This is a genomic window from Pseudomonas sp. GW821-FHT11D10, assembly GCF_058808435.1.
In genome coordinates this window covers 622043-679713 of sequence record NZ_JBXARR010000002.1, presented here as the reverse complement: position 1 = coordinate 679713, position 57671 = coordinate 622043, and the positions used below count along the sequence as shown (strand labels likewise).

The window sequence follows — 57671 nt, the reverse complement described above, 5'->3', positions numbered from 1 at the left end:
CCAGGCCTTTCAGCACTTTAATGCTCGATGAGTCGTACGTATTTTCTTCGCTCAATGCCTTCACTCCCGATGGTCGTGGGTCTGGGTGATACGGCCCTGTTCCACGTGGAACAGAGCGACTGGCGTTTCCGTCTGCCAGCCTTCCCTCAATAATTCGTGATCTACACAGGTGATAAAGACCTGGCAGCGTAAGTCTTCCAGCAAGCGGCACAGCGCGCGACGGTGGCTCTCGTCCAGTTCGGACGGCAAGTCATCCACCAGATAAATACACTGGCCGCGTCGGGCCTGGCTCACCAGATGCCCCTGGGCAATCCGCAACGCACAGACCACCAACTTCTGCTGACCCCGGGACAAGATGTCCGCGGCGTTGTGTGCGCCCAATCTAAGACGCAAGTCAGCCCGTTGTGGCCCGGCCTGGGTATGACCCATTTGCTGGTCCCGTTGCACGGATCCAGCGAGTACAGCGCTCAATTCCCGGTCCTTGTCCCAGCCTCGGTAATAGCTGAGCGTCAAACCTTCGAGCTCAACCAGTTCGCTCAAGGTTTGTTCAAAGACTGGTTTCAAGGCTTTGATGTAAGCGCGGCGGTATTCATCGATTTCAGCGCTGGCCTGGCACAGTTCCCTGTCCCAAACCGCTTGCGAAACGGCGTCAAGTGTACCATGCCGCAGCCAGGAGTTTCTCTGGCGCAAGGCCTTCTGCAAACGCTGCCAGGTCGCCATGAACCGCGGCTCGACGTGGAACACGCCCCAATCGAGGAACTGCCGGCGAATCTTCGGCGCGCCTTCCAGCAGGCGAAAGCTGTCGGGGTTGATCAACTGCAGCGGCAGGATTTCCGCCAGTTGTGCAGCGCTGCGGGCATTCTGACCGTCGATGCGGATCTGGAACTCGCCCTGACGGTCGCGGGATATCCCCAGTGCGCTGTGGCCACCCTCGGCGAGTTCGACCTGACCGAATACGGTGCAGGCAAGCTGCTCATATTGGATGACCGGCAACAGCCGCGTACTACGAAACGAACGGGCAAGCCCCAGCAGGTGAATGGCTTCCAGAACACTGGTTTTGCCGCTGCCGTTGGCGCCGTAAAGAATGTTGATTCGGGGGGAGGGGGAGAAGGTCACCGGGTGCAGATTGCGCACCGCGGTGACCGAGACGCGACTTAGCGACATCCAGAGTCAGCTGATTACAGACGCATCGGCATGACAACGTAAGCCGAATCGTCATTGTCGGACTCTTGCACCAGCGCACTGCTGTTGGAGTCGGACAGGATCAGACGAACCTGCTCGGTGGTCATCACGCCCAGCACGTCGAGCAGATAGCTCACGTTGAAGCCGATTTCCAGGGAGCCGCCGTTGTATTCCACGCCTACTTCTTCTTCCGCTTCTTCCTGCTCCGGGTTGTTGGCCTGGATCTTCAACTGACCGCTGGCCAGTTGCAGACGGATACCGCGGTATTTCTCGTTGGACAGAATCGCGGTACGACTGAACGCTTCGCGCAACGCCTGACGATCGCCCAGTACCAGCTTGTCGCCACCTTTTGGCAGAACGCGCTCGTAGTCCGGGAACTTGCCGTCGACCAGTTTCGAGGTGAAGGTGAATTCGCCAGTGGTCGCACGGATGTGGTGCTGACCCAGGACGATGCTGACGTTACCGTCCGGCTCGGTGAGCAGACGCGCCAGTTCGAGAATGCCTTTACGCGGCACGATCACCTGATGGCGTTCCTGCTGACCGATGTCGGCCTGCATCGAGCACATGGCCAGACGGTGACCGTCGGTAGCCACGGCACGGATCACACCAGTCGACACTTCCAGCAACATACCGTTGAGGTAGTAACGGACGTCCTGTTGGGCCATGGCGAAACTGGTGCGTTCGATCAGGCGACGCAGCTTGCTTTGCTCAAGGCTGGTGGTCAGCGAACCCGGGCCTTCTTCCACAGTCGGGAAATCATTGGCCGGCAGGGTCGACAGGGTGAAACGGCTACGGCCGGCTTTCACCACCAACTTCTGCTCGTCGACCTTGATGTCGATCAGCGCATCGTTCGGCAAGCTCTTGCAGATGTCCATCAGCTTGCGCGCAGGCACGGTAATGGAACCTGTTTCAGCCGGCTCCTCGAGTTGCACGCGACCGACCAGCTCGACTTCCAGGTCGGTACCGGTCAGCGACAGTTGCTGGCCATCGACAACCAGCAGCACGTTGGACAGTACCGGCAAGGTCTGTCGGCGCTCGACGACGCCTGCGACCAGTTGCAGGGGTTTCAACAGGGCTTCGCGTTGAATGGTGAAATGCATGGTCTAGTCCCTTGCCTTAATAAGCTGCGCTGGTGTTCATCAAGTGGTCAGTGTACGCAGCAGGTTCTTGTAGTCCTCGCGGATGTCCGCGTCGGATTCCTTAAGTTCGTTGATCTTGCGGCAGGCGTGCAACACGGTCGTGTGGTCGCGGCCGCCAAACACATCGCCGATTTCCGGCAGGCTGTGGTTGGTCAGTTCCTTGGACAATGCCATGGCCACCTGACGCGGACGAGCGACCGAACGCGAACGGCGCTTGGACAGCAAGTCGGAGATCTTGATCTTGTAGTACTCGGCGACGGTGCGCTGAATGTTATCCACAGAGACCAGTTTGTCCTGCAGCGCCAACAGGTCTTTCAGGGATTCGCGAATCAACTCGATCGTGATGTCGCGGCCCATGAAGTGCGAGTGGGCGATCACGCGTTTCAGCGCGCCTTCCAGCTCACGGACGTTGGAGCGAATACGCTGGGCAATGAAGAACGCCGCATCGTGTGGCAACTCGACTTTGGCCTGGTCGGCCTTTTTCATCAAGATCGCTACGCGGGTTTCCAGTTCCGGCGGCTCGACGGCAACCGTCAGGCCCCAGCCGAAGCGGGATTTGAGGCGCTCTTCAAGGCCTTCGATTTCTTTCGGATAGCGGTCACTCGTGAGAATGACCTGCTGGCCACCTTCAAGCAGGGCGTTGAAGGTGTGGAAAAACTCTTCCTGGGAACGTTCCTTGCGGGCGAAGAACTGAATGTCGTCGATCAGCAAGGCGTCCACCGAGCGGTAGAAACGCTTGAACTCGTTGATCGCGTTCAGTTGCAGCGCCTTGACCATGTCGGCCACGAAACGCTCGGAATGCAGGTACACGACCTTGGCATTCGGGTTCTTCTTTAATAGATGGTTACCCACCGCGTGCATCAAGTGCGTCTTACCCAGACCCACGCCACCATAAAGGAAGAGCGGGTTGTAGCCGTGCTTCGGGTTGTCTGCCACCTGCCAGGCCGCCGCACGGGCGAGCTGGTTGGATTTACCTTCGACGAAATTCTCGAAGGTGAAGGTGCGGTTGAGGTAGCTGGTGTGCTTGAGCGCGCCTTCGACCTGCACGGTGCGCTGTTCGGCGCGCACCGGGGCCTGTTGCGAAGCGGCACCGGCCATCGGATCGAAGCTGTCGCGGGACGGCTCTTCACTGATTTCTTCGGTTTTCTGCGTCGAGCGCTTGGTCGACGCAGGCGTCGGAGCTGGTGCTGGCGCACTGGCCGGCGCGGTATTGGCCTGAGCCTGGGACACTTGTGCAGCAGCCAATGGCGCATTCGGTGCGGCACGCGGCGCCGAACTGCGTTTGCTGCCTATTAATAAGGAGAGCGACGGTGCCAGACCGTTGCCATGCTCATCCAGCAGTTCAAGGACGCGTCCCAGGTACTTTTCGTTGACCCAGTCCAGAACAAAACGGTTCGGTGCGTAGACGCGCAACTCGTCGCCTTCGGCTTCGACCTGTAGTGGACGGATCCAGGTGTTGAATTGTTGGGCAGGCAGCTCTTCGCGCAAAAGCTCCACGCACTGCTGCCAAAGTTCCACTGACACGGATATCCCCTAAGTTGAAAGCCGGTGAGGCAAAAACAAGCGGCCATTGTAGCGGCCAGTCGTCCACTTATCCACATGCAGGTTGCCCGGTGGACATGATTTATCAATGCGTTAAACGCGAAAAAGGCGACCGACGGTGTGTGTATAAGCTCTGTGGATAACCCTATCTGAGCACACTGGACAACTGGGGGCGAAAGTCGGTGGATAACCAGCCTGTGGATAACCACCAGTTCCACACACAGGTTATCCGACAGCGCAGCACAGGCTGAACACGGTTTTCCACTGTAGTTGTCATTCTCTGTACACCGCTTGAAACAAGGCCTTGAGCCAGTTATCCACAGAGAAGGGCGTGCCTAGCTTTTACAAGCTTTACAGAAAAGCTTTAAATAATTCCCTTCTTTATTTTTATCTTTGGCAAACAGGTAATCAGGTCCTGGCAGCTCCGAAGATCTATTTATAAGGAAACGTTGGTTGGAAATTGACCTATTGGCTTGCTTTCTCTAGAATCCCCGGTCTCTTAAAACGGGGGCCATTCCGGCCCGTTGTGGACGAACCAGGTAACACGACATGAAACGTACTTTCCAACCAAGCACTATCAAACGCGCTCGTACCCACGGTTTCCGTGCTCGCATGGCTACCAAGAACGGTCGTGCCGTACTGTCGCGTCGTCGCGCCAAAGGCCGCGCACGTCTGGCAGTTTGATAATCCGGCACTGGAGGTGAGTCAGGACTTCAGTCGGGAAAAGCGTCTGCTTACTCCCCGGCATTTCAAGGTAGTCTTTGACTCCCCTACCGGCAAGGTTCCGGGGAAAAATCTCCTGCTCCTTGCGCGCAACAACGATCTCGATCACCCCCGTCTCGGGCTGGTTATCGGGAAAAAGAGCGTCAAGCTCTCCGTCGAGCGCAATCGCCTCAAACGTCTTATGCGCGAATCGTTTCGCCTGCACCAGGATTCACTGGTCGGCTGGGACATCGTTATCGTCGCGCGCAAAGGTTTGGGTGACGTAGAAAACCCCGAATTGATTCAGCATTTCGGCAAACTCTGGAAACGTCTGGCACGTAACAAGCCGGTACCAGCAGTCAAAACCGAAACTGTAGGGGTAGACAGTCCAGATGCGTAAACTGGCACTCGTTCCGATCCAGTTTTATCGCTACGCCATTAGTCCCCTGATGGCCAGTCACTGTCGTTTCTACCCCAGTTGTTCTTGCTACGCGTATGAAGCCATCGAAAATCATGGCCTTCTGCGCGGTGGCTGGCTGACCTTTCGTCGTTTAGGTCGCTGTCATCCGTGGAATCCCGGTGGTTATGACCCGGTTCCACCTATCCCTACCTCCCGTTCTTCTTCGATGGCCGAGTAATCATGGATATCAAACGCACGATCCTGATCGTCGCCCTGGCAATCGTGTCCTACGTCATGGTCCTTAAATGGAACCAGGACTATGGCCAGGCTGCCCTGCCGACTCAGAATGTTGCTTCCAGTACGACTACATCCGGTTTGCCGGACACCGCCACTGGCAATAATGCTGCTGCCAGTGACGATATTCCGCGCGCCGCAAGCGATACCAGCGCACCTGCCGAAACGCCGGTCGCCGTCAGCAAGGATCTGATCCAGATCAAAACCGACGTGCTCGATCTCGCGATCGATCCACAAGGTGGCGATGTTGCCCAGCTGACCTTGCCGCTGTATCCACGTCGTCAGGATCGTCCGGACGTTCCGTTCCAGCTGTTCGACAACGGTGGCGAACGTACTTATCTGGCACAGAGCGGTCTGATTGGCACCAATGGTCCGGATGCAAACCCGGCCGGTCGTCCGATCTACTCCTCGGAGAAGAAGACTTATCAACTGGCTGACGGTCAGGACCAACTGGTCGTCGACCTGAAGTTCAGCAAGGACGGCGTCAATTACATCAAGCGTTTCACTCTGAAACGTGGCCTGTATGACGTGACCGTCACTTATCTGATCGACAACCAGAGTGCTCAGCCCTGGTCCGGTTCGATGTTTGCCCAGCTGAAACGCGATGCAAGCGCCGATCCTTCGTCGACCACTGCTACCGGTACCGCGACTTACCTGGGCGCCGCCCTGTGGACAAGTTCCGAGCCGTACAAGAAAGTGTCCATGAAGGACATGGACAAAGGTCAGCTCAAGGAAACCGTCACCGGTGGCTGGGTAGCCTGGCTGCAACACTACTTCGTGACTGCATGGGTTGCTCCGAAGGGCGAAAACAACATCGTCCAGACCCGTAAAGACAGCAAAGGCAACTACATCATCGGTTACACCGGTCCTTCGTTGACCGCTGCACCGGGTGCGAAAGTCGAGACCAGCGCTGTTCTTTACGCCGGTCCGAAGAGCCAGGCTGTGCTGAAAGAGTTGTCCCCAGGTCTGGAACTGACTGTCGACTACGGCATTCTGTGGTTCATTGCCCAGCCAATCTTCTGGCTGCTGCAACATATCCACAGCATCGTCGGCAACTGGGGCTGGTCGATCATCTTCCTGACCATGCTGATCAAAGGGATCTTCTTCCCTCTGTCGGCCGCCAGCTACAAGTCGATGGCCCGCATGCGCGCCGTGGCTCCGAAACTGGCTGCACTGAAAGAGCAACATGGCGATGACCGGCAGAAAATGTCGCAAGCCATGATGGAGCTGTACAAGAAAGAGAAGATCAATCCGCTGGGTGGCTGCTTGCCGATCCTGGTGCAGATGCCGGTTTTCCTTTCCCTGTACTGGGTTCTGCTGGAAAGCGTTGAAATGCGCCAGGCGCCTTTCATGCTGTGGATTACCGACCTGTCGATCAAGGATCCGTTCTTCATCCTGCCGATCATCATGGGCGCGACCATGTTCATCCAGCAGCGTCTGAACCCTACACCTCCGGATCCGATGCAGGCCAAGGTGATGAAAATGATGCCAATCATCTTCACCTTCTTCTTCCTGTGGTTCCCGGCGGGTCTGGTGCTGTACTGGGTTGTGAACAACTGCCTGTCGATTGCCCAACAGTGGTACATCACGCGTAAGATCGAAGCGGCGACGAAAAAAGCCGAGGCGTAACTTACTCTGTGGATAACACCACTCAAAACGCCCCCTAGTGGGGCGTTTTGCTATCTGCCATTTTTGTCTGGATACCGGTTTATGAGCGCACCTCGTGAAACCATCGCAGCCGTCGCTACCGCCCAGGGCCGTGGCGGCGTGGGCATCGTTCGAATTTCCGGGCCGCTGGCCAGTGTTGCGGCCAAAGCCATCAGCGGCCGTGAACTGAAACCACGGTTTGCCCACTACGGCCCATTCTTCAGTGACGATCAACAGGTTCTGGATGAAGGTCTGGCGCTGTATTTCCCCGGGCCGAACTCGTTCACCGGCGAAGACGTACTGGAACTGCAGGGTCACGGTGGCCCGATCGTCCTCGACATGTTGCTCAAGCGTTGTCTGGAACTGGGCTGCCGTCTGGCCCGTCCCGGCGAATTTAGCGAACGCGCCTTCCTCAATGACAAACTCGACCTGGCGCAGGCAGAGGCCATTGCCGACCTGATCGAAGCCAGTTCTGCACAGGCCGCACGCAATGCCTTGCGCTCTCTGCAGGGGGCGTTCTCCCAGCGTGTGCATAACCTCACCGAACAGCTGATCGGCCTGAGGATCTATGTCGAAGCGGCTATCGACTTCCCGGAAGAAGAAATCGACTTCCTCGCCGACGGCCACGTCCTGAGCATGCTCGACAAGGTTCGTAACGAGTTATCCACCGTAATGCGCGAAGCCGGGCAAGGCGCATTGCTGCGTGACGGCATGACCGTGGTGATTGCCGGTCGTCCGAATGCCGGCAAATCCAGCCTGCTAAACGCATTGGCCGGTCGTGAAGCCGCCATCGTGACCGAAATTGCCGGCACCACCCGGGACATCCTGCGCGAACATATCCACATCGATGGCATGCCGCTGCATGTTCTGGATACCGCTGGCCTGCGCGATACCGATGACCATGTGGAAAAGATCGGCGTTGAGCGAGCTTTGAAAGCCATTGGCGAAGCTGACCGAGTGCTGCTGGTCGTCGATGCCACTGCACCAGAGGCCGCCAATCCGTTCGCCCTCTGGCCGGAATTCCTTGAAACACGGCCAGATCCGGCGAAGGTCACCCTGATTCGTAACAAGGCTGATCTCACCGGTGAACCCATTGCCCTGGAAGTCAGTGACGATGGCCACGTGACGATCAGTCTGAGCGCCAAATCCGCCGGTGAAGGTCTGGATCTGCTGCGTGATCACCTCAAGGCCTGCATGGGCTATGAACAAACATCGGAAAGCAGCTTCAGCGCACGCCGCCGACACCTCGAAGCCCTGCGTCATGCCAGTGATGCCCTGGAACATGGACGTGCCCAACTGACCTTGGCGGGTGCTGGTGAGCTGTTGGCCGAAGACCTGCGTCAGGCCCAGCAGTCTCTCGGGGAAATCACCGGCGCCTTCAGCTCCGATGATCTGCTGGGACGGATCTTTTCCAGCTTCTGCATCGGTAAATAATCCTTCCGTTGTCCACAGACAGGTCCGTTCGCGACCTGTCTGTCCTCCTTCCTCGTATTTCCTTCCTCCATTGCCGAACAGATTTCTGTTCCTGAGCGGATTTTCCGTGTCCGCGATTCCTTCATTCATCCGATTTCTGTGGATTAAGCCCTGTGAATAACTGCCGCTAAGGGCAGTTGATAACAGGGCCTGAAAACTGAACATAACTGCCACTGTGGATAACCACCTCATTCATCCACAGGCTTACACCGGTTATCCAAGGGCCTCATGGTGACATGGCCACAGGGTTTTGAATCCCTGTACACATTGAAAATAAAGGCCTGTAGAAATCTATCCACAGAAATTATGGGCAGTAAGAATAAGCTTTAAAACAAAGGTTTTATAAATTTCTCTCTTTTTTATTCTTTTAACCGTGAGTTCTCCACAGCTGGTTAAATTTTGTGCAAAGGGTTCTTTAGGAAGGGCGAAGTCCCTATACTTGCCGACCAGGTCCAGAAACCTGATCTCAAACTATTCCTGAATTACCTACTTAAGCAGGCACGAGGTGCGTGGTGGATTTCCCTTCCCGTTTTGAAGTGATCGTCATCGGCGGCGGTCATGCCGGTACCGAGGCAGCACTGGCCTCAGCACGCATGGGTGCAAAAACCCTTCTGCTGACGCATAACGTGGAAACCCTCGGTGCCATGAGTTGCAACCCGGCCATCGGTGGCATTGGCAAAAGCCATCTGGTCAAGGAAATCGACGCCCTCGGCGGCGCGATGGCCATGGCCACCGATCTGGGCGGTATCCAGTTTCGCGTGTTGAACAGCCGCAAAGGCCCGGCCGTACGTGCAACCCGTGCGCAAGCCGACCGGATTTTGTACAAGGCCGCTGTCCGCGAAATTTTGGAAAACCAGCCGAACCTGTGGATATTTCAACAGGCCGCTGACGACCTGATCGTCGAGCAGGAACAAGTACGCGGTGTCGTCACCCAAATGGGACTGCGTTTCTTCGCGGATTCCGTGGTGTTGACCACCGGTACGTTCCTGGGCGGACTTATCCACATAGGTCTGCAGAATTTTTCCGGTGGTCGCGCCGGTGATCCACCATCGATCGCCCTGGCGCATCGTCTGCGTGAACTGCCGCTGCGTGTCGGTCGCCTGAAAACCGGTACGCCACCACGTATCGACGGCAAGTCTGTGGATTTCTCGGTGATGACCGAGCAACCAGGTGATACGCCGATCCCGGTGATGTCGTTCATGGGCAACAAGGAACAACATCCGCGGCAAGTCAGTTGCTGGATCACCCACACCAACGCCCGTACCCACGAAATCATTGCCGCGAACCTCGACCGTTCGCCCATGTATTCCGCTGCAGGCGAAATCGAAGGCATCGGCCCGCGTTATTGCCCGTCGATCGAGGACAAGATTCACCGCTTTGCCGACAAGGAAAGCCATCAGGTGTTCATCGAGCCGGAAGGCCTGACCACCCATGAGCTGTATCCGAACGGGATATCCACAAGCCTGCCGTTCGACGTGCAATTGCAGATCGTGCAATCGATTCGCGGCATGGAAAACGCTCACATCGTGCGTCCGGGCTATGCGATCGAGTACGACTACTTCGATCCGCGCGACCTGAAGTACAGCCTGGAAACCAAAGTCATCGGCGGTCTGTTCTTCGCTGGCCAGATCAACGGCACCACCGGTTACGAAGAAGCCGGCGCCCAGGGTTTGCTCGCCGGTGCCAACGCTGCACTGCGTGCGAAAGGCAAAGAAGCCTGGTGCCCGCGTCGCGATGAAGCGTACATCGGGGTATTGGTCGACGACCTGATTACCCTAGGTACCCAAGAGCCGTACCGCATGTTCACTTCCCGTGCCGAGTACCGCCTGATCCTGCGTGAGGACAACGCCGACCTGCGTCTGACCGAAAAAGGTCGCGAACTGGGTCTGGTCGATGACGCGCGTTGGGCGGCGTTCTGCAAGAAACGCGAAAGCATCGAGCTCGAAGAGCAACGCCTGAAAAGCACCTGGGTTCGTCCGGGCACTCAGCAGGGCGATGCGATTGCCGAGAAATTCGGCACGCCGCTGACTCACGAATACAACCTGCTCAATCTCTTGAGCCGTCCGGAAATCGACTACGCTGGTCTGGTCGAAGTGACCGGGCAGGGCGCCGAAGATCCACAGGTCGCCGAACAGGTCGAGATCAAGACCAAATACGCCGGTTACATCGACCGTCAACAGGACGAAATCGCCCGTCTGCGCGCCAGTGAAGACACGAAACTGCCTGTGGATATCGATTACACCAACATTTCCGGTCTCTCCAAGGAGATCCAGAGCAAGCTTGGCGCGACTCGTCCCGAGACGCTGGGCCAGGCTTCGCGGATCCCGGGTGTGACCCCGGCAGCGATTTCGCTGTTGATGATTCATTTGAAAAAACGCGGCGCGGGCCGTCAGTTGGAGCAAAGCGCTTGAGTTCTAAGGTCACTTCGCAACACGCCGAAGAGTTATCCACAGGAGCCCGCGAGCTCGGTGTCAATCTCACTGAAACCCAGCACGAATTGCTGCTGGGTTATCTGGCCCTGTTGATCAAATGGAACCAGGCCTACAACCTGACCGCCGTTCGCGATCCGGACGAAATGGTTTCCCGTCACTTGCTCGATAGCCTCAGCGTGATGTCGTTCATCGAAAACGGCCGCTGGCTGGATGTCGGCAGCGGCGGCGGCATGCCGGGAATTCCTCTGGCGATCCTGTATCCGGACTCGCAAGTGACCTGCCTGGACAGCAACGGCAAGAAAACCCGCTTCCTGACCCAGGTCAAACTCGAACTCAAACTGGATAACCTGCAAGTTATCCACAGTCGCGTCGAAGCATTCCAGCCTGCACAGCCGTTCAACGGGATCATTTCCCGGGCGTTCAGCAGCATGGAGAACTTCACCAACTGGACTCGCCACCTCGGCGACGCCGATACGCGCTGGCTTGCAATGAAGGGCGTCCATCCGGCCGATGAGCTGGTAGCATTGCCGGCAGACTTCAAACTCGATAGCGAACACGCCCTGGCCGTACCCGGTTGCCAAGGCCAACGCCATCTGCTGATACTGCGCCGCACGGCATGATTGGGAACACAAGCAAGAATGGCTAAGGTATTCGCGATAGCGAACCAGAAGGGCGGTGTGGGCAAGACCACCACCTGCATCAACCTCGCAGCATCCCTGGTCGCGACCAAGCGCCGGGTGCTGTTGATCGATCTCGATCCACAGGGCAACGCCACCATGGGTAGCGGTGTGGATAAACATGGCCTGGAAAACTCGGTCTACGACCTGCTGATCGGCGAATGCGATCTGGCCCAGGCCATGCACTATTCGGAACACGGCGGTTATCAACTGCTGCCGGCCAACCGCGACCTGACGGCGGCCGAAGTGGTGCTGCTGGAAATGCAGATGAAGGAAAGCCGTCTGCGCAGTGCGCTGGCGCCGATCCGTGAAAACTACGATTACATCCTGATCGACTGCCCGCCGTCGCTGTCGATGCTCACACTGAACGCACTGGTCGCTGCTGACGGGGTGATTATCCCCATGCAGTGCGAGTACTTTGCGCTCGAAGGTTTGAGCGACCTTGTGGATAACATCAAGCGCATCGCCGAACTGCTGAATCCGAACCTGAAAGTCGAAGGCCTGCTGCGGACCATGTATGACCCGCGTCTGAGCCTGATGAACGACGTTTCGGCCCAGCTCAAGGAACACTTCGGCGATCAGTTGTACGATACGGTGATCCCACGCAACATCCGTCTGGCCGAAGCGCCAAGCTACGGCATGCCGGCGCTGGCCTACGACAAGCAATCGCGTGGCGCGCTGGCCTATCTGGCCCTGGCGGGCGAGATGGTTCGCCGTCAGCGCAAAAATTCACGCATCGCCGCTGCCCAGCCAACTTAAGGAATCCCCATGGCCGTCAAGAAACGAGGTCTCGGACGAGGACTGGATGCACTGCTGAGCGGTCCGACTGTCAGCGCGCTGGAAGAACAAGCGGCGCAGGCTGACAGCCGTGAGTTGCAGCACCTGCCACTGGACCTGCTGCAGCGCGGCAAGTATCAGCCACGTCGGGACATGGATCCGCAGGCGCTGGAAGAGCTGGCGCAGTCGATCAAGGCCCAGGGCGTGATGCAGCCGATCGTGGTTCGCCCGATTGGTGGTGGTCGTTTTGAAATCATCGCCGGCGAACGTCGCTGGCGCGCCAGTCAGCAGGCCGGCCAGGAAACCATTCCTGCTATGGTTCGCGACGTGCCGGATGAAACCGCGATCGCCATCGCGCTGATCGAGAACATCCAGCGCGAAGACCTGAACCCTATCGAAGAAGCGGTGGCCCTGCAGCGCTTGCAGCAGGAATTCCAGCTCACCCAGCAACAGGTCGCCGAGGCTGTGGGTAAGTCCCGGGTCACCGTGGCCAATCTGTTGCGCCTGATTGCATTGCCGGAAGTCATCAAGACCATGCTGTCCCACGGCGACCTGGAAATGGGTCATGCCCGTGCATTGCTCGGTCTGCCGGACAATCAGCAGGTGGAAGGGGCGCGACATGTTGTCGCACGCGGCCTCACCGTGCGCCAAACCGAGGCACTGGTTCGTCAGTGGTTGAGTGGCAAACCGGAGCCGGTCGAACCGTCCAAACCCGACCCGGATATCGCTCGCCTCGAGCAACGTCTGGCCGAGCGCCTAGGCTCTGCGGTGCAGATCCGCCACGGGAAGAAGGGAAAGGGTCAGTTGGTGATTGGTTACAACTCCCTCGACGAGCTTCAAGGTGTGCTCGCACACATCCGCTGAAACAATTCCTCTTGTAGCGCGCAGTCGGAAATCACTACCTGACAGTTGAATAGGGGCAGAACCGCCCCTATACTCTGCGCGCATTTTGTCGGCACAAATTATGCCAAGTTATTGAATTTCGGCAGCCGACCATTGGAGAGCAATAGTGATGGAAACCCGCAAGCCAAACCGCCTGCCGTTCCATCGCCTGGCGGTTTTTCCGGTGTTAATGGCTCAATTTGTCATTTTGCTCGTTGCCGCTTTGGCGCTCTGGCAATGGCACGGAGTCGTTGCCGGATACTCGGGACTTTGCGGAGGCCTGATAGCCTTGCTGCCCAATGTATATTTCGCTCACAAGGCATTTCGGTTTTCCGGCGCCCGAGCAGCCCAGTCCATCGTCCGGTCTTTCTATGCCGGCGAGGCAGGCAAACTGATTTTGACGGCAGTGCTGTTTGCACTGGTGTTTGCAGGTGTGAAGCCACTGGCGCCGATCGCTGTATTCGGCGCCTTCGTGCTGACTCAGTCGGTCAGCTGGTTCGCTCCCCTGCTGATGAGAACAAGACTTTCGAGACCTTAGGGCGTTTGAGGCAACCATGGCAGAAACAACCGCTTCGGGCTATATCCAGCACCACTTGCAGAACCTGACCTTCGGTCAGCTACCCAACGGCGGCTGGGGCTTTGCCCACACCGCAGCAGAAGCCAAGGAAATGGGCTTCTGGGCTTTCCACGTCGATACCCTCGGCTGGTCGGTCGCGCTGGGTCTGATCTTCGTTCTTCTTTTCCGCATGGCGGCAAAAAAGGCGACTTCCGGTCAGCCGGGTGCACTGCAGAACTTCGTTGAAGTCCTGGTCGAATTCGTCGATGGCAGCGTGAAAGACAGCTTCCATGGCCGTAGCCCGGTGATCGCACCGCTGGCACTGACCATCTTCGTCTGGGTGTTCCTGATGAACGCCGTCGACCTGGTACCGGTCGACTGGATTCCTCAGCTGGCCATCCTGATCTCCGGCGACCACCACATCCCGTTCCGCGCCGTGTCGACTACCGACCCGAACGCGACCCTGGGCATGGCGTTCTCGGTTTTCGCACTGATCATTTTCTATAGCATCAAGGTCAAGGGCCTCGGCGGCTTCATCGGCGAGCTGACCCTGCACCCGTTCGGCAGCAAGAACATCTTCGTTCAGGCCCTGCTGATCCCGGTGAACTTCCTGCTGGAATTCGTGACCCTGATCGCCAAACCGATCTCTCTGGCTCTGCGTCTGTTCGGCAACATGTATGCCGGCGAGCTGGTGTTCATCCTGATCGCTGTGATGTTCGGCAGCGGCCTGCTCTGGCTGAGCGGCCTGGGTGTTGTCCTGCAGTGGGCGTGGGCTGTGTTCCACATCCTGATCATCACCCTGCAGGCGTTCATCTTCATGATGCTGACCATCGTCTACCTGTCGATGGCGCACGAAGAAAACCATTAAGACCAGTCTCGACTAGTCTGATGTCCTTCCCGGTCAAACGGGAAGGGGCTCCTCACGGGGCACCATGAAACGATTTGTTTTACCGCTTTAATCTAAAAAACCTAAACCATACGACGTAAAAGTCGGGAGGAAAGATGGAAACTGTAGTTGGTCTAACCGCTATCGCTGTTGCACTGTTGATCGGCCTGGGCGCACTGGGTACCGCAATTGGTTTCGGCCTGCTGGGCGGCAAGTTCCTGGAAGGCGCAGCGCGTCAGCCAGAAATGGTTCCAATGCTGCAAGTTAAAATGTTCATCGTTGCCGGTCTGCTCGACGCCGTAACCATGATCGGTGTTGGTATCGCTCTGTTCTTCACCTTTGCGAACCCGTTCGTTGGTCAAATCGCTGGCTAATCATTCGGATTTTCCGAGTGATTTGGTGTGATGGACAACGTAACTGCGAGGTGTTGGCGTGAACATTAATGCGACCCTGATTGGCCAGTCCGTTGCGTTCCTGATTTTTGTACTGTTCTGCATGAAGTTCGTATGGCCTCCGGTCATCGCAGCTCTGCACGAACGTCAAAAGAAGATCGCTGATGGTCTGGACGCTGCCAGCCGTGCAGCTCGCGACCTGGAGTTGGCCCAAGAGAAAGCGGGTCAGCAACTGCGCGAAGCGAAAGCTCAGGCAGCTGAAATCATCGAGCAAGCCAAGAAACGCGGTAACCAGATTGTCGAAGAGGCCGTTGAAAAGGCCCGTGTCGACGCTGACCGTGTGAAGGTTCAGGCTCAAGCCGAGATCGAACAGGAACTGAACAGTGTCAAAGACAAGCTGCGCGCCCAAGTGGGCTTGCTGGCTGTCGGCGGCGCCGAGAAGATCCTGGGTGCCACAATCGATCAAAACGCGCACGCAGAGCTGGTTAACCAACTGGCTGCTGAAATCTAAGCGAGGGCGATCATGGCAGAACTGACCACGTTGGCCCGACCTTACGCTAAGGCGGCCTTCGAGCACGCTCAGGCCCACCAGCAACTGGCCAATTGGTCAGCCATGCTCGGCCTGGCTGCAGCGGTGTCACAAGATGACACCATGCAGCGCGTGCTCAAGGCCCCGCGACTGACGAGCGCAGAAAAGGCCGCCACGTTCATTGACGTGTGCGGCGACAAGTTTGATGCCAAGGCACAGAACTTCATCAATGTCGTTGCTGAAAACGACCGTCTCCCGCTTCTGCCGGAGATCGCCGCTCTTTTCGACCTGTACAAGGCCGAACAAGAGAAATCGGTAGACGTTGAAGTGACCAGTGCTTTTGCATTGAACCAAGAACAGCAAGACAAACTCGCCAAGGTTCTCAGTGCACGACTCAACCGGGAAGTGCGCCTGCAAGTTGCGGAGGATGCTGCCCTTATAGGTGGTGTCGTTATCCGCGCCGGCGACCTGGTTATCGATGGCTCGATTCGCGGCAAAATCGCGAAACTTGCCGAAGCATTGAAATCTTGAGTTTGAAGGGGCAGCAGAGCAATGCAGCAACTCAATCCTTCCGAAATAAGTGAAATTATCAAGGGCCGCATCGAAAAGCTCGATGTGACCTCCCAAGCCCGTAACGAAGGCACTGTCGTCAGCGTATCTGACGGTATCGTGCGGATTCACGGTCTGGCCGACGTCATGTACGGCGAGATGATCGAGTTTCCGGGCGGCGTCTACGGTATGGCCCTCAACCTGGAGCAAGACTCCGTAGGTGCCGTTGTACTGGGCGCATACACGACTCTGGCTGAAGGCATGAGCGCCAAGTGCACCGGCCGCATCCTCGAAGTTCCGGTTGGTAAGGAACTGCTGGGTCGCGTTGTCGACGCACTGGGTAACCCTGTTGACGGCAAAGGTCCACTGGGCAACACCGAGACCGACGCGGTCGAGAAAGTTGCTCCGGGCGTGATCTGGCGTAAGTCGGTAGACCAGCCTGTACAGACTGGCTACAAGGCTGTCGATGCCATGATCCCTGTCGGCCGTGGCCAGCGTGAGCTGATCATCGGTGACCGTCAGATCGGTAAAACCGCTCTGGCGATCGACGCGATCATCAACCAGAAAGACAGCGGCATTTTCTGCGTCTACGTGGCAATCGGTCAGAAGCAATCGACCATCGCCAACGTGGTTCGCAAGCTGGAAGAAAACGGTGCACTGGCTAACACCATCATCGTTGCAGCGAGCGCTTCGGAATCTGCAGCACTGCAATTCCTGGCTCCGTACTCCGGTTGCACCATGGGTGAATTCTTCCGCGACCGCGGTGAAGACGCGCTGATCGTTTATGACGATCTGTCCAAGCAAGCAGTGGCTTACCGCCAGATTTCCCTGCTGCTGCGCCGTCCACCAGGCCGTGAAGCTTACCCAGGCGACGTGTTCTATCTCCACTCCCGTCTGCTGGAGCGCGCATCCCGCGTTTCGGAAGAGTACGTAGAGAAGTTCACCAACGGCGCAGTGACCGGCAAAACCGGTTCCCTGACCGCACTGCCGATCATCGAAACCCAGGCTGGCGACGTTTCCGCGTTCGTTCCGACCAACGTGATTTCCATCACCGACGGTCAGATCTTCCTGGAATCGGCCATGTTCAACTCGGGCATCCGCCCTGCAGTGAACGCCGGTGTTTCGGTATCCCGTGTGGGTGGTGCCGCTCAGACCAAGATCATCAAGAAGCTGTCCGGTGGTATCCGTACCGCTCTGGCTCAGTACCGTGAACTGGCGGCATTCGCCCAGTTCGCTTCTGACCTGGACGAAGCGACCCGCAAGCAACTTGAGCATGGTCAGCGCGTTACCGAGCTGATGAAGCAGAAGCAATACGCGCCAATGTCGATCGCCGACATGTCGCTGTCGCTGTATGCCGCTGAGCGTGGGTTCCTGACCGACATCGAAATCACCAAGATCGGCAGCTTCGAACAAGCGCTGATCGCTTTCTTCAACCGCGATCACGCCGATTTGATGGCCAAGATCAACGTTAAAGGTGACTTCAATGACGAAATCGACGCTGGCCTGAAGGCTGGTATCGAGAAGTTCAAGGCCACCCAAACCTGGTAAGCCGCAGCGGGAGCCGCAAGGCTCCCGCTTGCTAACCTGATAGGTGTTACATGGCAGGCGCAAAAGAGATTCGCAGTAAGATTGCGAGCATCAAAAGCACGCAAAAAATTACCAGCGCCATGGAAAAAGTGGCGGTCAGCAAAATGCGCAAGGCACAAATGCGCATGGCTGCTAGCCGTCCTTATGCGGAGCGTATCCGCCAGGTAATTGGGCATCTGGCCAACGCCAACCCGGAATACCGCCACCCGTTCATGATCGATCGCGAAGTAAAGCGCGTCGGTTATGTCGTGGTGAGCAGTGACCGTGGTCTGTGCGGCGGCTTGAACACCAACCTGTTCAAGGCCCTGGTCAAGGACATGGCGGTAAACCGCGAAAACGGCGTCGAGATCGATCTGTGTGTCGTTGGTAGCAAGGGTGCGGCCTTTTTCCGCAACTTCGGCGGTAACGTCGTTGCAGCTATCAGCCACCTGGGTGAAGAGCCGTCGATCAATGATCTGATCGGCAGCGTCAAGGTGATGCTGGATGCCTATCTGGACGGCCGTATTGACCGCCTGTCCGTGGTATCCAACAAGTTCATCAACACCATGACGCAACAGCCTACCGTGGAGCAGTTGATTCCACTGGTGGCGACCCCGGATCAAGAACTCAAGCACCACTGGGACTACCTCTACGAACCAGACGCCAAAGAGCTGCTTGACGGCTTGATGGTGCGTTACGTGGAGTCGCAGGTGTACCAGGCGGTGGTCGAGAACAACGCGGCTGAACAGGCTGCGCGGATGATCGCGATGAAGAACGCTACCGACAACGCCGGTGATTTGATCAGCGATTTGCAGCTGATCTACAACAAGGCGCGTCAGGCTGCGATCACCCAAGAGATCTCGGAAATCGTCGGCGGCGCTGCCGCGGTTTAACGGTTCAAATATTCAGAGGATCCAGCTATGAGTAGCGGACGTATCGTTCAAATCATCGGCGCCGTTATCGACGTGGAATTTCCACGCGACAGCGTACCGAGCATCTACGACGCCTTGAAGGTTCAAGGCGCCGAAACCACTCTGGAAGTTCAGCAGCAGCTGGGCGACGGCGTGGTTCGTACCATTGCGATGGGCTCCACCGAAGGCTTGAAGCGCGGTCTGGACGTCAACAACACTGGCGCAGCCATCTCCGTACCGGTCGGTAAAGCGACTCTGGGCCGGATCATGGACGTACTGGGCAACCCGATCGACGAAGCTGGCCCGATCGGCGAAGAAGAGCGCTGGGGTATCCACCGCGCCGCTCCTTCCTTCGCTGAACAAGCCGGTGGCAACGAGCTGCTGGAAACAGGCATCAAGGTTATCGACCTGGTTTGCCCGTTCGCCAAGGGCGGTAAAGTCGGTCTGTTCGGTGGTGCCGGTGTAGGCAAGACCGTAAACATGATGGAACTGATCCGTAACATCGCCATCGAGCACAGCGGTTATTCCGTGTTCGCCGGTGTGGGTGAGCGTACTCGTGAGGGTAACGACTTCTACCACGAGATGAAGGACTCCAACGTTCTCGACAAGGTAGCCCTGGTCTACGGTCAGATGAACGAGCCACCGGGAAACCGTCTGCGTGTAGCGCTGACCGGTCTGACCATGGCCGAGAAGTTCCGTGACGAAGGTAACGACGTTCTGCTGTTCGTCGACAACATCTATCGTTACACCCTGGCCGGTACCGAAGTATCCGCACTGCTGGGCCGTATGCCTTCGGCAGTAGGTTACCAGCCGACCCTGGCTGAAGAGATGGGCGTGCTGCAAGAGCGCATCACTTCGACCAAGCAAGGTTCGATTACTTCGATCCAGGCCGTATACGTACCAGCGGACGACTTGACTGACCCGTCGCCAGCGACCACGTTTGCTCACCTGGACGCCACCGTCGTTCTGTCCCGTGACATCGCTTCCCTGGGTATCTACCCGGCGGTAGACCCACTGGACTCGACTTCGCGTCAGCTGGACCCGAACGTGATCGGCAACGATCACTACGAGACCGCTCGTGGTGTTCAGTACGTGCTGCAGCGTTACAAAGAGCTGAAGGACATCATCGCGATCCTGGGTATGGACGAGCTGTCGGAAGCCGACAAGCAGTTGGTAAACCGTGCTCGTAAGATCCAGCGCTTCTTGTCGCAGCCGTTCTTCGTGGCTGAAGTCTTCACCGGTGCTTCGGGTAAATACGTTTCCCTGAAAGACACCATTGCTGGCTTCAAAGGCATCCTCAACGGTGACTACGACCACCTGCCAGAACAAGCGTTCTACATGGTCGGCGGCATCGAAGAAGCGATCGAGAAAGCCAAGAAACTGTAATCCAGGCGCCCGGCAACGGGCGCTAATTTAGGTTGAGGCAATCAGATGGCTATGACAGTCCATTGCGACATCGTCAGCGCGGAAGGAGAAATCTTTTCCGGCCTGGTCGAGATGGTGATTGCGCACGGTGCTCTGGGTGATCTTGGTATCGCTCTGGGCCACGCGCCGCTGATCACTAATCTGAAGCCAGGTCCGATCCGCCTGATCAAGCAAGGCGGGGAAGCCGAGGTGTTCTACATCTCCGGTGGTTTCCTCGAGGTTCAGCCGAACATGGTCAAGGTGCTTGCCGATACCGTGCAACGTGCCGCCGACCTGGATGAAGCTCAGGCTCAAGCAGCTCTCAAGGCTGCCGAAGCTGCTCTGCATGAGAAGAGCGCAGATTTCGACTACGGAGCTGCATCCGCACGTCTGGCCGAGGCTGCAGCTCAGCTGCGCACCGTCCAGCAGATCCGCAAGAAGTTTGGCGGTTAATCCGTCAGCCACTTGTTGTGCGATTGATAAAAAAGGGTAGCCTCGGCTACCCTTTTTTCTTTTCCGACTTTCAAAAACCCGGTCGCAGTTGCTGACCACCCAGGATTGGTAGCCAGTCATGTCTCTTGAAATCGTAATCCTCGCGGCCGGTCAAGGCACCCGCATGCGCTCCGCGCTGCCAAAAGTGCTGCACCCGATTGCTGGTGATTCCATGCTTGGTCATGTTATCCACAGCGCCCGTCAACTTGATCCACAGCGCATTCACGTGGTCATCGGCCACGGCGCCGATGTGGTACGCGAGCGTCTGGCCGCTGACGATCTGAATTTCGTTTTGCAGGACAAGCAACTGGGTACCGGCCACGCCACTGCCCAGGCTGTTCCGTTCATCACCGCCGATACCGTACTGATTCTCTACGGCGACGTGCCGTTGATCGAAGTCGAAACCCTGCAGCGTCTGCTCAAGCACGTTGTACCCGGGCAGATGGGCTTGCTCACTGTCGAGCTGGACGACCCGACCGGTTACGGCCGCATTGTTCGCGACGCCGACGGCAAGGTTGCCGCTATCGTCGAGCACAAGGACGCCAACGAAGCACAGCGGGCGATCACCGAAGGCAATACCGGCATTCTGGCGGTGCCGGCCAACCGTCTGGCGGACTGGATGAGTCGCCTGTCGAACAACAACGCTCAAGGCGAGTATTACCTGACCGACGTGATCGAGATGGCGGTCAGCGACGGCCTGACCGTCGCCACCGAGCAACCGCACGACCCGATGGAAGTGCAGGGCGCCAACGATCGCAAACAGCTCTCCGAATTGGAGCGTCATTACCAGTTGCGCGCCGGTCGTCGCCTGATGGCTCAGGGCGTCACCCTGCGCGATCCCGCCCGGTTTGATGTACGTGGCGAAGTGACCGTCGGTCGCGATGTACTGATCGACATCAACGTGATTCTCGAAGGCAAGGTCGTCATCGAGGACGACGTGGTCATCGGCCCGAACTGTGTGATCAAGGACAGCACCTTGCGCAAAGGCGTGGTGGTCAAGGCCAACAGCCACGTTGAAGGCGCGGTCTTGGGCGAAGGCAGCGATGCCGGCCCGTTTGCCCGTCTGCGTCCTGGCACCGTGCTGGAGGCCCGCGCTCATGTGGGTAATTTTGTCGAGCTGAAGAACGCGCGAATGGGCGAGGGCGCCAAGGCCGGACACCTGACCTATCTGGGCGACGCCGAGATCGGTGCACGCACCAACATCGGCGCCGGCACCATCACCTGCAACTACGATGGCGCGAACAAGTGGAAAACCGTGTTGGGTGAGGACGTGTTCATCGGTTCCAACAACTCGTTGGTGGCGCCTGTGGATATCTCCGCCGGTGCAACCACCGCTGCCGGTTCGACCATCACCCAGAATGTGGATAACGCGCAATTGGCCGTTGGCCGTGCGCGGCAGAAGAACATCGATGGCTGGAAGCGGCCGGAGAAGATCAAGAAGAGCTGAGTTATCCACAACGCTCCAATCACAAAAAGACCGCCGCCAGCGGTCTTTTTTTATGCGCGTCGTCTTGACGATTTACGGCTGATAGGTTTTGATTGCTTCCGTTATCTTTCGAATCGAAACTTAATCAGCCATGTCGAAACGCAACACACCTCAGCGCCGTCACAACATTCTGGCTTTGCTCAATGAGCAGGGCGAGGTGAGTGTGGATGAACTGGCCAAGCGCTTCGAAACTTCGGAAGTTACGATTCGCAAGGATCTCGCCGCCCTGGAAAGTCATGGCCTGCTGCTGCGTCGCTACGGCGGGGCGATCACCATGCCGCAGGAGTTGGTGGCGGACACCAGCCTCAACGTTTCCAAATACAAACAGGCGATTGCCCGGGCTGCGGTCAAACGCATCCGCGAGCACGCTCGCATCATCATCGACAGCGGCAGCACCACCGCCGCCATGATCCCCGAGCTCGGCCAACAGCCGGGGCTGGTGGTGATGACCAACTCCCTGCACGTGGCCAACGCCCTGAGCGAGCTCGAACACGAGCCTGTGCTGCTTATGACGGGCGGCACTTGGGATCCGCACTCGGAATCCTTTCAGGGCCAGGTCGCCGAGCAAGTACTACGCTCTTACGACTTCGACCAGTTGTTTATCGGTGCCGATGGCATCGACCTGGTGCGCGGAACCACCACCTTCAATGAATTGCTCGGCCTGAGCCGGGTGATGGCAGAAGTGGCGCGGGAAGTGATCGTGATGGTCGAGGCCGACAAGATCGGCCGCAAGATTCCCAACCTGGAGCTGCCATGGAGCAGCGTCCATACCCTAATTACCGATGATCGCCTGCCTTCAGAGGCACGGGATCAGATTCAGGCTCGCGGTATCAACTTGATTTGCGCGACTGTCAGTCAGGAGAAATAAGCATGTGTGGAATTGTCGGCGCCGTTGCTGAACGTAATATCACCGCCATCCTGCTCGAAGGCCTCAAGCGTCTGGAATACCGGGGCTATGACAGCGCAGGCGTGGCTGTCTTGACCAACGACGGAACCCTCGAGCGTATGCGCCGGGTGGGCAAGGTCAGTGAACTGGATGCTGCGCTCGCCGAGCACCCACTGGTCGGTCGCCTCGGTATTGCCCACACGCGCTGGGCAACCCATGGTGCGCCGAACGAGCGTAACGCCCACCCGCATTTCTCCGGCGACATCGCCGTGGTGCACAACGGCATCATCGAAAACCACGAAGCGCTGCGTGAACAACTCAAGGCGCTGGGTTACGTGTTCACCTCGGACACCGACACCGAAGTCATCGCCCACCTGCTCACCCACAAACTCAAGGATCTGCACGACCTGACCGTCGCCCTCAAGGCCACCGTCAAGGAACTGCACGGTGCTTACGGTCTGGCGGTGATCAACGCGCAGCAACCTGATCGTCTGGTCGCTGCCCGCAGCGGCAGCCCGTTGGTGATCGGCCTGGGCCTGGGCGAGAACTTCCTCGCCTCCGATCAATTGGCTCTGCGTCAGGTCACTGACCGCTTCATGTACCTGGAAGAGGGCGATATCGCCGAGATCCGCCGTGACAGCGTGCAGATCTGGGACGTGACCGGCAATGCCGTCGAGCGCCAGACCGTGCAGTACAGCGATGGCGCCGAAGCCGCAGAAAAAGGCGAGTACCGCCACTACATGCTCAAGGAAATCCATGAGCAACCGGTCGTGGTGCAACGCACCCTCGAAGGGCGTCTGAGCGAGAATCAGGTTCTGGTACAAGCCTTCGGCCCGCAAGCCGCCGAGCTGTTCGCCAAGGTGCGCAATGTGCAGATCGTGGCGTGCGGCACCAGTTACCACGCCGGCATGGTTGCCCGTTACTGGCTCGAAGAGCTGGCCGGCATTCCGTGCCAGGTCGAAGTCGCCAGCGAGTTCCGCTACCGCAAAGTCGTGGTGCAGCCGGATACCCTGTTCGTCACCATCTCCCAGTCCGGCGAAACCGCCGACACCCTGGCCGCCCTGCGCAACGCCAAGGAACTGGGCTTCCTCGCCAGCCTGGCGATCTGCAACGTCGGCATCAGTTCGCTGGTGCGTGAATCCGACCTGACCCTGCTGACCCAGGCCGGTCGTGAAATCGGCGTGGCCTCGACCAAAGCCTTCACCACGCAACTGGTGGGTCTGCTGTTGCTGACACTGTCTCTGGGCCAGGTACGTGGCACTCTGGCCGATGGCGTCGAAGCCAGGCTGGTCGAAGAATTGCGCCGTCTGCCCACCCGCCTTGGGGAAGCCCTGGCGATGGACAGCACCGTGGAAAAGATTGCCGAGCTGTTCGCCGAGAAGAACCACACACTGTTCCTTGGCCGTGGCGCGCAATTCCCGGTGGCGATGGAAGGAGCCTTGAAGCTCAAGGAAATCTCGTACATCCACGCCGAAGCCTATCCAGCTGGCGAACTGAAACACGGCCCGCTGGCGCTTGTGGATAACGACATGCCGGTGGTTACCGTTGCACCGAACAACGAATTGCTGGAGAAGCTCAAGTCCAACCTGCAGGAAGTCCGCGCCCGTGGCGGCGAACTGATCGTGTTCGCCGACGAAAAAGCCGGTATGACCAACGGCGAAGGCACCCACGTGGTGCAGATGCCGCACATCCACGACATCCTGTCGCCGATCCTCTACACCGTTCCGCTGCAACTGCTGTCGTACTACGTTGCTGTGCTCAAGGGCACTGACGTGGACCAGCCGCGCAACCTGGCGAAGTCGGTGACGGTGGAATAAGTTATCCACAGATGAATCACCCCATAAAATCGCAGCTTCAGCTGCGATTTTTTTATCCGGATCGAGGGCACCATGGATCGCTTCCAGGAAATGCAGGTTTTCGCCATCGTCGCCCAGGAGCAGGGCTTCTCCGCTGCCGCGCGGCGCCTGGGTTTGTCGGCGGCCAGCGTGACCCGGGCGGTGGCGGCGCTGGAGCAGCGGATCGGTACGCAGTTGTTGATCCGTACCACCCGCAGCGTGCATTTGAGCGAAGCGGGTCTGCGTTATCTGGAAGACTGTCGGAGAATTCTCGCCGAGGTGCAGGAAGCGGAGGACTCCGCTGCCGGCAGTCATACCCAGCCCCGTGGGCAGTTGACGGTGACGGCGCCGGTTTTATTCGGCGAACAGTTCGTCACGCCGGTGATGGCGCGTTATCTGACGCAATACCCGGACGTTTCCATCAATGCCCTGTTGCTCGACCGGGTGGTGAACATGGTCGAGGAGGGCGTCGATGTCGCAGTACGCATTGGGGAGTTGCCGGACAGCAATCAGCATGCGATCCGGGTCGGTGAGGTGCGGCGGGTGATTTGTGGTTCGCCGGAGTACTTTGCGATTCATGGCCGGCCGAATCATCCACAGGCCCTGGCCGGGGCGCCGGTGGTGGCGACATCGGCCATCGGCCAGCAGCGCAGTTGGCCGTTCATGGAACACGGTGAACTGATTGGCGTAAAACCGGAGCCACGTCTGGTGGTCACCGCCAATCAGGCTGCGATCACGGCAGCCTCGCTGGGCCTGGGGCTGACCCGGGTGCTGTCTTATCAGGTGGCCGGCAAGGTCGCTTCCGGTGAACTGGAAATCGTCCTCGCCGAGTTCGAACTGCCTGCGCTGCCGATCCACGTGGTGTATCAGGGCGGGCGCAAGGCGCCGGCGCGGGTGCGCAGTTTTGTCGATTTCATGGTGAACGCATTGCGTGAACACCCCGCCCTGAAAAATGCGGCTTTATTTCACCCAAAGAAATAATGGATTGCATTTGCTGGTGATTCTGTTGTTTTCGCGATAGGTGGAAGATAGCTGCCACGGCCGCCGTCCATCCTGAACGGCGCAATCGTTCAGCGGAGTCGACCATGCAAGCGATCAAACTCTACAACTTCCCGCGTTCCGGCCACGCCCATCGCGTCGAGCTGATGTTGTCCCTGCTGCAATTGCCGACCGAGCTGGTGTTTGTCGACCTCGCCAAAGGCGAGCACAAGCAGCCCGGTTACCTGGCGATCAACAGCTTCGGGCAAGTGCCGGCCATTGATGACAACGGCGTGGTGCTGGCCGACTCCAACGCGATTCTCGTTTATCTGGCACAGAAATACGGCAACGGTCGCTGGCTGCCAAGCGATCCGGTCGGCGCCGCGCATGTACAGCGCTGGTTGTCGGCGGCTGCCGGGCCGATTGCCTTCGGACCCGCTGCCGCACGCTTGATCACGGTGTTCGGGGCAAAATTCAACGCCGAGGAAGTCATCACCCGTGCGCACAACTTTCTCAAGGTGATGGATGCGGAACTGGGCAAAACCCCGTACCTGACCGGCGCTGAGCCTACCATCGCCGATGTCTCGGCCTACAGTTACATCGCCCATGCGCCGGAAGGCAATGTGTCGCTGGACGACTACGCCAACGTTCGCGCCTGGCTGGCGCGTATCGAGGCGTTGCCCGGTTTTGTCGGCATGCCGCGCACCGTCGCCGGCCTGCAAACCACCGCCTGACATTGATCATCCACACTGCGCCAACGGTGCAGGGGAGAGGCCGAGATGGAACGTTCACCGTGGCACGCTGGCGAGCAACAGTTGCAGGCCCATGTCGGCGTTGCCGAACGCATGGCGGAATTCGGTCGTAAGGTGATTCGCACCTGGATGCCGGATCAGCACCGTCAGTTCTATCAGCAACTGCCCTTCATGTTGTACGGCGCGGTGGATGCCGAGGGTCATCCCTGGGCCAGTGTGCTGGAGGGCGAACCGGGTTTCGCTCACTCTCCCGAGCCAACGCAACTGCAGTTCGCCAGCTTGCCGGCTGCCGATGATCCGGCGCAGTTGCAGCCTGGCGCCGCGATCGGTTTGCTTGGTATCGAGCTGCATACCCGCCGGCGCAATCGGCTCAATGGCCATATCGGCAGCCTTGGTGCGGACGGTTTTGCGCTGACGGTGGATCAGTCGTTCGGTAACTGCCCGCAATACATTCAGTTGCGCCAGTTTCAGCGGGTGCCTCTGACGGATCCGCAGACCCGCAAGGTTGAACACCGTGACAGCCTCGATGACGCCGCCATTGCGCTGATCGAAAGCGCCGACACCTTCTTTGTCGCCAGTTACGTTGATGTCGAAGGTGAACGTTCAGTCGATGTATCCCACCGGGGCGGCCAGCCTGGTTTCGTACGGATCGAAGGTAATCGCCTGACGATCCCGGATTTTGCCGGCAACCTGCACTTCAATACCCTCGGCAATCTGTTGCTCAATCCCTTGGCCGGGCTGCTGTTCATCGACTTTTCCACAGGCGATATGTTGCAGCTTAGCGGCCGCACCGAGGTGATTCTCGACGCGCCGCAAATCGAAGCCTTTCAGGGCGCCGAGCGTTTGTGGACATTTGAAGTGGAGAAACTGGTTCGACGTCCGGCGGCACTGGCTCTGCGCTGGCGCTTCGACGGTATGTCGCCCACCAGCCTGCTGACCGGCACCTGGGCCCAGGCCGATGCGCGGTTGCAGGCGCAAGCGCTGGGGGATGCCTGGCGTCCGATGCGCGTGACACGGATTGAAAAGGAAAGCCGCCACATCCGCTCGATCTATCTGGAGCCGGATGATGGCGCGGGGCTGCCGGTGTTCCTGGCCGGGCAGCATCTGCCGTTGCGGTTCAACCTCGATGGGGAGGTGCACATCCGAACTTACAGCCTGTCGGGCGCGCCGTCGGATGATTTCTTCCGGATCAGTGTGAAACGCGAAGGGCGGGTATCGACGCACCTTCACGAACAGATTCGCGTCGGCGATGTGCTGGAGGCACGTTCTCCACAGGGTCATTTCACCGTGGCGGCGCTGGAGCGCAAACCATTGGTGCTGCTCGCTGCCGGGGTCGGCATCACGCCGTTGCTGTCGATGCTGCGTGAGGTGGTGTATCAGGGCCTGCGGACTCGGCGGATTCGTCCGACCCTGTTTGTTCAGAGTTCTCGCAGCCTTGCCGACCAGCCGTTTCGCGCGGAGCTGGGTCGATTGCTGGAGGATGCCGGTGACGCCGTGAAGGTGTTGCGAGTGCTCAGCCAGCCGGAGGACGATCTGGTGCAAGGCGAGGATTTCGACGTCCGCGGCCGCATCGATGGCGATCTATTGCGCAATCTGTTGACCGTCGAGGACTTTGATCAGGTTGACTTCGTGCTCTGCGGACCCGGCGGTTTTACCCAGGGGATCTACGACACTTTGCGCGAACTGGATGTGCGGGACGGGCAAATTCACGCGGAAACCTTTGGCCCTTCGACCCTCAAGCGCCAACCCGATCCGGATGCGATCGTGATCGAGCAATTGCCCGCCGCGACCACCTCGGTGCCGGTGGTGTTCGAGCGTTCGGCCAAGGAGGCGCGCTGGCAGCCCGATGGCGGCAGTTTGCTGGAATTGGCGGAAAGCCGCGGCCTGCGTCCGGAATTCAGTTGCCGCGGTGGTTCGTGCGGCACCTGCAAGACGCGGCTGATCAGCGGCGCGGTGAATTATCCACAGCCTCCGGCGGAAGTGCCGGAGGAAGGGCAGGTACTGATCTGCTGCGCGGTGCCAGCACAAAGTGCCCAGCCGCTGGTGCTGGATCTGTAGCGGATCAGGCGTAGGACAACGCCTTTTCCTCCAGCAACTCCTGATACAACTCGGTCCACTTGCGGCCCATTTCATCGGCTGTGAATAACTGCCGGTAGCGGGCCTCAGCCTTGAGGCCCATTTCGGCGGCGCGGACCGGGTTTTCCCACAGGGTGCGCATGGCTTCACGAAACGCCTGTGGATGACTCGGCGGCACCACCAGTCCTGTCTCGTTGTGGATATTGATGTAGCTGGTGCCGGTGCCGATCTCGCTGGAGATCATCGGCTTGCCGTACATCGCGCCTTCCAGCAGCGAAATGCCGAACGCTTCCGAGCGCAGGTGCGACGGGAAGACGATGGCGTAGCTCAGTTGCAGCAGGGCGACCTTGTCTTCATCACTCAGACGGCCAAGGAAATGAATGTTGCGCAGGCCCAACGCAGCGGCCTGGGCGTGCAGTTCCTGTTCCAATGGACCGGCGCCGACGATCACCACCGGATAGTCCACGTCTTTCAACGCGTCGAGCAGGATGTGCAGGCCTTTGTAATAACGCATCACCCCGACAAACAGGAAAAACTTATCCCCAAGCTGCTGGCGCCAGCGGTTCATGCGCTCGACGTCAGGCTGTGGATAACCGGCCTTGTTCAAGCCATAGGGGATGACGCGGGTCTTGTCCTGAAATTGCTGCAACACATCGCTGGTGTGCAGATAGTTCGGCGAGGCCGCGACAATCCGGTCGGCGCTGGCGAGAAAGCGGTTCATCAGCGGGCGATAGAGTTTGAGCAGGTGCTTCTGGCGAATGATGTCCGAGTGGTACGTCACCACCGTCGGTTTTTTCACGCCGCTGGCGAAATGCACCAGGTCCATGAACGGCCACGGGAAGTGGTAGTTGATCACGTCGGCTTCGGCGGCCAGTTCGCGAAACTGCTTGAACACGCTCCAGGAAAAACCGGTGGAGGCGAACTGGATATCCAGTTTTGCCCGATGCACTTCGTGTTGGCCGAGGCGTACCACGGCTGGTTCGGGATTGGCACTGAGAGTCAGCACCTGGCCTTCGATGCCGTGCTGGGCGCCACTCTCGCAGAGTTGAAAGATGACTTGCTCGATACCGCCGACCGAGTCAGGCAGGTACGTCTTGAAAAAATGCAGAACTCGCATTCAACCTCCCATGGCCTGGTGGTAGGCGCCGGCCGTGGCCTGCGCGCAACGCTTCCAGGAAAAAAGCCGTGCCTGCTGCAATCCGGCTTCCCGGCATGCCTGCCAGTGCGCTTGATCATCGATCAGTCGGCTCATCGCATCACGCAGGCCGTCTGCATCGTCAGCTTCAATATAGTTGCCGGCGTCTCCCGCCACTTCCGGCATGGCCGAAGAGCGGGTGAGCACCACCGGTGTGCCGCTGGCCATCGCTTCCAGCACCGGCAGGCCGAAACCTTCATACAGCGACGGAAAAATCAGCGCCCGGGCGCCGGCCAGCAATTGCGCGACTTGCTCATCGGGCAAGTAGCCGAGCAGGCACACGTGCCCGCAAGCCAGTGCCTGCTGCAATTCTTCACTGAACTGGTCGCGCTGCCAGCCGGCCATACCGACGATCAACAGCGGGAAACGCTGGCGCACCAGATCCGGCAACAGCGCGTGGGCGCGCAGGGCCAGGTTCAGGTTTTTGCGCGGCTCCAGGGTGCCGACGCAGAGGAAATACTCCCGGTACTCGACCGCATGGGCCTTGAGCACTGCATCGATGTCTTGTGACTCGCGCGGATGGAAACGTTCGGCGACCCCCAGCGGCGCAACCACGAAGCGCTCGGCAGGCAGTCCGAAATACTCCCGGGCCTCGTCAGCGATGGCTTGCGAGTCGGTCAGAATGATCCGCGCCTGGCGTACGCCGTCGGCGAGCCGCCGCTCGATTTCCCGCAGCCGTGCCGGCGGCTGGGTCTCGGGGAAATGCAGGTGCGTAAGATCGTGCAGGGTAATCACGGTCGGGCCATCGAAGGCCAGCGGCCACAGGCTCGGTTCGTGATACAGGTCGACCGGTTGCGCAGGGCCCTGATCGAAGCGTTTCTGCTCCAGCCAGCGGCGTGCCTGATAGGCGCCGGGGATCTGCCGCAGCAGCGGCGTCAGGCGCGAATAACCGGGCATCGCCGCTTCCGGCAGCTGCGAGCTCCAGCCCCAGCCGTGGAACAGCGCCACCTCGATATCGGTTTCCGCGTGCAAGGCATTCACCAGTTCGGCCACGTAATGGCCGATGCCGGTGCGCGGTGCCTGGAGGATTCGGGCGTTAAGGGCTATGCGCATGTTGCCTCGCTGGCACCTGAGGCGCCTCCAGCACATGTCGCGCGGTACGCTCGGCCAGTTGCGCGCTGGCTTCACGCCAGCCGATCCATTGCCAGTCGCTGACATCGCGGGCGGCGGGGAATCGACCGCTGCGCTCAAAGGTCTGCACCAGATCGGAGAGACTTTGCGGCGATTGCAGATCGAAATACGCCATGAATTCACCGCCGATCTCGCGAAACACCGGGATGTCGCTGCCCATCGCCGGCAGCCCGCGTTGCATGGCTTCCACCAGCGGCAGACCGAAACCTTCGACGAACGACGGAAACACCAGTGCGCTGGCATGGGCGTAGGCGTGTTCGAGGCTGTTGTCGCTCAAGTCGTTGAACATGAACAGGCGTCGGTTCAGCTCGGGATGATGGCGAATCCGGGCAAGCAGCGCGTCGCACTTCCAGCCGATGCGCCCGGCAATGCACAACCGGGCTTTCGAGCCGTTTGCCCAGGCATGGTCGAAGGCATCCAGCAGATAGTCGTGGTTCTTGCGCGGCTCGATGGTGCTGACCATCAGGAACACCGGCTCTGGCGTGGCGAACAGCTGTTGCAGACGTGGTTCGACGGCGGCTTCGACGCTCTGCAGATCCAGCTCCGAACCGAGGTGAAAGTAGTCGAACCAGCGTTTATCAGCTTGGGCCGATCCGAGACGACGTTGCAGCTCTGCACGCACCTGTTCGCGTACCGTGGCGGAAATCGCCATGAAGCCGTCGGCATTCCGGGCGATCCAGTCGAACCACTCGCTGTACACCTCGACCAGCCGCGTGTCGTAAAACTGCGGGTGGGACAGGGGAATCAGGTCGTAGATCACCGCAACGATGCCCACACCATCCTGCTTGAGGCGCTCGGCACGCAGGAAAAAGTCCGAATGCCAGGATGAATCCAAGAGCACCAGTTGATCGCCCGGCTGGTGTTGCAGCGGTTCGCAGCGTTGAGGCAATTGATAGCGATTGACCTGCTCGACCAGTCGCAATGGAATCCCGAATAGACCGAACGAGGTCAGGCGATAGCCGACGTACAACAGGCGTCGTGACAGTTTTGTGCGGCAACGCGTGTCCAGTCGCTGATGCAGTTGCCAGAAGCGATGGGCCAGCCGTTCCAGGCGTTCGCCAAACGTGACGATGGCATTGAACAGCGGCGAATCCAGCGGCGCCAGACGCGTCACACGGTACAGCTTGCCCTTGAGCAGGATGACCGGCGTGCATTCGACACCTTCGGCGCTCGGCGGCAACTGTTTGATGACGTTGCGCACCACCCGCTGAATCCCCGAATTGACCTTCGGGTGTTTGAACACGTGGGTGCATTCGACCAGCAGGCGGGTCATGGCGCACGCTCCGCGAGGCTGTCCGCATGACGAGTGATCGAGGTCCTGGCGCCCAGCCAGGAGCAGCCGACGAAATCTTCCTGACGGTTGTTGATCACGTGGAACACCAGGCCGTAGTCACGCCATTCGAAGTTGCGGTCCAGGTGCGAATCCAGCCGGGACAGGCTCAGGGCCACGGAGTAATTGCCCTTGCCCAGGCCCATGACGAAAGCGAAGCGATAGGTGATGCGCTCGCCTGCGCGCAGGTCTTCCAGCGCCTGGTTCTGACGGTGGGTGTTGATGCCGTACATGGCCTGGCCCAGGCGATCCTTGATCATGAAGCCGAGCACCAGCCGTTCGATGTCCTGGCGGATCTCCACTTCGACTTCCAGCGTCACCGGCTGACCGACTTCGGCGGCGTCAATCGAGCGTTCGCGTTCATCGAGCAGGCGCACGCTGAGGATGCCGGCTTCGCCCGTGCCGGAAACGGTTTGCACTTGGCCACCGGCAAGCGTTTCCTGTCGCACGATCTGACCTTCGCGTTCGGCAAGCAGGGCGTTGTAGTAATCCATGACCGCTTCGGGCTTGTCGTGCATGGCCATGTGGCCGCCTTCGAGCAGGATCGCCGAGTCGCAGATCGACTGGATCGCCGAGCGGTCGTGGGACACGATCAGCAGCGTGGTACCGGCCTTGCGGAAGCTGCGGATGCGGTCGAAGCTCTTGTGCTGGAAGTAGGCGTCGCCCACCGACAGCGCTTCATCGACGATCAGAATGTCGGGTCGGCGCGCGGTGGCGACGCTGAAGGCCAGGCGCATCTGCATGCCGCTGGAATAGGTACGCACAGGGTGATCGATGGCCTCGCCGATTTCCGCGAAGCGTTCGATGTCCGGCATCAATGCTTCGATGTCTTCAACCTGCATGCCCAGCAGTTGCCCGGCCATCACTGCATTCTGCCGGCCGGTGAAGTCCGGGTGAAAACCCATGCCCAGTTCCAGCAGCGCCGCGACCCGGCCTTCGAGCTGAATCTGGCCGCAGGTCGGTTGAGTGGTGCCGGTGATCATTTTAAGCAGGGTGCTTTTGCCGGCGCCGTTGACCCCGACAATGCCCACCGCTTCACCGGGGGCGATCTCAAAGTTCACATCCTGCAGCACCCAGTGCTGGCGATGGCGGATCGGCGAAAACGGAATCAGCCATTCGGCCAGGCGGCTCCAGCGAGTGGGGTACTGCTTGTAGGCCTTGCCCAGGCCGGTAACGCGTATGTGCCCCATCAGAGTTCATCCACCATTTCGCCGACCCGCTGGCGAAACAGGCGCAGGCCGACTGCGCACAGCAACAGGCCGATCACGAAGATCGGCAGCAGCGAACTCCACACCGGCCACTGACCGTAGAGAAACAGGTTCTGATAACTGCCGATCAGATTGGTCAGCGGATTGAGCTGCAACAGGCGCTGCACCCACTCGGGCAGGATGCTCAGCGGGTACACGATCGGCGTCAGCCAGAACCAGAATTGCAGGCAGATGGCGAACAATTGCCCGACATCGCGAAAGAACACGTTGAGCACGCCGAGGATCATCCCCAGCCCCGCGCAGAACAGCACTTGCAGCGCCAGCAGCGGCACCAGTGCCAACAGGGCCATGCCCGGCCAGCGCCCGGTGATCAACAGAAAACCGAGGAACAGGCCGATGATGATCGCGAAGTTGATGCCGGCGTTGAGCAGCACGATCACCGGCAGACACAGGCGCGGGAAGCTGATTTTCTTCAGCAGGTTGGCGTTTTCCAGAAACATGTTCTGGCTGCGCAGGGTGATTTCCGAGAACAGGCCCCAGGTCAGCAGCCCGGCGCACAGGTAGACGCTGTAGGCCATGCCGTCGTCCACGCCGGGCAGACGGGCGCGCATGATGTGGGAAAAGATCACCGTGTACACGATGATCATCGACAGCGGGTTGAGTACCGTCCACAGCGCACCGAACAGCGAATTGCGATACCGCGCTTGAAACTCCCGCTTGACGCTACCGAGGATGAAACCCCGGTAGTCGTGCAGCGAGCGGTACAGGGAAAGCAGCATTCACACCGTCCTGCCGTATTGGTCTTCGAAGCGGACGATGTCGTCCTCTCCCAGGTATTCGCCACTTTGCACTTCGATGATCACCAGGTCGATCACGCCGGGGTTCTCCAGACGGTGCTTGTGACCGGCGGCGATGAACGTCGATTCGTTCTTCGCCACCAGGGTCGTGCCGCTGCCGTTGTTGGTGACCTTGGCCATGCCTTCGACCACCACCCAGTGTTCATTGCGGTGATGGTGCATCTGCAACGACAGTTTGCCGCCGGGTTTGACCACGATGCGTTTGATCTTGAAGCGCGGGCCTTCCTCGAGCACGGTGTAGGTGCCCCACGGACGGCTGACCGTGCGGTGCAGGCGATAGGCTTCGTGGGATTTGTCCTTGAGCTGTTTGGCCACCCGCCGCACATCCTGCGCACGGTCGGCGTGGGCTACCAGTACGGCGTCGGCGGTGTCGATGACGATCAGGTCTTCCACACCGACGGCGGCCACCAGCCGGCCTTCGCTCTGAACGAAGTTGTTGCGGCTGTCGATGAAGATCGCTTCGCCGCTGGCGCGGTTGTTGTCAGCATCGGCCGGCACCAGCGCGGCGACCGCGCCCCAGGAACCGATGTCGCTCCAGTCGAAACCGGCGGGCACTACCACGACTTTTTCCGATCGCTCCATCAACGCGTAGTCGATGGAGATGTCGGTGATTTCGGCGAACAGTTGCGGCGACAGCTCCTGTTGCAGGTAACCCGTGGTTTCCAGCGGTTTGCTGGCGGCCATGCAGGCGCGGGTCTGCTCCAGCAATTCGGGGGCGTGCAGCTCCAGCTCGGCGATCAGGGTCGCGGTGGTGAAGCAGAACATTCCCGAGTTCCACAGGAAGTTGCCGCTTTCCAGATAATGGGTGGCGGTCTGCAGATCGGGTTTTTCCACGAAACGCTGGACTTTGGCCGCGCCTCTGGCATCCAGCGGGGCGCCGGTCTCGATGTAGCCGAAGCCGGTTTCCGGGGCTGTCGGCACCACGCCGAAGGTCACCAGATAACCGTCCTTAGCCAGATTGACCGCGTGTTCGACCGCGCTCTTGAGCGCATCTTCATTGACGATCAAATGGTCGGCGGGCATCACCACCATGACCGCTTCGTCGCCGTGCAGGGCTTGCAGCGAGAGTGCCGCCGCCGCGATGGCCGGTGCGGTGTTGCGCCCGCTTGGCTCAAGCAGGAAGTGCCCCCGATGCCGGGACAGGCGCGCAGCCTGATAGTGATCCTTGCTCTGGAAGTAGTACTCGCGGTTGGTCACCGTGACGATGTCGCCCCAGCCGTCCAGCAGCGCCGCTGCGCGCCGGTAGGTCTTGCCCAGCAGCGACTGGCCGTCGGGCAGGATCATGAACGGCTTGGGATGGCCCTCGCGGGACACCGGCCACAAACGGGTGCCGGCACCGCCGGACAGAATCACGGGGATCAGCATGGCCTACTCCTTGGCGACGCGTTTCATGTCCGCATCCATCATCATGCGGATCAGGGTGTCGAGGTCGGTCTTGGGTTTCCAGCCGAGCACGCGCTGCGCTTTGGCCGGGTTGCCGAGCAGCACTTCGACTTCGGCCGGGCGGAAGAACGCCGGGTCGATCTTCACGTAATCCCGGTAGTTCAGGCCGACGTGATCGAAGGCGATGCGGCACATCTCGCGCACGGTGGTGGTGACGCCGGTGGCGACCACGAAGTCGTCGGGCTTGTCCTGTTGCAGCATCAGCCACATGGCTTCGACGTAGTCACCGGCGAAACCCCAGTCGCGCTTGGCGTCGATGTTGCCCAAGGCCAGCTCCTGCTGTTTGCCTTGCTTGATGCGGGCGGCTGCGTCGGTGACCTTGCGGGTCACGAATTCGATGCCGCGCAGTGGCGATTCATGGTTGAACAGGATGCCGCTGCTGGCGTGAAGGTTGAAGCTTTCGCGGTAGTTGACGGTGATCCAGTGACCATAGAGTTTGGCCACGCCGTAAGGGCTGCGCGGGTAGAACGGGGTGTTTTCGTCCTGCTGCTCGGCCTGGATCAGGCCGAACATTTCGCTGGTGGACGCCTGATAGAAACGCGTGTGCGGGCTGAACTGACGGATCGCTTCGAGCAGGTGAGTCACGCCCAGGCCATCGACGATGCCGGTGGTCACCGGTTGGTCCCAGGAGGCGGCAACGAAGCTCTGGGCCGCAAGGTTGTACACCTCGTCCGGTGCCGACTTGATGACCGCGCGCTGCACCGAGCAGGCGTCGGCCATGTCGCCGTCCAGGTAAACGATGTCGGCTTCAACGCCCATCTCGCGCAGGCGCCAGCGCGAGTCGCTGCTGCGCCGTGCCACGAGCCCGTGAACCTTGTAACCCTTGTCGAGCAGCAGTCTGGCCAGATACGCGCCGTCCTGGCCGGTGATCCCTGTGATCAATGCACTTTTTGTCATTCTTGTCGTACTCGCTTCTCCCAGTCGGACAGGATCGCCCGCAGGGATTGTTGTGTAGTGATTTGCGGCGTCCATCCTGTGGTCCGGGCGAGCCGTTGATGGCTGCCACAAACGCGACGCTGATCCGCGCGACGCATGCGCGCCGGATCCTGAACCAGTTGCAGCTCGACCTCGGCCAGGTCGCCCATCTGTTCGATGAGGCTGCGGATGCTTTGCTCACGACCTGAGCAAATGTTGTAGACCTGTCCCGGCGTGCCTTTTTCCAGCAGCGCGAAATAGGCCGAGACCACGTCGCCGACGTCGAGGAAATCGCGGGTGACATCAATGTCGCCGACTTCCAGTTGCGGCGCCTGCAGGCCCTGCTTGATGCGGTTGATCTGCCGTGCGGCGCTGGCGATGACGAAGCTTTCTTTCTGCCCGGTGCCGATGTGATTGAACGGACGCGCCACCAGCACCGGCCAGCCTTCGCTCAACCCCCATTGCAGGCTGAGGAATTCGGCCGACAGTTTGCTCACGGCGTAAGGATTGCGCGGGCAGGGTGGTTGTTGTTCGGTAATCGGCAGCGCGGGTTCTTCAACCTGGCCGTAGACGTCGCCGGAGCTGACATACAGGAACGTGCCCTTGAAGCCGCGGGCCTTGAGTGCCTGCAACAGGTTCAAGGTGCCGAGCAGGTTGATGTCGAAGGTACGTGCCGGGTCGCGGAAAGCTTCGGGGACGAAGGTCTGGCCAGCCAGGTGAATGACTGCATCGGGCAGTTGTGGCCACAGATCGATGAGGCTGTCCGGTTTTGTCAGGTCATAGGCAGAGGCGGCAGGCAGCAGTTGCCACGACGCGTCTTCCTTTTGCAGACGTGACTGGATGTGTTGTCCCACGAACCCACTGAGGCCCGTGATGAACAGACTTTTTTTCAAACAGCGACCCCTTGGTCTTTAACGTTCACCTTTTCCCACAGGCTTATGGGAAATGTACTGTCGGATCGCAGGAGAAATTCGGCAGGACGACAGGTGAAGTCATTGTTGTAGTTGTTTGGTTGCCAATCTGTGCCAATTGCGCAGCAATTTCAACCGGCCAAACCGTGACTGGTCAGTTCTCGTCAGCGTAGCCCGGTTTTTCTCGTCGGGCGGTTCCCGAACCCTCGACGGATGTGTTTAGAATGCCCCTCGTCGCGGTTACCCGAACACTGCCGGAGCGAATCGGCAGCCGGGTGAATCTGACCATTAAAACAAGAACGAAGACGTGCTCCGGGACACTGGACGAATGTCGGCCAAGCCGATTCGATCCGCTGCCTGGCCGTCATAGCGTGAGGCTGCCGGGATGGCGGTTTCACCGTGGGATGCCATGAATTTCATTCTCTACTCGGACGTCAACGACCGCTCCATCAGCCAGAGTCTTGGGCGTCCCGAATACAGTTACTACTTCGTGCTCAAGGCCTATCGCCCGGTGCTTGAAAGCCTTGGGCGGGTGCATGTGGTGTCTGCCACCGCCGAAGTCGATCCGCTCTATCGACAATTGCTCGCCGCCGGCGAGACCAGTGTGTTTCTGTCTTTTACGCCGCCGCAAAATACCCCGACCGATCTCGAGTGCCCCACGATCTGCGTGATCGCATGGGAGTTCGATTCGATCCCCGACGAGTCCTGGGACGATGATCCGCGCCACGACTGGACGCAGATGCTTGCACGACAGGGACGGGTCATCACGTTGTCGAGCCACACCGCCCGCGCGATTCGCCGCGCCATGGGCGAGGATTTTCCGGTACTCGTATTGCCGACGCCTTTGTGGGAAAACTTTGCCGCCATTCGTGAGCAGCATGTCAGTGCGCCGATCAATCCCGGCGCGACCCTGGCGATCAAGGGCTGCATTTTCGACAGCCGCACGCTGGGTCTTTGCGCCGATGACCTGTTACCCAAGCCGCTGACTGCCGAACAACTGGCCGACATCGAGGCACGCCGTCCGCCACCTCTGACATTCAAGCGTCGACTGGTCATTGCCCGTCACTACTTGCGGCTGTGGGCGTTGAACCCGAGCGATCAACCTGAGCCCGTGGCCCGGGTGAAATATTTGCATCACGGGTACTGGGAAGGATTTCGCGATCTGATGCCGGACAAGGTCCACGCCTGGCTGGAACGACGCCTGCCGAGCATTGCCGGCCCCCATGAAGTGGCGATGGACGAACCGCCGCCACTGGATCTGCCGGATACATCAGCGGTGGTGGAAACCACCGTCGATGGCGTGATCTATGTGACCGTGTTCAACCCCAAGGATGGCCGCAAGAACTGGCATCACCTGATTACCGCGTTCTGCTGGGCCTTTCGCGAAACGTCTGACGCGACGCTGGTGCTGAAGATCACCCAGAACGATCTGGCGTCCTACTACAGCGAACTGATGACCCTGCTCGCGCAGCTGACACCGTTCGCCTGCCGGGTGCTGGTGATGCATGGTTACCTGGACGACGCGCAATACGCGCGGCTCTACCAGGCTGCGAGTTTCTACGTGAACGCCTCACGCTGCGAAGGCCTGTGCCTGCCATTGATGGAGTTCATGTCCAGCGGCAAACCGGTGATCGCCCCGGATCACACGGCCATGGAAGATTACATCGACGACACGGTGACCTTCGTCGTGCAGTCCAGCGAAGAGCTGACGATCTGGCCCCAGGACACCCGCATCATCTACCGCACCCTGCGCTATCGGCCGGACTGGGCTTCGCTCAAAAACGCCTATGAGCACAGCTACCGGATGGCCAAGGCGCAGCCGCAGGAATACGCGCGCATGTCTGCCGCCGCTGTCGAACGCATGCATGACTACTGCGCGTTCGCCCCGGTGCAGCGGCGCATGGCGGACTTTTTCGGCCTCGTGCCGCTGGCTGCCGATGCCGCCCCCGTGACGGACAACGCCTCATGCTGATCATCATTCATTCGGAAACCAACCAGCACACCATCGCGCAGAACCTGGGGCGTTCGGAGTACAGCTATTACTTCGTGCTCAAAGAATATCGCCCGGTGCTCGAACGTCTTGGGCGTGTGGTGGAAGTCGTCGATCCGGCGCGCGAAGTCGATGCGCTGTATCTGGAATGCCTGTCCCGTGGCGAGCCCTGCGTGTTCCTGTCGTTCTCGCCGCCGCACCGCACGCCGATTCACCTGGCGTGTCCGACGCTGCCGGTGTTCGCCTGGGAATTCAGCACCATCCCCAACGAACCCTTCGACAACGAGCCACGCAATGACTGGCGCACGGTGCTGCGGGCCTGCGGCGCGGCGATCACCCATTCCACCTACACGGTCAATGCCGTGCGCGAAGCCATGGGCGCCGATTACCCGATTGTCGCGGTACCCGCGCCGGTGTGGGATCGCTTTGCAGCCCGGGGCTCGCAGCTTCAGGGGCAGCCCTCGACAGGGCCGGTGCGCCTGACGATCAAAGGGCTGGTCGCCGACAGTCGTCAGCTCGATCTCGACGCGTTTGGCCCGAAGCACCTGCGCCGTGGCAAGGGCATCGACTTCAAGGCGCCGGTGCGCGAGCAGGAATTGTTTCTGGACGGGGTCGTCTACACGTCAGTGTTCAATCCCGGTGACGGACGCAAGAATTGGGAAGACATGCTCAGCGCATTCTGCGTGACATTCCGCGACGTCGAAGACGCAACGCTGGTGCTCAAGCTCACACACCACGATCCCGAAGAAGCGCTCGGCGACATTCTTCATCACCTGTACAAAAACCAGTCCTACCGCTGCCGCATCGTGCTGATTTATGGCTACCTCGCGGACGCGGACTACGAGCGTCTGGTGCAGGCCACCCGTTACGTGGTCAACACTTCCTACGGCGAGGGCCAGTGCCTGCCGCTGATGGAGTTCATGTCCTGCGGCAAACCGGCCGTGGCGCCACGCACCACGGCGATGATCGATTACCTGAGCACCGACAACGCGTTTCTGGTCGAGTCCACAGATGAACTCACCGCCTGGCCTCACGATCCGCGCAAGGCATTCCGCACGTTGCGTTACATGACCAACTGGGCGTCGGTCTGTGTGGCCTACCGCGACAGTTACGACGTGGCGAAGAACCAGCCGCAACGCTACGCGCAAATGTCGGGGCAAGCAGTCCTGAGCCTGCAAGCGTTCTGCAGTCAGGCCGTTGCCGAACAGCGCTTGCAGGCTTTTCTCGCGCAATTGTTCGAGCGTCGCGCGGTGACGGCCGTGGAAGCCAGCGACTCATGATCCGCGCCTTGATCCGACGTCTGCTTCCGGCTGCGCCACCAACGCCAGCTCCTGCACCTGTCGCGCCTGCAACGGCGACCGCTTCGCCTCGGGATATCGGCCTGCTCGACGCAGTGCTCGACGGCTGGTTTCGCGGCGACACGGGTGAACTGCTCAAGGGGTTTGCCATCGGCGCCGACGATACGTTGCTCGATGTCGGTTGCGGCGAAGGCGTGGCGACTTTATTCGCGGTGCGCCAGGGCGCCTCGGTGATCTTCACCGACAGCGAACTGGACAAGGTGCGCGATCTCGCCCGTCAGGTCCGGGCGCAATCGGACAAGGACAATCTGGGCCTGGTCAGCAACAGCCTGCCACTGCCTCTGGCCGATGGTTGCGCGAGCAAAGTGGTGTGCATGGAAGTGCTGGAGCACATCGATGAGCCCGAACCGTTCATGGCCGAGCTGGTGCGCATGGGCCGGCCCGGCGCGCTGTACCTGCTGAGCGTCCCGGCGCCGGTGGGTGAGCATCTGCAAAAGGGCATCGCCCCGGACAGCTATTACCGGTCGCCCAATCATGTGCAGATTTTCACCCCCGAGCGCTTTGCCGAACTGGTGGAGGGCGCCGGGCTGGTGATCGAGCATCGCCAGGCCAACGGGTTCTTCTGGGTGATGGGCATGATCTTCTTCTGGGCCAGTGAACGGGCGGCGGGGCGGGATCTGGAAGGCGCGGTACGCGACCGGATCCAGGCGCCGTACCCGCCGTTGATGGAAAGCTGGGCGCGCACCTGGCAAGACTTGCTGGCCCTGCCGGATGGTCCGGCGATCAAGCAGGTGCTTGACCGCATGATGCCCAAGAGCCAGGTGATCATCGCCCGCAAACCGCTGCAAACCGCTTCGTCCACCGCCGAACCTCATTCTGGAGCCACCTCATGCTGAGCCTTTTGAAGAAACTCACGACAGCGACGCCTGCACAGATCGCTGCGCCGGTGGCCGACAAGATCAATTCGTTCGAACTCGGCCTGCGCGACGCGATGCTCAGCGGCTGGTTCAACCACGCTACCGGCGAGCTGTACAAAGGCTTCCCGGTGAGCGCCGATGACACGGTGCTGGATGTCGGCTGTGGCGATGGCGGCAACATGCAGTTCTGTGGCAATCGTGGCGCGCGTTTGATCGTCGCCGACATCGACGCCGCGAAGATCGATGCCGCTCGTCAGCGGTTGGGTGAAACCACGGCGCAAAGTGTCGAGTGCCATGTCACTGACGGCAATCCGCTGCCTGTTGCCGACAACACCGCGACCCGCGTGGTCTCTACTGAAGTGCTCGAACACGTCGATGACCCGGCGCAGTTTCTTGCCGAGCTGGTACGCGTTGGCCAGCCGGGCGCGCTGTATTTGCTGAGCGTGCCCCACCCGAGTTCCGAAGACCTGCAAAAGGGCATCGCCGCGCCGGCGTATTTCGAGCACCCCAACCACATTCGGATCATCAGCGAAGACCAGTTCAAGGCGATGGTCAGCGAGTCGGGCCTGGAGATCATCAGCCACAGTCAGTACGGGTTTTACTGGTCGATGTGGATGCTGCTGTTCTGGGACGCCAACGTCGATCTGACTAACCCCGATCACCCGCTGCTCAACCACTGGGCCGAGACCTGGCAAGCGGTGCTCAACTCGCCGCGTGGCGCGCAGATCAAGGAAGCACTGGACGGCGTTGTGGCGAAAAGTCAGGTGATCATTGCCCGCAAGCCGCTGGCTGACTAAGGTAGACGACAGCGCGAAAAAGGGCCTTGAACGGCCCTTTTTGCATTTCAGGGATAGGGTTTTTGATGGTTTTTTTCACGCGATTGATCGGTTTGCTGACAGCGCTGGCGCTGCTCGCGGGTTGCGAACGGCAGGACGCTGCGCCGCTCGATCAGCAACTTTATGTCTGGCAGCGCCAGTGGACCCCGGCCCACGAAGCCGCGCTGCGGGACAGTCGCAACGACTTTTCGACCTTGCGCGTGTTGGCGTTGCAAGCTTTCCCCCAGGCAGGCTGGAGCCGGGCGCGGATCGATCCGCAATTGTTGAAGCAGGATGGGCGGCCGCTGATTGCGGTGATCCGGCTCGATGGTCAGCTCAAGGCGCTGGATCAGAATCAGCTGACGGCGCAGATTCTTCAGGTGCTGGAGGACTGGCGCGCGCAAGGGCTCACGCTGGCCGGGGTCGAGATCGACCACGATGCCGGCAATGCAAGGCTGCCGGCCTACGCCGGGTTTCTGAGTCATCTGCGTGCGGCATTGCCGGCGACGCTGCCGTTGAGCATCACCGCGCTGCCGGCGTGGCTCGACAGCCCGCAGCTACCGGCATTGCTGGCCACGGTCGACAGCAGCGTGCTGCAGGTGCATGCAGTCAGCGATCCGCGTCGCGGTTTGTTCGATCCGCAGCAGGCGCAGCGCTGGGCCAAGGCCTGGGGGCGGATCAGCGATAAGCCGTTTTATCTGGCATTGCCCGCCTACGGTGTGGCGCTGCTGACTGACACCGTCGGTGCGCCGGTGGTGGAAAGTGAGGTGTCGCTTGAGCGGGGAGGGAAGCGGCGCGAGTTGCTGGCCGATCCGCTGCAATTGAGTGCGCTGGTCAAAGCGCTGCGCGAAGATCGGCCGCCGCATCTGGCCGGGTTGATCTGGTTTCGTCTGCCGCTGGCCAACGACCGCCGGGCGTGGAGCCTGACCACCTTGCGTGCGGTTGCCCGGGGCGATTCACTGGTTGGCAAACCGGTGCTGGCGTTCAGCGAAAAGAGCGGCCTCTATGACATCCGCCTCGAAAATCCGGGCAATCTCGACAACCCCTGGCCTGCGCGGCTGATCGTCAAGGCGCAGGGCTGCGAAGGCGCTGACGCGCTCGCCGGTTATGCGTTGCAACAGACGGCGGATCTGCTTACCTTCACCCGCCTGCGCGACGGCCGATTGCCGGCGGGCGGGCAGCGTGCGATCGGTTGGGCACGCTGCGCAAATATTGATCAAGGAGGTTCGCATGTTGACCCGTAACTGGCCCCGCCATCTGCTATGCCTGAGCCTCAGCCTGCCGCTGGGCTCGGCGCTGGCCTGCGGCCCGGATTTTCCGATGCGTCTGCTCGACGATCGCGGGCAATCGCTGGCGGAACTGCCGGAGGGCAACTTCAGGTTCGAGATCAGTCGCCTCGGCAAAACCATTGCCGGGCTGAAGAACGTTACTGCGCTCACGTATAACCCGGACGACATCTATGGCGAACCTGATGAGCCGGCCGATCTGCGCAACAAGGCCGAGCAGATCGGCCTTACGCCTGAACAGCAAGCGCTGGTCAAACAACTGCGCAGCCTGACCGACGCGCGTCAGGTCGACGTGCAGGGCGCGAGCCTGCCGGCGGAACTGCGTCTGTATGTGGCGGGCGCCGTAGCGTTCGGTGCCGGTGACCATCAGTTGGCTGTCGAGTATTTCCACCAGTTGTTGGCGCTGCCGGCCGATCAGCGCGCGTTGCGCAGCACCTGGGCCGCTTATTCGCTGGGCCGGGCGTTCTTTGCCATGAGCAGCGAAGCAGGCGATGCGCTTGAAGCGTTGGAAAACGCCATCGAAGCTTTCCGTCAGACGCGACAACTGAGCATCGACGGTTTCAGCGATCCGCTGGAGCTCGGCGTGGCCAGCCTTGGCGAAGAAGCACGCGCGTTGCGCACGGCGGGCAGTTGGGACAAGGCCATCGAACTCTACGCCACGCAAAACCTGCATGGTTCGAACGTCGGCTACACCTCGCTGAAGCTGTTGATGAACGATCTGGCCGAAGAGCCCGAGGATCGACTGGAGAAGTTGTTGCGTGGCAAAGCCGTGCAGCAACTGGTGACCGCCTCGCTGATCAGCCGGATCGGCTGGTCGTTCGGCGATGAACCGCCGAACGAGAAGAAGCTGGTCAAGGCCCTGCAAGCGAGCACGCGTGGCAGCCTCGATAACGCTGATCGTCTGGCGGCGATGAATTATCAACAGGGCGATTACGCCAGCGCCAAGGCATTCCTCGAACACGCTGGCGACAGCGGCCTGGCGTGGTGGCTGCGGGCGAAACTGGCGGTGCGTGACGGCGACAAGAGCGCGGCGGCTGCGGCTTATGCGAAAGCCGCGCAAGCGTTCCCGCAGGACGAGTCCTGGGGCGAGCGGCGCACCGCCGACTGGAATCTCGAAAGCGTGCAGCCCAAATGCCGGGTCGAGGGTGAGAGCGCGATTCTGGCGCTGCAACGTGGCGAGTACCTGCAGGCCTTCGACCAGTTGTATCGCAGCCAGCACATTTACTGGTTTGACGCCGCGACCGTGGCCGAGCGAGTGCTGACGGTCGAAGAATTGAAAAACTATGTCGATACCAACGTCCCGGCACCGCCCGCGCTGAGCCAGCAGGATCGCGACAATTACGTGCCGCTGCCGGTGGCCGCGAGTCTGCGAAATCTGCTGGGGCGGCGTTTGTTGCGTGAGGGGCATTACGAAGAAGCGGTCGGCTATTTCGACAGCGCCGATCTGCAGAACAAGGCCCGGCTCTATGGCGAGCAGCGCATGAAGGCCGACTCAGCGTGGTGGCCGACCAAGCGTGCCAGCGCGCTGTTCAATGCCGCGTGGACGGCCCGTGAGTGGGGCATGGACATTCTGGGCTACGAAATGGCCCCGGATTACGCGACCTTCGGTGGCAACTACAGTCTGGAAAACACCGAGCTGAAAGTCGGACCGCTGGTCAGCGAGGCCGAAGTGCAACGTCAGAAGGCCAGTGAAGCGCAGCCGGACGAGCGTTATCACTACCGTTTTGTTGCCACGGCGCTGGCCAGTCGTGCAGCGGATAATCTGCCGCACACCAGTCAGGCGTTTGCCGCTGTGTTGTGCTCGGCGGCGGGCTGGAACAGCAGCCTGGAAGAGCAGAGCGCGTTGTACAAACGATATGTCGATGAAGGGCCGTACGTTTTGTGGGCCGTGGATTTCGGCCATCAATGTCCTTACCCGGACTTCGAAAATGCCGACAAGCGCTACGTCACTCAGGTGACAGATTCGGTGCGCTCGACACTGCGGCCGTACAAATGGCCCGTTCAAATCGGGACGATCGTGGCCTTCACCGCGGTGGCGTTGTTGCTGATCACCCGCCGCCAGCGTAAGGCTCGCAAAGCCTAAGCCTGCTGGACGAACGTCAGGCGCACGGCAAAGCCGATCAACAGGCTGCCGAACAGCCACTGCTGCACTTGCTGGGCCATTGGGCTGTGTTTCAGCCAGCGGCCCAGCGCGGCGCCGGTCAGGGCGTAGGCGCTGTCGAACAGCAGGCCTGCGCCCACCAGCATCGCGCCGAGCACTGCAAACTGCGTCAGCACCGGTGCGCCATCCGCCACGATGAACTGCGGCAGCAGCACCGAACAGAACAGCAACGCTTTCGGGTTGAGCAGATTGGTCAGCAAGCCGCGACGGATGGCTGCGTACCACTGCGCATGGCTGTCGGTTACGGTGCCGGCGTTCAGATCCGGCAGCAGCGTGGTGCGCAGGCATTGAATGCCGATCCACAGCAAGTACGCCGCCCCGGCGATTCGCACGGCATCGAACGTCCACGGCGCCGCCTTGAACAGCGCCGCCAGCCCCAACGCGGCCAACGCGACATGGCAACCCCGGGCAATCGCCAGGCCCACCGCCGTGGCCAGCGCTGCGCCGCGACCCTGGCGGGCACCGGTCTGCAACAGCAGGATCATGTCCGGGCCGGGCAGCAGATAGACCACCGCCAAAGCCAGGAAAAACAGCCAGAGACTCGCCATGTCGCACCCCTTTCGTTGTCGATTCGGTCGCCTCAGTCTAGAGCCGAAGGGCAGGGCAGGTGGTTGCGTAGTCAGCTTCTAAAGGCCTCTGAATTGGCATAATCTGCGATCTTTTACCGCGTAAACCATCAGGATCTGCCAACCATGAAACTGGATGCCTTCGACCGCAAGATTCTCGCCGCGCTGCAAAGGGACGGACGCCTGAGCAATGTGCAGCTGGCCGACGAAATTGGTTTGTCGGCGTCGCCGTGTCTGCGCCGGGTGCGGATGCTCGAAGAGGCCGGGGTGATTCGCGGTTATCAGGCCAACCTGGATCGTGATGAGGTGGGGCTGGGGCTGACAGTGTTTGTCGGGGTCAAGGTCGAGCGGCACAACGATGAACAGGCCGAGGCGTTCCACCGGGCGGTGACGGCGTTGCCGGAGGTGATTTCGGCGTTTCTGGTGTCCGGGGAATCGGATTTTCTGCTGCAAGTGGTGGTGCCGGATCTGCGCGCCTATGACCGCTTTCTCACCGGGTGCCTGTTGAAGCTGCCCGGGGTAAGCGACATCCGCAGCAATTTTGCGATCCACACGGTGAAGACCCCCGGCGCGCTGCCGCTGGGGCATCTGCCGTCCTGATACTTCCCGCATTGCGCGGGAAGTATTCGCACAGTGCTTACATCTGCGTTGCCATTCCCTCGACATTCATCGCCGCCTGACGCAACGCTTCGGAGCGGGTTGGATGCGGGTGGCAGGTCAGCGCGATATCCTCGGCCGAGGCGCTGAATTCCATGGCCACGCAGAACTCGCCGATCATTTCACTGACACTCGGGCCGACCAGGTGTACGCCGAGGACTTCGTCGGTGCGCTCATCGGCGATGACTTTGGCAAAGCCTTCGGTCTCGTGATTGATCTTCGCCCGGCTGTTGGCGGTGAACGGGAATTTGCCGACCTTGTACGCCCGGCCTTCGGCTTTCAGCTGCTCCTCGGTCTTGCCGACGCTGGCCAGCTCCGGGCGGGTGTAGATCACGTTGGGAATCAGGTCGTAATTGACCTCGCCGGCCTTGCCGACGATCTGCTCGATGCAGGCCATGGCTTCGTCTTCGGCCTTGTGCGCGAGCATCGGCCCGGACGTCACGTCGCCGATCACCCACACGCCGGGCGCTTCGGTGCGACGCTGTTTGTTGGCGAGCATGCCGCGTTTGTCGGTGCTCAGGCCGACGTTTTCCAGGCCCAGGCCCTGGGTGTACGGACGACGTCCGATGGCCACCAGCACGTAATCGGCTTCAAGGATTTCCGCGCTGCCGCCAGCGGCAGGCTCGACGCTGAGCTGTACGCCAGTAGCCGAGGAAGTGGCGCTGGTCACTTTCGAGCTCAGCTTGAAGCTGATGCCTTGTTTGCTCAGTGAGCGTTGCAGAGTCTTGCCGGCTTCGCCGTCGACACCGGGGCAGATGCGGTCGAGGTATTCCACCACCGTCACCTGCGCGCCGAGCCGGCGCCAGACCGAACCGAGTTCGAGGCCGATCACACCTGCCCCGATCACCACCAGATGCTTGGGCACTTCGCTCAAGGACAGCGCACCGGTCGAGTCGAGGATGCGTTTATTGTCGATTTCCACGCCGGGCAGGGGAGTGGGTTCGGAGCCGGTGGCGATGACGATATCCTTCGCGGTGAGCTCGATCCGGCTGCCCTGATCGCCGGTCACGCTGACTTTTCCGGGGCCGTCGATGTGGCCCCAGCCCTTGATCCAGTCGACCTTGTTTTTGCGGAACAGGAATTCGATGCCTTTGGTCAGGCCGCTCACGCTTTCGTCTTTCTGCTTCATCATCTGCGCAAGGTTGAGCGAGGGTTTGACTTCGATGCCGAGGTTGGCGAACTCCGCGCCCAGCGCCGCCTCGTACAGTTCCGACGCATGCAAAAGCGCCTTGGACGGCATGCAGCCGACGTTCAGGCAGGTGCCACCCAGCGTGGCGCGGCCCTCGACGCACGCGGCCTTGAGGCCCAGCTGGCCGGCGCGGATCGCTGCGTTATAACCGCCGGGACCACCGCCCAGAATTACCACGTCATAGTTGCTCATGCTCTTACTCCTGGCTGAAGGATGCGGATCGGTAAAAGTAGTTCGCACTGAAAATTACGAACGTAATATGTGCGTTTCCAGACATTTCGGTCAAGGCTTCAGGCAAGCGACAGGTTGTGCATCTTTGAATGATGCAAATGAGTACAAATATTTCACGACTTTCGTTATATCGTAACGATATGTGCAGTGAGCCAAGGGTTTTGGGGGGATATGCAAGTCGATCTGGATGAAGGCACGCCGGTGAACGGATTGCCGCGCTTTCAGCAAGCGGCGACGCAGGGCCGGCGTTTGCGTCGCCTGGCGATCGGTCTGGGCGCGTTGGCCGGAGCAGGGTGGGTGCTGGCGTTTTTTGTCGGGCTGTTTGCACCGCAATCGCTGTGGCCCGCGTTGCTGGTCAATCAGAGCGCGGCGTTGCTGGTGCTGGTGGCCGGACTGCAATCGGCGTGGTGGGTGACGCAATGGCGGGCGCGGGTGATCAATCCCGTCGTGCCGGTGACGGCTGCTGAGGAACCTGCGCCGGAAGGCTGGTACGAGCGGCTGCTGGATCGGATGAGTCAGCGCAGTCTGCACCTGCTCGGGCAGATTGGCGCGGCCACATTGTGGCTGGGCGGGTGGTCGTTGCTGGTGCTGTTAAGCATCGAGCAAATGTGGAATCTGACGCTGCCGGCGGCGGGTGTGGGGTTGTCCGCCACGGTCGGCGCGGCCATCGCGTTGCTGATGGCATTCGCTTTGTTGGTGCTGGAGCGGCAACTGGCGCAGGAAAATCCGGCGCAATGGCCCGAGGCCGGAGCGCTGGCGCAACTGACGCGGGTGGCAATCATCAGTCTGGTGCTGGGCGCGTTGTGTCTGTTTTTCGCTAGTGACAGTGCAATCTGGCCGGTGCGTCTGGCGGTGTTGATCGGCATTCTGCCGGGGCTGGTTGCCCTGGAATTGCTGTTGCGCGCGCTGCTGTCGCTGTTCAGCCCGCGCCGCGAACAACTCGAACCGGCGTTGCTGGCCCGCAGTTTCGTCGCCGATCTGCTGCGCTGGCCGCCACAACCTTTGCTCGCGTTGCAGCACGAATTGCACAACCGCTTCGGCATCGATCTGCGTCAGATCTGGGCCTTCAGTTACATGCGCCGCGCATTCTTGCCGGTGTTGTTGCTGGTGGCAGCGGTAGGCTGGTTGCTCACCGGCCTTCACGAAATTCCGATGCAAAGCCGTGGCATTTACGAGCGCTTCGGCAAACCGGTGCAGGTGTTCGGCCCGGGTTTACACGTCGGTTTGCCCTGGCCGCTCGGGCGCGTGCTGAACGTTGAAAATGGCGTGGTGCATGAACTGGCGACCAGCGTCGGCGAAAACCCGGCACCCGTGCAGTTGGATCCGGCAGAAGGCCCGGCGCCATTTACCGCCAACCGTTTGTGGGACGCCAGCCACGTCAATGACAAGTCTCAGGTCATTGCCAGCAGCCGTGGCGATCAGCAGAGCTTTCAGATCGTCAACATGGACGTGCGCTTCGTCTACCGCATCGGCCTGAGCGATCAAGCGGCGCTGGCCGCCACCTACAACAGCGCCGATGTACCGACTTTGATCCGCAGCACCGCCAGCCGGGTTCTGGTGCATGACTTTGCCTCGCGTACCCTCGATGGATTGCTCGGCGAAGACAGGACCGGGCTCGCCGAAGAGATCGGCCGCGCTGTGCAAAGCGATCTGCAGAAACTCGACAGTGGCGTGGAAATTCTCGCCACGGTGGTCGAAGCGATTCACCCGCCGGCAGGGGCGGCCAATGCCTATCACAGCGTTCAAGCCGCGCAGATCGGCGCGCAGGCGTTGATCTCCCGCGAGCGCGGTGCCGCTGCCGAAGCGAGTAATCAGGCGCAGTTGCAGGCCAGCCTCGCTCGGGATCAGGCCAGTGCCAACGCTCATGAAATCAACGCCACGGCTCGGGCGGCGGATCTGAAATTCAGCGCCGAACAAAAGGCCTACGCCAGCGCCGGCCAGGCCTTCGTGCTGGAGCAATACCTCAGCCAACTCAGCCAAGGTCTGAGCAAAGCCAAACTGCTGGTACTCGACCATCGCCTGGGCGGCAGCAGTAACGCACCGACCATCGACCTGCGTACGTTCACGCTGCCGGCAGATCCGGCGCGCACCACCGCTCAGCCAGGAGCCACCCATTGAGCCAGTCGCACACTCACGATCACCATGACCACAGCGGCCACGATCATGCTCATGGCGGCGGTCATCACCATCACGGGCATCATCACCATCACCACGGTGCGCCGGAAGAGGCGGGGCCTTTTCCGTGGAAACGCATGGGCTGGGCAGCGTTGCTGGTGGCGTTCGCCATCGCGGCGGCGAGCCTGGTGCAAGTGCGCTCCGGTGAAGCCACGGTCATCACCCGGTTCGGCAATCCGTCCCGCGTGTTGCTGGAACCGGGTCTGAGCTGGCGCTGGCCGGCGCCGTTCGAAGCGGCGATTCCGGTGGATCTGCGTTTGCGCACGACCTCCAGCGGCTTGCAGGATGTCGGCACCCGCGACGGTTTGCGCATCATCGTTCAGGCGTACGTGGCCTGGCAGGTGCAGGGCGATCCCGACAACGTGCAGCGCTTCATGCGCGCTGTGCAGAACCAGCCGGACGAAGCGGCGCGGCAGATCCGGACGTTTGTCGGCTCGGCACTGGAAACCACGGCCAGCAGTTTTGATCTGGCCAATCTGGTGAACACCGATGCGAGTCAGGTTCGCATCGCCGATTTCGAAGCGCAGTTGCGTCAGCAAATCGATCAGCAACTGCTCGCGACTTACGGCGTGCGCGTGGTGCAGGTGGGCATCGAACGTCTAACTTTGCCATCGGTGACCCTCACCGCAACGGTCGACCGGATGCGCGCCGAGCGTGAAACCATAGCGACCGAACGCACCGCCATCGGCAAACGTGAAGCGGCGCAAATCCGCTCCGCCGCCGAACGCGATGCGCGCATCGTGCAAGCCGACGCCACGGTGAAAGCCGCCGATATCGAAGCCCAATCGCGAGTGGAAGCGGCGCAGATTTACGGGCGCGCTTACGCCGGCTCACCGCAGCTGTACAACTTGCTGCGTTCGCTGGACACCCTCGGCACCATTGTTTCGCCAGACACCAAACTGATCCTGCGCACCGACGCCGCGCCATTCCGCGTGTTGGTCGACGGTCCGCCGAATCTCGACAGCAAAAGCGGATCGCAGCCATGAATGAAGTTCCACGTGGAACACATTCGCTGAACAGTCCGTGGATCCAAGCAGGACGTTTGGCGTTTTTCGCGCTGTACGCGGTGACAGTGCTCGCGGCATTGGCCTGGGCGTTTTCCAATGTCCGGCAGATCGACCCGCAAAACCGCGCGGTGGTTCTGCATTTCGGAGCGCTGGATCGCATTCAGAATGCCGGGTTGTTATTGGCCTGGCCGCAGCCATTTGAACAGGTGGTTTTGTTGCCAGCGGCGGATCGGGTCATTGAGCGACGGGTGGAAAATCTGCTGCGTAGTGATCAGGCCTTGCAGGCGGATCGCGTCGCGACCTTCGCCACGCCGCTGAGTGATGCGCTGGCCGGTTCCGGCTATCTGCTCACGGGTGACGCCGGTGTTGTGCAACTGGATGTGCGGGTGTTCTATAAGGTCACCGATCCCTATGACTTCGTGCTGCAAGGCGAGCATGTGTTGCCGGCGCTGGATCGATTGGTGACGCGAAGCGCCGTCGCACTGACGGCGGCGCGAGATCTGGACACCATTCTGGTGGCGCGGCCGGAGTTGATCGGTGCTGACAATCAGGCGGCCGAACGTCGCGAACGGTTGCGCGGTGATCTTGTGCAAGGCATCAACCGACGTCTCGCCGAGTTGAAGACGAGCGGGCAGGGCATCGGCATCGAAGTGGCGCGGGTCGATGTGCAATCGAGTCTGCCGGAGCCGGCAGTGAGCGCGTTCAACGCTGTCCTCACCGCCAGCCAGCAAGCCGACAAAGCTGTAGCTAACGCCCGTACCGAGGCCGAGAAACTCACTCAGTCCGCCAACGAGCAAGCCGACCGCACGCTGCAAGTCGCCCATGCCCAGGCCGGTGAGCGCCTGGCCAAAGCCTCCGCCGACACGGCGACGGTGTTGAGCCTGGCCAAGGCGCAACAGCAGGGCACGGACCCGCAAATGCTGTTGCGTCTGTACCGCGAGCGGATGCCGAAGATTCTCGGTCAGGCCGGTTCGGTCACCACGGTCGACCCGAAAGACGATTCACGCCTGATCATTCAGGGAGCCAGCAAATGACTGCCACCACCTCATCTCCGAGCCTGTTGTCCTCGGCCGAACAACGCCGCGCCGCGCGCCAGTTGACCTTGGCGATGCTCGCCCTCGGCTTGCTCGGTCTGGGGCTGATCTGGCGCTGGTTGATGCCGGAGCAAACCGGCGTCAGTCAGTTGCTGCTCGGATTCGCTTCTTTATTAGTCGCGGTCCCAGTGATGCGTTCTGCATGGTTCAGCCTGCGTTATCCGAGCCTGCACGGCATCACCGATCAGTTGATCGCCCTGGCGATGATCGGGGCCTGGGCCACGGGCGATCTGCTCACCGCTGCTCTGCTGCCGATCATCATGATCTTCGGCCACGTGCTGGAAGAGCGCAGTGTGATCGGTTCCCAGGAAGCGATTCATGCCCTCGGCCAACTGACGCGCAGTCATGCGCGCAAGGTGCAGGCGGACGGCACAATCATCGAAGTCGACAACGGTACGCTCAAGGCTGGCGACAAAGTTGAAGTGCGCGCCGGGGATCGGGTACCGGCAGACGGTCGGGTTTTGTCCGGCCAGGCCAGCCTCGATACGGCGTCGATCACCGGTGAGTCGGTGCCGGTGGAAGCGGGCGTCGGCATGGCGGTGTTCGGCGGCGCGATCAACCTCGATGGGTTGCTGCGAATCGAAGTGACCCGCACCGGGGATGAATCCACCCTCGGCAAAGTCATCGCGCTGATGCAGAACGCAGAACGCTCCAAGCCGCCGATCACCCGTTTGCTCGAACGCTATGCCGGCAGTTACATGGTGCTGGTGTTATTGCTCGCGGCGGTGACCTGGTTTGTCACCAACGATGCGCAGGCGATGCTCGCGGTGCTGGTGGCGGCATGCCCATGCGCACTGGTGTTGTCGGCACCGGCCACGGCGATTGCCGGGGTGGCGGTGGCGGCGCGGCACGGGATTCTGATCCGCAGTTCGGCATTCCTTGAGGAACTGGCCGATCTCACTTCGCTGGTGGTCGACAAAACCGGCACCCTGACGTACGGCACGCTGCGCTTGCAGTCGATCAACAGCCCGCGAGCGGATCATGGAGCGGTAATGGCACTGGCGGCGAGTCTGGGTGCGGCGAGCAGCCATCCGGTCAGCCGCGCGCTGGCCGGACTGGTCAGCGCGGAAGAGGTGCTGGTGCTGACCGATATTCATGAGCGACAGGGGTTGGGCGTCGTGGCCAAAACCGCGCAGGGCGAAGCAGCACTCGGGCGCCCGGAGCTGTTTGCGCAGCTGGGCATCCCGACCACGGCGATCCCGGAACACGATGGCCCGATTGCCGGATTGGCACTGAACGGCGAATTCCTCGCCTGGCTGTTGCTGGCCGACACCGTCAAACCGGAAGCGCGATTTGCGCTGAGCGAACTACGTGACCTCGGATTGGGACGACAACTGCTGTTGACCGGCGACCGGCAAAGCGTCGCGCAAACCCTGGCCAAGGATGTCGGCCTGCACGAAGTCGAAGCCCAGGCGTTGCCCGAAGACAAGCTCAATCGAGTGCTTAAGGAAATCGACAACGGCTTCCGGCCGATGGTAGTTGGTGACGGGATCAACGATTCGCTGGCGCTCAAAGCGGGCGTCGTCGGTGTGGCGATGGGCGCGGGTGGCGCGGACATTGCGCTGGCGTCCGCCGACATCGTGCTGATCGGCAGCGACCTGCGTCGGCTCGGCACCTGCGTGCGCCTCAGCCGTCAGTGCCGACGCACATTGCAAGTGAACGTGATCATCGGCCTGGGCTGGACGCTGGCCATTGTGGTATTCGCAGCCTTCGGCTGGCTCGGTGCGGCGGGCGCGATGATCGCTGCATTGCTGCACAACCTGAGCACGCTGTTGGTGCTGGGTAATGCCGGCCGCCTGCTGCGTTTTCAGGAACCGCTGCTGAAGCTGAAAGCGTCGGACTGATCATTTTTCGAACTGTGCGCCGCTCTCGCAGTCATTTGAGTAGGCGCACTGAAACACGGATGACAGCGCGGTGACAGCCGCTGTGGCTGATAGTCGGCGGCTATCAAATCGATAGCCTGCTAATTTTCAAGGATGGTCTACCCTCAGATCAGACGTCTGAAACCAGGGGGATATTCCATGCTCGCGCAACTTCCACCGGCCTTACAGAATCTGCAGCTTCCGCTTCGCCTGCGACTCTGGGACGGCCATGAATTCAATCTGGGCCCGACGCCCAGCGTCACCATCGTGGTCAAGGACCCGCAGATGGTCACCCAGTTCACCCATCCAAGTCTGGACGCATTGGGTGCGGCCTTCGTCGAGGGCAAGCTCGAACTGGAGGGCTCGATCAGCGAGGTCATCCGGGTGTGCGACGAGTTGAGCACCGCCTTGCTTGGGGAAGCGGACACTCAACCGGTACGTACCGTGCACGACAAGGAAACCGACGCCAAAGCCATCTCCTATCACTACGACCTGTCCAACGCGTTCTACCAGCTGTGGCTGGACAGCGACATGGCGTATTCCTGCGCGTATTTCGAAACCGGCAGCGAATCCCTGGAGCAAGCCCAGCAAACCAAGTTCCGGCACCTGTGCCGCAAGCTGCGTCTGCAGCCCGGCGACTATCTGCTGGACGTCGGTTGCGGTTGGGGCGGGCTGGCGCGGTACGCCGCCCGTGAGTTTGGCGCCAAGGTCTTCGGTATCACCCTGAGCAAAGAACAACTGGCCCTGGCCCGCGAGCGAGTCAAAGCCGAGGGGCTGGAAGATCAGATCGAACTGCAACTGCTGGACTACCGCGATCTGCCCCAGGACGGGCGTTTCGACAAAGTGGTCAGCGTCGGCATGTTTGAACACGTCGGCCACGCCAATCTCGCCGAATACTGCAAAACCCTGTTCGGCGCGGTGAAAGAGGGTGGTCTGGTGATGAACCACGGCATCACCGCCAAGCACACCGATGGCCGTCCGGTGGGACGCGGTGCCGGGGATTTCATCGAGAAATACGTGTTCCCCAACGGCGAGCTGCCGCACCTGGCGATGATCTCGGCCGAGATCAGCGAAGCGGGTCTGGAGATTGTCGACGTCGAGAGTCTGCGCCTGCACTACGCGCGTACGCTGGACCACTGGAGCGAACGGCTGGAGGACAACCTTGAAGCCGCCGCGAAACTGGTGCCGGATCAGGCGCTGCGCATCTGGCGTTTGTATCTGGCGGGCTGCGCTTACGCATTCGCGCGTGGCTGGATCAATCTGCACCAGATCCTCGCCGTGAAGGCCCATGCCGACGGCAGCCACGAACTGCCGTGGACGAGGGACGACATCTACAACCCTTGAACCTAGAGAATCGGTGAAATCAGCCGGGCGATCCGCATGCCGACCTGTTGCAGGCGGTGGATCTCCCGGCTTTCTTCTTTGGCGACTTCATAGGCCTGGGCGAAGTCATCGTTGAGCATCTGTTCCACGCTGGCGGCGAATTCGCTGTCGACGGTCAGCAGCATCACTTCGAAATTCAACCGGAACGAGCGGTTGTCCAGATTGGCGCTGCCGATGGCGCTGATTTCGCTGTCGATCAACACCACTTTCTGATGCAGAAAACCCGGTTCGTAGCGGAATACCCGAACCCCGGCGCGCACCGCTTCGAAGGCGTACAGGCTGGAGGCGGCGTAGACAATGCGGTGGTCGGGACGCGAAGGCAGCAACAGGCGCACGTCGACTCCGCGCAGCACCGCGAGGCGTAATGCCGCGAACACGGCTTCGTCGGGAATGAAGTAGGGGCTGGTGATCCAAACGCGCTCGGTGGCGGCGTGGATGGCTTCGACGAAGAACAGCGAGCAGGTTTCGTAGGCATCCGCCGGGCCACTGGCGAGCAATTGGCAAAGCACGCCATCCTCCGGGTACGCGTCTGGCAGGATCAGCGGCGGCAATGACCGCGCGGCCCAGAACCAGTCTTCGGCAAATGATTCCTGCATGCACGCCACCACCGGGCCGCGCACCTGGACGTGTGTGTCGCGCCACGGCGCCAGCGGTGGTTTTTCACCCATGTATTCGTCGCCGACGTTATGCCCGCCGACAAACCCGATCAGCCCGTCGACCACCACGATCTTGCGGTGGTTGCGGAAATTCACCTGGAAACGATTGAGCCAGCCGCTGCGGGTGGCGAACGCCTTGACCTCGACGCCGCCGTCGCGCAGCGCCTGCACATAACTGTGGGGCAGGGCGTGGCTCCCGATGCGGTCGTAGAGCAAATGAATCACCACGCCTTCGGCTGCTTTCTTCAGCAGCAGGTCGCGCAGGCGCTGACCGAGACGATCGTCGTGAATGATGAAAAACTGGATCAGCACCGCTTCCCGTGCCTGGTCGATTGCGTGGAAAATCGCCTCGAAGGTGGCGGCACCGTTGATCAGCAATCGCACTTCATTGTTGGCCAGGCACGGCATGCGCCCCAGTTTCGGCATCGCCCGCAACGAGTCATAAGCATTCGAGGCGCGGGCGGTCAGGGCTTCTTCCACCCACGGCCGCCAGTTGAGTTCGGAAATCGCCTGGCGCATCTGTTCGTTGGCCTGGCGGCGGGCCTTGATGTAGCCATCGAAGGTGCTGCGACCGAACACCAGATAAGGAATAAGGGTGAGGTAGGGAATGAAGATCAGCGACAACGCCCAGGCGATCGAGCCTTGAGCGGTGCGTACGGTCAATACGGCATGGATCGCGGCGATCGAGCCGAGGGTGTGTATCAGGGCGATCAGATAACCGAAAATGTGCGGTCCGAAATAATCCATGGGGCAACCTTGCTCCTGAAGATTCAATGCTTAACAGACCATGTTCCATGGCGATTGTCGCTATTTGTTTTCACGCCGCCAGCGCCCGCCATGAACCGAAACAGGCGGCCGGCGTCTAACGGCCACTACTGATCAGGAGTTTTTCAATGAACGTTCGTCTGCTGGGTTTGGCGCTGGGCCTGGGTTTGGCCTTGTCGGTGGT

The 57671-nt window shown here is 60.4% G+C and carries 52 protein-coding genes (2 of these 52 running past the window's edge); 37 read left to right on the top strand and 15 right to left on the bottom strand.

What is annotated here, in order from left to right; translation table 11 throughout:
- The 4 genes in view from gyrB to dnaA are tightly spaced (at most 39 nt apart) and all read right to left on the bottom strand, a layout consistent with a single transcriptional unit that may run on beyond the window.
- On the bottom strand, positions 1-55 hold the start of the coding sequence (gyrB, locus tag AC1RT4_RS09535) for a DNA topoisomerase (ATP-hydrolyzing) subunit B (RefSeq protein ID WP_011331734.1). It extends 2363 nt beyond the left edge of the window; only the first 55 of its 2418 coding nucleotides appear in the window; it begins with the start codon at positions 53-55; its stop codon lies off the left edge, out of view.
- A 5-nt stretch (positions 56-60) separates the two neighbouring features.
- The gene (recF, locus tag AC1RT4_RS09530; protein ID WP_003220208.1) at positions 61-1164 is read right to left on the bottom strand and encodes a DNA replication/repair protein RecF; all 1104 of its coding nucleotides are present in this window, start codon (positions 1162-1164) and stop codon (positions 61-63) included.
- A 14-nt stretch (positions 1165-1178) separates the two neighbouring features.
- The gene (gene dnaN, locus AC1RT4_RS09525; RefSeq protein WP_007954131.1) at positions 1179-2282 is read right to left on the bottom strand and encodes a DNA polymerase III subunit beta; all 1104 of its coding nucleotides are present in this window, start codon (positions 2280-2282) and stop codon (positions 1179-1181) included.
- Positions 2283-2321: 39 nt separating this feature from the next.
- Positions 2322-3845, bottom strand: coding sequence for a chromosomal replication initiator protein DnaA (dnaA, locus tag AC1RT4_RS09520; RefSeq protein ID WP_493085195.1), 1524 nt, complete (start codon positions 3843-3845; stop codon positions 2322-2324).
- Between the two features lie 567 nt (positions 3846-4412).
- On the opposite strand from dnaA, the gene rpmH reads away from it, so the two are divergent.
- The 24 genes from rpmH to AC1RT4_RS09400 all read left to right on the top strand — a co-directional run bounded on the left by rpmH (position 4413) and on the right by AC1RT4_RS09400 (position 28427).
- Positions 4413-4547 (top strand): 50S ribosomal protein L34, encoded by a 135-nt coding sequence (gene rpmH, locus AC1RT4_RS09515; RefSeq protein WP_003213577.1) that lies wholly within the window; start codon positions 4413-4415, stop codon positions 4545-4547.
- Between the two features lie 16 nt (positions 4548-4563).
- Complete coding sequence (gene rnpA / locus AC1RT4_RS09510) at positions 4564-4965, top strand: ribonuclease P protein component (RefSeq protein WP_493085193.1); 402 nt, start codon at positions 4564-4566, stop codon at positions 4963-4965.
- The gene (yidD, locus tag AC1RT4_RS09505) at positions 4958-5203 is read left to right on the top strand and encodes a membrane protein insertion efficiency factor YidD (RefSeq protein ID WP_010465488.1); all 246 of its coding nucleotides are present in this window, start codon (positions 4958-4960) and stop codon (positions 5201-5203) included. Before rnpA ends, yidD begins: the two co-directional genes overlap by 8 nt.
- 2 nt (positions 5204-5205) lie before the next feature.
- On the top strand, positions 5206-6888 hold the full coding sequence (gene yidC, locus AC1RT4_RS09500) for a membrane protein insertase YidC (protein ID WP_007954136.1): 1683 nt from the start codon (positions 5206-5208) through the stop codon (positions 6886-6888).
- An 81-nt stretch (positions 6889-6969) separates the two neighbouring features.
- A complete protein-coding gene (gene mnmE / locus AC1RT4_RS09495; protein WP_493085191.1) occupies positions 6970-8340 on the top strand; it encodes a tRNA uridine-5-carboxymethylaminomethyl(34) synthesis GTPase MnmE in 1371 nt (456 codons plus the stop codon).
- Positions 8341-8891: 551 nt separating this feature from the next.
- On the top strand, positions 8892-10790 hold the full coding sequence (mnmG, locus tag AC1RT4_RS09490) for a tRNA uridine-5-carboxymethylaminomethyl(34) synthesis enzyme MnmG (protein ID WP_103484003.1): 1899 nt from the start codon (positions 8892-8894) through the stop codon (positions 10788-10790).
- Complete coding sequence (gene rsmG, locus AC1RT4_RS09485; protein ID WP_007911906.1) at positions 10787-11431, top strand: 16S rRNA (guanine(527)-N(7))-methyltransferase RsmG; 645 nt, start codon at positions 10787-10789, stop codon at positions 11429-11431. Before mnmG ends, rsmG begins: the two co-directional genes overlap by 4 nt.
- 18 nt (positions 11432-11449) lie before the next feature.
- On the top strand, positions 11450-12247 hold the full coding sequence (locus tag AC1RT4_RS09480) for a ParA family protein (RefSeq protein ID WP_007954142.1): 798 nt from the start codon (positions 11450-11452) through the stop codon (positions 12245-12247).
- Positions 12248-12256: 9 nt separating this feature from the next.
- Entirely contained in the window at positions 12257-13129 is an 873-nt protein-coding gene (locus tag AC1RT4_RS09475; RefSeq protein WP_007954145.1) for a ParB/RepB/Spo0J family partition protein, read from the top strand.
- Between the two features lie 148 nt (positions 13130-13277).
- Positions 13278-13685: a F0F1 ATP synthase subunit I gene (locus AC1RT4_RS09470; RefSeq protein WP_493085188.1), complete on the top strand. Its 408-nt coding sequence runs from the start codon at positions 13278-13280 to the stop codon at positions 13683-13685.
- A 16-nt stretch (positions 13686-13701) separates the two neighbouring features.
- Positions 13702-14571 carry a F0F1 ATP synthase subunit A gene (atpB, locus tag AC1RT4_RS09465; protein ID WP_007954148.1) on the top strand — a complete coding sequence of 290 codons (870 nt, stop codon included), beginning with the start codon at positions 13702-13704 and terminating at the stop codon, positions 14569-14571.
- 134 nt (positions 14572-14705) lie between these two features.
- Positions 14706-14963 (top strand): F0F1 ATP synthase subunit C, encoded by a 258-nt coding sequence (atpE, locus tag AC1RT4_RS09460; protein ID WP_003097235.1) that lies wholly within the window; start codon positions 14706-14708, stop codon positions 14961-14963.
- 58 nt (positions 14964-15021) lie between these two features.
- A complete protein-coding gene (locus tag AC1RT4_RS09455) occupies positions 15022-15492 on the top strand; it encodes a F0F1 ATP synthase subunit B (protein ID WP_007954149.1) in 471 nt (156 codons plus the stop codon).
- 12 nt (positions 15493-15504) lie between these two features.
- Complete coding sequence (locus AC1RT4_RS09450) at positions 15505-16041, top strand: F0F1 ATP synthase subunit delta (RefSeq protein WP_007911956.1); 537 nt, start codon at positions 15505-15507, stop codon at positions 16039-16041.
- A gap of 21 nt (positions 16042-16062) precedes the next feature.
- Entirely contained in the window at positions 16063-17607 is a 1545-nt protein-coding gene (gene atpA / locus AC1RT4_RS09445; RefSeq protein WP_011336716.1) for a F0F1 ATP synthase subunit alpha, read from the top strand.
- A 50-nt stretch (positions 17608-17657) separates the two neighbouring features.
- Positions 17658-18518 (top strand): F0F1 ATP synthase subunit gamma, encoded by an 861-nt coding sequence (gene atpG, locus AC1RT4_RS09440; protein WP_007954161.1) that lies wholly within the window; start codon positions 17658-17660, stop codon positions 18516-18518.
- Positions 18519-18545: 27 nt separating this feature from the next.
- The gene (gene atpD, locus AC1RT4_RS09435; RefSeq protein WP_007954162.1) at positions 18546-19922 is read left to right on the top strand and encodes a F0F1 ATP synthase subunit beta; all 1377 of its coding nucleotides are present in this window, start codon (positions 18546-18548) and stop codon (positions 19920-19922) included.
- Positions 19923-19967: 45 nt separating this feature from the next.
- Positions 19968-20393 (top strand): F0F1 ATP synthase subunit epsilon, encoded by a 426-nt coding sequence (locus AC1RT4_RS09430; protein ID WP_007954164.1) that lies wholly within the window; start codon positions 19968-19970, stop codon positions 20391-20393.
- Between the two features lie 118 nt (positions 20394-20511).
- On the top strand, positions 20512-21879 hold the full coding sequence (gene glmU / locus AC1RT4_RS09425; protein ID WP_493085185.1) for a bifunctional UDP-N-acetylglucosamine diphosphorylase/glucosamine-1-phosphate N-acetyltransferase GlmU: 1368 nt from the start codon (positions 20512-20514) through the stop codon (positions 21877-21879).
- Positions 21880-22009: 130 nt separating this feature from the next.
- Complete coding sequence (locus AC1RT4_RS09420) at positions 22010-22786, top strand: DeoR/GlpR family DNA-binding transcription regulator (protein ID WP_493085183.1); 777 nt, start codon at positions 22010-22012, stop codon at positions 22784-22786.
- Positions 22787-22788: 2 nt separating this feature from the next.
- Positions 22789-24621: a glutamine--fructose-6-phosphate transaminase (isomerizing) gene (gene glmS, locus AC1RT4_RS09415; RefSeq protein WP_493085181.1), complete on the top strand. Its 1833-nt coding sequence runs from the start codon at positions 22789-22791 to the stop codon at positions 24619-24621.
- Positions 24622-24693: 72 nt separating this feature from the next.
- The gene (locus AC1RT4_RS09410) at positions 24694-25620 is read left to right on the top strand and encodes a LysR family transcriptional regulator (protein ID WP_493085179.1); all 927 of its coding nucleotides are present in this window, start codon (positions 24694-24696) and stop codon (positions 25618-25620) included.
- Between the two features lie 104 nt (positions 25621-25724).
- On the top strand, positions 25725-26351 hold the full coding sequence (locus tag AC1RT4_RS09405) for a glutathione S-transferase family protein (protein WP_493085177.1): 627 nt from the start codon (positions 25725-25727) through the stop codon (positions 26349-26351).
- A 45-nt stretch (positions 26352-26396) separates the two neighbouring features.
- Positions 26397-28427, top strand: coding sequence for a 2Fe-2S iron-sulfur cluster-binding protein (locus AC1RT4_RS09400; protein WP_493085175.1), 2031 nt, complete (start codon positions 26397-26399; stop codon positions 28425-28427).
- Positions 28428-28431: 4 nt separating this feature from the next.
- Here AC1RT4_RS09400 and AC1RT4_RS09395 read toward each other — a convergent pair whose 3' ends face one another.
- The 8 genes from AC1RT4_RS09395 to AC1RT4_RS09360 are packed head-to-tail and all read right to left on the bottom strand — an operon-like array spanning position 28432 to position 37417.
- A complete protein-coding gene (locus tag AC1RT4_RS09395) occupies positions 28432-29562 on the bottom strand; it encodes a glycosyltransferase family 4 protein (RefSeq protein WP_493085173.1) in 1131 nt (376 codons plus the stop codon).
- Positions 29563-30693, bottom strand: a complete 1131-nt coding sequence (locus tag AC1RT4_RS09390; protein ID WP_493085171.1) for a glycosyltransferase family 4 protein — start codon at positions 30691-30693, stop codon at positions 29563-29565.
- Positions 30677-32044, bottom strand: coding sequence for a glycosyltransferase family 4 protein (locus AC1RT4_RS09385; protein ID WP_493085168.1), 1368 nt, complete (start codon positions 32042-32044; stop codon positions 30677-30679). The genes AC1RT4_RS09390 and AC1RT4_RS09385 overlap by 17 nt, the downstream gene beginning before the upstream one ends.
- Positions 32041-33291, bottom strand: coding sequence for an ABC transporter ATP-binding protein (locus AC1RT4_RS09380; RefSeq protein ID WP_493085166.1), 1251 nt, complete (start codon positions 33289-33291; stop codon positions 32041-32043). Before AC1RT4_RS09380 ends, AC1RT4_RS09385 begins: the two co-directional genes overlap by 4 nt.
- Positions 33291-34088 carry an ABC transporter permease gene (locus tag AC1RT4_RS09375; protein WP_115079779.1) on the bottom strand — a complete coding sequence of 266 codons (798 nt, stop codon included), beginning with the start codon at positions 34086-34088 and terminating at the stop codon, positions 33291-33293. The genes AC1RT4_RS09380 and AC1RT4_RS09375 overlap by 1 nt, the downstream gene beginning before the upstream one ends.
- Complete coding sequence (locus AC1RT4_RS09370; protein ID WP_493085163.1) at positions 34089-35531, bottom strand: mannose-1-phosphate guanylyltransferase/mannose-6-phosphate isomerase; 1443 nt, start codon at positions 35529-35531, stop codon at positions 34089-34091. It lies immediately after the preceding gene.
- A 3-nt stretch (positions 35532-35534) separates the two neighbouring features.
- Positions 35535-36506, bottom strand: coding sequence for a GDP-mannose 4,6-dehydratase (gene gmd, locus AC1RT4_RS09365; protein WP_007954189.1), 972 nt, complete (start codon positions 36504-36506; stop codon positions 35535-35537).
- On the bottom strand, positions 36503-37417 hold the full coding sequence (locus tag AC1RT4_RS09360; RefSeq protein ID WP_493085161.1) for a GDP-mannose 4,6-dehydratase: 915 nt from the start codon (positions 37415-37417) through the stop codon (positions 36503-36505). The genes gmd and AC1RT4_RS09360 overlap by 4 nt, the downstream gene beginning before the upstream one ends.
- 427 nt (positions 37418-37844) lie before the next feature.
- On the opposite strand from AC1RT4_RS09360, the gene AC1RT4_RS09355 reads away from it, so the two are divergent.
- The 6 genes from AC1RT4_RS09355 to AC1RT4_RS09330 all read left to right on the top strand — a co-directional run bounded on the left by AC1RT4_RS09355 (position 37845) and on the right by AC1RT4_RS09330 (position 45824).
- Positions 37845-39407, top strand: coding sequence for a glycosyltransferase (locus tag AC1RT4_RS09355; protein WP_493085159.1), 1563 nt, complete (start codon positions 37845-37847; stop codon positions 39405-39407).
- The gene (locus AC1RT4_RS09350) at positions 39401-40705 is read left to right on the top strand and encodes a glycosyltransferase (protein WP_493085157.1); all 1305 of its coding nucleotides are present in this window, start codon (positions 39401-39403) and stop codon (positions 40703-40705) included. Before AC1RT4_RS09355 ends, AC1RT4_RS09350 begins: the two co-directional genes overlap by 7 nt.
- The gene (locus AC1RT4_RS09345; RefSeq protein WP_493085155.1) at positions 40702-41619 is read left to right on the top strand and encodes a class I SAM-dependent methyltransferase; all 918 of its coding nucleotides are present in this window, start codon (positions 40702-40704) and stop codon (positions 41617-41619) included. The genes AC1RT4_RS09350 and AC1RT4_RS09345 overlap by 4 nt, the downstream gene beginning before the upstream one ends.
- Positions 41613-42437, top strand: a complete 825-nt coding sequence (locus AC1RT4_RS09340; RefSeq protein ID WP_493085153.1) for a class I SAM-dependent methyltransferase — start codon at positions 41613-41615, stop codon at positions 42435-42437. The genes AC1RT4_RS09345 and AC1RT4_RS09340 overlap by 7 nt, the downstream gene beginning before the upstream one ends.
- Before the next feature lie 65 nt (positions 42438-42502).
- Positions 42503-43699: a DUF3142 domain-containing protein gene (locus tag AC1RT4_RS09335; protein WP_493085152.1), complete on the top strand. Its 1197-nt coding sequence runs from the start codon at positions 42503-42505 to the stop codon at positions 43697-43699.
- Positions 43686-45824 carry a hypothetical protein gene (locus AC1RT4_RS09330; protein ID WP_493085150.1) on the top strand — a complete coding sequence of 713 codons (2139 nt, stop codon included), beginning with the start codon at positions 43686-43688 and terminating at the stop codon, positions 45822-45824. The genes AC1RT4_RS09335 and AC1RT4_RS09330 overlap by 14 nt, the downstream gene beginning before the upstream one ends.
- On the opposite strand, the gene AC1RT4_RS09325 is transcribed toward AC1RT4_RS09330, so the two are convergent.
- Positions 45821-46450 carry a LysE family translocator gene (locus tag AC1RT4_RS09325; RefSeq protein WP_493085148.1) on the bottom strand — a complete coding sequence of 210 codons (630 nt, stop codon included), beginning with the start codon at positions 46448-46450 and terminating at the stop codon, positions 45821-45823. The genes AC1RT4_RS09330 and AC1RT4_RS09325 overlap by 4 nt on opposite strands.
- 144 nt (positions 46451-46594) lie before the next feature.
- Between AC1RT4_RS09325 and AC1RT4_RS09320 the strand changes: the two genes are divergently transcribed.
- Complete coding sequence (locus AC1RT4_RS09320; RefSeq protein ID WP_007954205.1) at positions 46595-47068, top strand: Lrp/AsnC family transcriptional regulator; 474 nt, start codon at positions 46595-46597, stop codon at positions 47066-47068.
- Positions 47069-47105: 37 nt separating this feature from the next.
- On the opposite strand, the gene lpdA is transcribed toward AC1RT4_RS09320, so the two are convergent.
- Complete coding sequence (lpdA, locus tag AC1RT4_RS09315; RefSeq protein WP_493085146.1) at positions 47106-48506, bottom strand: dihydrolipoyl dehydrogenase; 1401 nt, start codon at positions 48504-48506, stop codon at positions 47106-47108.
- Between the two features lie 210 nt (positions 48507-48716).
- On the opposite strand from lpdA, the gene hflK (AC1RT4_RS09310) reads away from it, so the two are divergent.
- The 5 genes from hflK (AC1RT4_RS09310) to cfaB all read left to right on the top strand — a co-directional run bounded on the left by hflK (AC1RT4_RS09310) (position 48717) and on the right by cfaB (position 56027).
- Positions 48717-50663, top strand: a complete 1947-nt coding sequence (hflK, locus tag AC1RT4_RS09310; RefSeq protein WP_493085144.1) for a protease modulator HflK — start codon at positions 48717-48719, stop codon at positions 50661-50663.
- On the top strand, positions 50660-51706 hold the full coding sequence (hflC, locus tag AC1RT4_RS09305; RefSeq protein ID WP_045121726.1) for a protease modulator HflC: 1047 nt from the start codon (positions 50660-50662) through the stop codon (positions 51704-51706). The genes hflK (AC1RT4_RS09310) and hflC overlap by 4 nt, the downstream gene beginning before the upstream one ends.
- The gene (gene hflK, locus AC1RT4_RS09300; RefSeq protein WP_493085141.1) at positions 51703-52761 is read left to right on the top strand and encodes a protease modulator HflK; all 1059 of its coding nucleotides are present in this window, start codon (positions 51703-51705) and stop codon (positions 52759-52761) included. The genes hflC and hflK (AC1RT4_RS09300) overlap by 4 nt, the downstream gene beginning before the upstream one ends.
- Positions 52758-54665: a heavy metal translocating P-type ATPase gene (locus AC1RT4_RS09295; protein WP_493085139.1), complete on the top strand. Its 1908-nt coding sequence runs from the start codon at positions 52758-52760 to the stop codon at positions 54663-54665. The genes hflK (AC1RT4_RS09300) and AC1RT4_RS09295 overlap by 4 nt, the downstream gene beginning before the upstream one ends.
- A gap of 177 nt (positions 54666-54842) precedes the next feature.
- A complete protein-coding gene (gene cfaB / locus AC1RT4_RS09290) occupies positions 54843-56027 on the top strand; it encodes a C17 cyclopropane fatty acid synthase CfaB (protein ID WP_493085137.1) in 1185 nt (394 codons plus the stop codon).
- Between the two features lie 2 nt (positions 56028-56029).
- On the opposite strand, the gene cls is transcribed toward cfaB, so the two are convergent.
- Positions 56030-57469: a cardiolipin synthase gene (gene cls / locus AC1RT4_RS09285; protein ID WP_011336657.1), complete on the bottom strand. Its 1440-nt coding sequence runs from the start codon at positions 57467-57469 to the stop codon at positions 56030-56032.
- Positions 57470-57615: 146 nt separating this feature from the next.
- Between cls and AC1RT4_RS09280 the strand changes: the two genes are divergently transcribed.
- Positions 57616-57671 carry the 5' end (the start) of a DUF3617 domain-containing protein gene (locus AC1RT4_RS09280; protein ID WP_493085133.1) on the top strand. Its footprint extends 463 nt past the window's final position, so the window shows 56 of its 519 coding nt (coding positions 1-56); the start codon lies at positions 57616-57618; the stop codon falls past the right edge of the window.

Excerpts from the sequence above, each read along its gene's own strand:
- AC1RT4_RS09340 (WP_493085153.1), top strand. The coding sequence starts at position 41,613 with ATGCTGAGCCTTTTGAAGAAACTCACGACAGCGACGCCTGCACAGATC.
- AC1RT4_RS09410 (WP_493085179.1), top strand. The coding sequence starts at position 24,694 with ATGGATCGCTTCCAGGAAATGCAGGTTTTCGCCATCGTCGCCCAGGAG.
- AC1RT4_RS09345 (WP_493085155.1), top strand. The coding sequence starts at position 40,702 with ATGATCCGCGCCTTGATCCGACGTCTGCTTCCGGCTGCGCCACCAACG.
- AC1RT4_RS09470 (WP_493085188.1), top strand. The coding sequence starts at position 13,278 with ATGGAAACCCGCAAGCCAAACCGCCTGCCGTTCCATCGCCTGGCGGTT.
- AC1RT4_RS09450 (WP_007911956.1), top strand. The coding sequence starts at position 15,505 with ATGGCAGAACTGACCACGTTGGCCCGACCTTACGCTAAGGCGGCCTTC.
- AC1RT4_RS09430 (WP_007954164.1), top strand. The coding sequence starts at position 19,968 with ATGGCTATGACAGTCCATTGCGACATCGTCAGCGCGGAAGGAGAAATC.
- AC1RT4_RS09395 (WP_493085173.1), bottom strand. The coding sequence starts at position 29,562 with ATGCGAGTTCTGCATTTTTTCAAGACGTACCTGCCTGACTCGGTCGGC.
- AC1RT4_RS09325 (WP_493085148.1), bottom strand. The coding sequence starts at position 46,450 with ATGGCGAGTCTCTGGCTGTTTTTCCTGGCTTTGGCGGTGGTCTATCTG.
- AC1RT4_RS09295 (WP_493085139.1), top strand. The coding sequence starts at position 52,758 with ATGACTGCCACCACCTCATCTCCGAGCCTGTTGTCCTCGGCCGAACAA.
- atpB (WP_007954148.1), top strand. The coding sequence starts at position 13,702 with ATGGCAGAAACAACCGCTTCGGGCTATATCCAGCACCACTTGCAGAAC.
- AC1RT4_RS09420 (WP_493085183.1), top strand. The coding sequence starts at position 22,010 with ATGTCGAAACGCAACACACCTCAGCGCCGTCACAACATTCTGGCTTTG.
- AC1RT4_RS09390 (WP_493085171.1), bottom strand. The coding sequence starts at position 30,693 with ATGCGCATAGCCCTTAACGCCCGAATCCTCCAGGCACCGCGCACCGGC.
- atpE (WP_003097235.1), top strand. The coding sequence starts at position 14,706 with ATGGAAACTGTAGTTGGTCTAACCGCTATCGCTGTTGCACTGTTGATC.
- AC1RT4_RS09375 (WP_115079779.1), bottom strand. The coding sequence starts at position 34,088 with ATGCTGCTTTCCCTGTACCGCTCGCTGCACGACTACCGGGGTTTCATC.
- AC1RT4_RS09385 (WP_493085168.1), bottom strand. The coding sequence starts at position 32,044 with ATGACCCGCCTGCTGGTCGAATGCACCCACGTGTTCAAACACCCGAAG.
- cfaB (WP_493085137.1), top strand. The coding sequence starts at position 54,843 with ATGCTCGCGCAACTTCCACCGGCCTTACAGAATCTGCAGCTTCCGCTT.
- AC1RT4_RS09370 (WP_493085163.1), bottom strand. The coding sequence starts at position 35,531 with ATGCTGATCCCCGTGATTCTGTCCGGCGGTGCCGGCACCCGTTTGTGG.
- AC1RT4_RS09355 (WP_493085159.1), top strand. The coding sequence starts at position 37,845 with ATGAATTTCATTCTCTACTCGGACGTCAACGACCGCTCCATCAGCCAG.
- hflK (WP_493085141.1), top strand. The coding sequence starts at position 51,703 with ATGAATGAAGTTCCACGTGGAACACATTCGCTGAACAGTCCGTGGATC.
- AC1RT4_RS09400 (WP_493085175.1), top strand. The coding sequence starts at position 26,397 with ATGGAACGTTCACCGTGGCACGCTGGCGAGCAACAGTTGCAGGCCCAT.
- AC1RT4_RS09335 (WP_493085152.1), top strand. The coding sequence starts at position 42,503 with ATGGTTTTTTTCACGCGATTGATCGGTTTGCTGACAGCGCTGGCGCTG.
- atpA (WP_011336716.1), top strand. The coding sequence starts at position 16,063 with ATGCAGCAACTCAATCCTTCCGAAATAAGTGAAATTATCAAGGGCCGC.
- yidC (WP_007954136.1), top strand. The coding sequence starts at position 5,206 with ATGGATATCAAACGCACGATCCTGATCGTCGCCCTGGCAATCGTGTCC.
- AC1RT4_RS09405 (WP_493085177.1), top strand. The coding sequence starts at position 25,725 with ATGCAAGCGATCAAACTCTACAACTTCCCGCGTTCCGGCCACGCCCAT.
- AC1RT4_RS09480 (WP_007954142.1), top strand. The coding sequence starts at position 11,450 with ATGGCTAAGGTATTCGCGATAGCGAACCAGAAGGGCGGTGTGGGCAAG.
- hflK (WP_493085144.1), top strand. The coding sequence starts at position 48,717 with ATGCAAGTCGATCTGGATGAAGGCACGCCGGTGAACGGATTGCCGCGC.
- glmU (WP_493085185.1), top strand. The coding sequence starts at position 20,512 with ATGTCTCTTGAAATCGTAATCCTCGCGGCCGGTCAAGGCACCCGCATG.
- atpD (WP_007954162.1), top strand. The coding sequence starts at position 18,546 with ATGAGTAGCGGACGTATCGTTCAAATCATCGGCGCCGTTATCGACGTG.
- gmd (WP_007954189.1), bottom strand. The coding sequence starts at position 36,506 with ATGACAAAAAGTGCATTGATCACAGGGATCACCGGCCAGGACGGCGCG.
- AC1RT4_RS09330 (WP_493085150.1), top strand. The coding sequence starts at position 43,686 with ATGTTGACCCGTAACTGGCCCCGCCATCTGCTATGCCTGAGCCTCAGC.
- mnmE (WP_493085191.1), top strand. The coding sequence starts at position 6,970 with ATGAGCGCACCTCGTGAAACCATCGCAGCCGTCGCTACCGCCCAGGGC.
- AC1RT4_RS09475 (WP_007954145.1), top strand. The coding sequence starts at position 12,257 with ATGGCCGTCAAGAAACGAGGTCTCGGACGAGGACTGGATGCACTGCTG.
- recF (WP_003220208.1), bottom strand. The coding sequence starts at position 1,164 with ATGTCGCTAAGTCGCGTCTCGGTCACCGCGGTGCGCAATCTGCACCCG.
- atpG (WP_007954161.1), top strand. The coding sequence starts at position 17,658 with ATGGCAGGCGCAAAAGAGATTCGCAGTAAGATTGCGAGCATCAAAAGC.
- cls (WP_011336657.1), bottom strand. The coding sequence starts at position 57,469 with ATGGATTATTTCGGACCGCACATTTTCGGTTATCTGATCGCCCTGATA.
- glmS (WP_493085181.1), top strand. The coding sequence starts at position 22,789 with ATGTGTGGAATTGTCGGCGCCGTTGCTGAACGTAATATCACCGCCATC.
- dnaN (WP_007954131.1), bottom strand. The coding sequence starts at position 2,282 with ATGCATTTCACCATTCAACGCGAAGCCCTGTTGAAACCCCTGCAACTG.
- AC1RT4_RS09320 (WP_007954205.1), top strand. The coding sequence starts at position 46,595 with ATGAAACTGGATGCCTTCGACCGCAAGATTCTCGCCGCGCTGCAAAGG.
- yidD (WP_010465488.1), top strand. The coding sequence starts at position 4,958 with ATGCGTAAACTGGCACTCGTTCCGATCCAGTTTTATCGCTACGCCATT.
- AC1RT4_RS09350 (WP_493085157.1), top strand. The coding sequence starts at position 39,401 with ATGCTGATCATCATTCATTCGGAAACCAACCAGCACACCATCGCGCAG.
- lpdA (WP_493085146.1), bottom strand. The coding sequence starts at position 48,506 with ATGAGCAACTATGACGTGGTAATTCTGGGCGGTGGTCCCGGCGGTTAT.
- AC1RT4_RS09380 (WP_493085166.1), bottom strand. The coding sequence starts at position 33,291 with ATGGGGCACATACGCGTTACCGGCCTGGGCAAGGCCTACAAGCAGTAC.
- rpmH (WP_003213577.1), top strand. The coding sequence starts at position 4,413 with ATGAAACGTACTTTCCAACCAAGCACTATCAAACGCGCTCGTACCCAC.